Source organism: Dechloromonas sp. ZY10, from assembly GCF_041378895.1.
Lineage (GTDB): Bacteria > Pseudomonadota > Gammaproteobacteria > Burkholderiales > Rhodocyclaceae > Azonexus > Azonexus aquae.
On the sequence record NZ_CP144212.1, the window covers coordinates 784,665 to 842,335 of the forward strand.

Consider the following 57,671-nt stretch of genomic DNA (forward strand, 5'->3'; position numbering starts at 1 on the left):
TTCGGGATTTTCGCCCTCAGCCTTGGGCTTCTTCTTCTTTTTCTTTTCCGGCGGCTCGGGCGGCGGGGCCGGCGGCAGTTGCGGGGCGATGGTCTCGATGCCGTTCTCGCGCATATAGGTATCCATCTCCATCCAGCCGGCGTAGATGTTGGCCTTGGCCAGCCAGCGGTAGATCGAATAGCAATCCTCGATCGCCCGTCCGGAGTGGCGGCAGGCGCTGCCGACCGCCTTGCCTTCGGCTTCCAGGCGCGCCTCCTTCTTGACCGGGTCTTCCAGTCCGAGGCGCTGGTTTACCTGCTCGCAACCGGCCAGGCCGATGGCGGCGGCAACAATGAAAGGAGTGTGCTTGAGCATCTGCGGATTTTCGCACAATTGCCGGGGAAAATGCTTTTTGGGCGGCCTTTTCGCCGCGCTATAATTGCCTTTTTAGGGTATCCGGAGTTGTTGTTCATGTCGTATTCGCCGCGTCCGCTGTTTGCCGCACTGGCCCTTGTCTTTTCCTGCTCCGCATTCGCCGCCAAGGCGCCGGCCCCGGCCAAGGCGGCCAAGCCGGCTCCCGTAGCGCCGGCGGCCGCACTCGAACTGGCGCACAACCTCGGTGAGGTCGGCGAAGCCCGCCTGCAAGCCGTGGTCGAGCGCTTCAACCGCGAACAAGGCGCGGCGCTCAAGCTGGTTCGCCTGGAAAAGGGCGCTTCTCCGGCACTGCTCAACCTGGTCCGCCGCTACGACATCGACGAAGTCCTCAGCCAGCCCAAGCAGTTCCTGCCGCTGCACGCGATGATGAGCAAGGCTGGCGTACCGCTCAAGGACGGTGAGTTGTCGCCCGACCTCAAGGCGGGCGTGGTTGATGGCAAGGGCAAGCTGGTCGCGCTCCCGGTGGCTTATTCGACCCCGGTGCTGTTCTACAACAAGAATGCCTTGCGCAAGGCCGGGCTCGATCCTGAGCGCCCGCCGCAGACCTGGTTCGAGATGCAGGCCATGCTCGACAAGCTGCAGGATAGCGGCTTCCAGTGTCCGTACACCTCCTCCTGGCCGGTCTGGGTGCATATCGACAACGTCAGCGCCGTGTCCGGCGTACCGGCAACCACCGACAAGGGGCAGCTGGTGTTCAACGGCCTGCCGCAGGTCAAGCACATCGCGATGATGGCCACCTGGCAGAAGGCCGGCTACTTCCGCAGTTTTGGCCGACGTGCCGAGGCCAGCGAGCGCTTCCGCGAAGGCGAGTGCGCAATGATCACTACCGACTCGCGCGAACACACCGACTTCCGCGACGCCCGCGGTGTCGAACTGGGCGTTGCTCCCTTGCCGTATCACGATGACGTTTATGGCGGCCGGCGCAATACCTTGGCCGATGGCGCTGCGTTGTGGGTCGGCAGCGGCCGCTCGGCGGCAGATTACAAAATCGCCGCAAAATTTGTCGCATTCCTGCTGGCGCCCGAAATGCAGGTCGAAATGATCCGCCAGTACGGCCAGCTGCCGCTTACTGCGGCCGCCCGTGCGGCTGCCAGCAGCAAAGTCCTGCAGGACGACGGCACGCGCAGCCTCAAGATCGCCTTCGACTCGTTGCAAGGCAGCGGCGCCAAGTCGCCGATGCGGGTTGCCAACATTGATGCCGTGCGTGCCATTGCCAACGAAGAACTCGAAGCCGTCTGGTCTGACCGCAAGCCGGCCAAGGCCGCGCTCGATACGGCGGTGAATCGCGGCAATGCGCTGCTCAGTGCCAAGCCGGCACTCAAAAAAGCGCAACCTTTCTGAGCCCGCTGCCCGCCCTGCCGCCGCTGCCGCGCTGGTTTGCCCATCGCGGCGGTGGCGATCAAGCCCCCGAAAACACCCTTGCCGGCATCCGCCGGGCTGCGGCGCTCGGCCTGCAAGCCGTCGAATTCGACGTGATGCTCAGTGCCGACGGCACGCCGCTGCTGATCCACGACGAAACTCTGGAACGTACGACCAATGGTTGCGGCCAGGTCGCGGCAACGCCCGATTCCGTTCTGTTCAAGCTCGATGCTGGTGGCGAGCCGCCGCCACGCTTCAGCGATGCCGCCCGCCTTTGTCGCCAGCTCGGCCTGCTGGCCAATGTCGAAATCAAGCCCGCCGCCGGTTACGAGGTACTCACCGGCGAAACGGTTGCCGCACTCGCCGCGCAATGCTGGCAAGGCGCGGCCGTGCCGCCGCTGCTCTCGTCGTTCTCTGTTGAGGCCCTGGCCGCAGCCCGTCGGGCCGCACCGCAACTACCCTGCGGCTGGCTGGTCGAAACCCCGCCGCCCGACTGGCCGCAACGCCTGCAACAACTCGGCGCCCGGACCCTGCACTGTGCTGCCGCCGCGACCACCCCGCAACTTCTCGCTCAAGCCCGCGCCCTCGGCGTACCGGTGCTGGTTTACACGGTCAACGACGCAAAACAGGCAAAAAGCCTGCTCGCCACCGGGGTGGCTGCGGTGTTTACGGATCGGTTGGACCTGGCGCGAGTGGCGTTAGGGTAGGGCGCTCTCAATCCTCACCCAAACCCCTCGGAGGGGCCTGCCGTGCCGGTCGAGCCAGGTGTTCGATAGTGGAAAGTGCCGTTAACACTGCCAATCAAGACGCCAGAGAAGACGCCAGAGAAGACGCCAGAGCAAAAACAAACAACTTTTGTAGCCCAGCCGCCGCTCCCCGCTTGGGAGAAGAGCCAGGGGTGAGGGGTGTTTGACGTCGTAAATGTCGGCACATAAGATGCGTCCATGCGTACCATTGCCGATATTGATAGCCCAACGCTTGCCGCAACCAGGCTCTTTGTCTGGAGGTTGGCGGTTGGTTATGACTTGGTCGGGGCTTTTCTTTTTGGTAGTCGCGCTCGCAATGAGCATCGCGCAGATAGCGATGCGGATGTCGCCGTATTGCTGCGGGGGCGGCATGAGCGTTTCGTTTCGACCAAACTCGAAATGGACGATATTGCTTATGACGTGCTGCTCGAAACTGGAATTCGCATTCAGCCGTTACCCATCTGGGAAGACGAGTGGGCGCATCCTGAAAATTATTCAAATCCTCGCTTGCTGCAAAACATCGAGAGAGAAGGAATTCGGCTGTGAATGCCGCCGATCTGATGTCCAAGGCGCGGCGAGCCCTTGAATCGGCGCGCTTTCTCCTTTCTGCGGCAGACCCGGATGGCGCTTGCAACCGGGCCTACTATGCGATGTTCGATGCGGCGCGAGCAGCCTTGCCGGTTTCCGCTGCGGGGGTTCCAGCAGAAGTATCGAAAACGCAAGGCGGGTTGATTACTGCGTTCAGCCTGCATCTGGTCAAGACTGGGCGTTTCCCGGTTGAAATGGGAAGGTCTCTTAATAAAGTTGAGGACTTGCGTTTGATCGCAGATTACAAAGGCGACTCGCTGGAACAAGCCGATGCGGCATGGGCGGTTGGTCAGGCAGTGGTTTTTGTTGAGACCGTGGCCCAGGTATTCGAGGTTTGAGGGGTGCTTTCCTCTCCTCCGGTTTTTGTGCTATACCCTAATCGCCCTTTTTCCGTTGGAGATTCCCGGATGTCTCTGGTTCGTCCCTTGCTCGCCCGTATGACCCGCTGTTTTGCCGCTCTGGCAATGTTCGGGGTGATCACTCATGGCTTCTCTGCGCAGGCCGAAGAGGCTGGCAAGGTAGTGCTGGTGGTGGGCGATGTGCGGATGGCCGGCGAGGCCTTGCGGGTTGGCGACGATGTTCGTGTCGGCGCGCCGCTGGCGACGGGGGGCGATGGTTACCTCTATATCAAGACGGTCGATAACGGCTTCCTGATCCTGCGCCCGAACAGCGCCGCGACAGTGGTGGCGTATCGCGTCGATAGTGCCAAGCCGGCTGAAAGCCGCTTCAAGATTGAACTGCATCAGGGCGTGGTGCGTAATATTTCGGGCGAGGCCGTAAAAAGTGCCAGGCAGAATTTCCGGTTCAATACCCCGGTAGCGGCCATCGGCGTGCGTGGCACGGATTTCACCGCCTATGCCGACGCGCTGGTGACTCGTGTCGCAGTGCTTTCTGGCGGCGTTGTGGTCAGCGGCTTTGGCGATGGCTGCAATCGTGCCGGTAACGGTCCCTGCGAAGGCGCCCAGACGCGCGAACTGTTTGCCGGGCAACCGGGTATGGTCTTGCAGGTCGGCAAGGGGCAGGGCGTGCCGCAATTGATCAAGGGCAACGGCCTTTCGCCCGATGTTTCGACGCCGCCGCGAGCCGACGAGCCGGCAGCGGGCAGCGCAGCCGTGCGCAACGGCGCGGCAACCGCCGATGCCAATCTCGATCCGCTCAAGTCCGACCGCATCGCGCTGGCCGGCGAAGCACCCAAGCCGGCACCGGAAGCGGTGCGTCCGGCCATCGAATGGGGGCGCTGGCAGGCGTTCGCTGATGAAAAGGCCAATGTCGACCTGGTGGGCTTGATGAAGACGCACAACCTCGATGCCTTCAACGCCTATTTCGCGATGCTGCGCCCTAAGGATGCGGTTTGGGAAAACCCGACTTCGGGCAGCGTCGATTTCCGCCTGCAGGCGGCGCAAGCCCTTATTCAGCCGGATGTTGGCGGCGCCTACGCGGCAGCCGTTGAAAACGGTCGTCTGCATGTCAATTTTGCCCAAAGCAGTTTTACCACCGGCTTCGACCTGATTGCCAACGGTCAGCGCATTGCGCGGCAGGCCGAAGGGCGTGTCTTTGCTGACGGTTCGTTCCAGAATGTCAGCCAATTTCTAGGTAACAATAATATGCTCGTCCAGGGGGTCCTTGGGCGTGATACGGCTCTTCGTGCCGGTTATCTTTTCCAGTCGCGCTTGGATGACGGACGGATCGCCTACGGCGCCACCATGTGGGTTAAATAAGCCTTTGCGCCAAATTTTGTTGGCAGAAGCGCGACACGCATTCTGTCGGCAAGATGAAATGTGACGGATGTCACACTGCCTCGGGGGTATCTCTGAGAGTATAGATCCCGCATTAATGCACCCAGGTTTTGCGTGCCCTTTAGTGCGGGGTTGCAAAAAACCTTCACTTTGTGAATATTCATAGGAGCTAATTCAATGGCTTTGACTACTGCCCAAATTCAAAACGCCTACGTTGCGTTCTTCAACCGTCCGGCCGACGTCGCTGGTCTGAACTACTGGAGCACCTACGCTGGTAACTCCGCCGATCTGCTGAATACCTTTGCTCAGTCCGCAGAGTACAAGGCTTTGTACGCCAACATGAACAGCACGCAGATCGTTAACGCTGTTTACCAGAACCTTTTTGGTCGCACTCCGGAAGTCTCCGGTCTGAACTACTGGGTTACCCAGCTGGATAATGGTGCTCTGAAAGTTGGTAACGTTGCTGATGCCATTAATAAGGGTGCTCAGGGTACGGACGCTTCGATTATCTCTAACAAGGTGACTGTGGCTACTGCCTTCACCAATGATATCGCTGCTTCCACCGCCAAGACTGTTGCTTATGCTGGTGTTAATGCTACCGGCTTGCAGGCTGTTAAGGATTGGCTGAGCACTGTTACCAGCGATGCTGCTACCGTGACCACCGCGACGGGCACTGCAATGACGACTGTGCAGGCCACTGTTCAGAACAACGTGGCAGCCAGCGGCTCCAGCTTTACCCTTACCACGGTTGCAGATGTCGTTGCCGGTACTTCCAGTAACGATACGATTCGCGGCACGGTGTCTCTTGATACCGATGGCGCTGCCACCTCTGCTTCTACTTTCAATACTGCTGACCAAATTTCCGCTGGTGGCGGTGCTGATACCTTGGAGCTTGTGGTTGAAGGTAGTGGCACTGGTGCTGCGACGACTAATGCACCTGCTGCGTCTCTTTCTAGCATCGAAACTGTTTCTATTCGCAGCGTGACGGCTGCTAGCGAATTCTTTGCATTTAATGGCGCTAATGCTGGGGCAACCACCTTCGTGGTTGATCGTTCTACCGGTGCCGTTAATCTGAGCAATACGGGTACTGCTGCTCTGACTATCAAGGGCGACGGTGCTACGGCTAATGGCGCAGTAGCAGTTACCTCGGTTGGTTCGTCCTCTGTGACTGCCGCGCTGACTCTGAATCTGCAGGGTGGGACTACCACTGATGGGTCTTTTGCAGTCTCCGATTCTACTAATGCCAATTGGACCGCAGCTACGATCAACTCCACTGGTGCGGCCAATGGCTTTGGTACGATCAACCTGACCTCTGCAAATAAGGTTAAGGATTTGACCATTAATGCAACTAGCGCGGTGGCTACTGGTAATATCTCCGGTTTTGACGCTACTGCTGGTGTGATTAATACCATCACCATTGCTGGTGCCGCTGCTGCTACCACCACCAATACTGGTGTTTCTATCGGTACTCTGGATGATGCGGTTGAAACGGTGAATGCATCTGGTCTGACCGTTGGCGGTTTGACCATGACTCTGTCCAGCTCGGATGGCATGGCCGCACTGAAGGTTACTGGTGGTGCTGGTCAAGATAAAATCACTACTGGTGCAGTTGCTCTTGGCTCTAGTGCCGCTATCGATGCTGCCGGTGGTGCGACCGACCGTCTGATTGTGGCAGCCAGTGCTCACGTTGATGCAACTCTGGGTAAGCTGTACAAAGGCTTTGAACAAGTTGAGCTTTCCAATGGCTCCGCAGCCTCCATTTCCCTGGATGTGTCTCAGCTGAAAGACAACAACAGCATCGATACCGTTCGCTTCAACATCACTTCGGACGGTACCGATGGTGCAGCTGTCTCTAATCTGACTGCTGCTCAAGCTGCTGCCGTTACGGTTGTAGGGTATGCCGCAACTACCGACGGGCAGCTGACTGTCGGGGTTAAGAATGCTACCGATGTCGGTCAGATTGATACTGTTAAGCTGTCTTTCGATGATGGTGCCACTGCCGTTAATACCATTTCGCTGAATAATACCGATGGTGGCTTGGTGCTTTCTGGTGTTGAGAATTTGACGCTGGACGCTTCTGCAGATAAGGCTACGGTTATTCTGGGTACGGATGCGGCTGCGCTGACCTCTGTTACTCTGACCGGTGCCAAGGATATCAACGCTTCCTTTACTGCAGCCTATACGTTTAATGCCAACACCGCGATCAACGGTTCTGATGCCACCGGTGCGCTTACTATCAATACTGCTCTTGCTACCGATTCGACTGCTGCTGTAGCTATTACCGGTGGTGCGAAAGCTGATAGCATTACGTTCTATGCAGGTGCTGCTACCGATGCAAGCGACGCTCCGGCTAGTGTTGTCAATGGTGGGGCTGGTATGGACACGATTTCCATCAATGTCAGCGCAACCGATGTCGCCACCGATCTGACTGCTACCATGGTGTCTTATAAGATTGTCAGCGACGTTGTTTCCACCGCCAATGCTGATCTGATCAAAACTTTTGATTCCAGTGGTACTGATTTGGCTACGGATGGTGTTGGTACTGATTCGACTTGGGCGTACAAGTATACTGGGGCGCTTTCCAATGGTACCGGTACCTCCAGCGACGGTATTGCCTCCGCTGAGATCGTGAGCAATTCGACTGTTGCGGGCGCTCTTGCAGATGGTGGTGCAGGTAATGCCGTAGTGTTCCGTGTGACCGGTAGCTTGGATTCTACTTCTGGGACTGCCTTGGGTAATCTGATTACCACCTTCAATGAAACCAATGCTGCCACCTTTATCAGCAAGCTTGTTGCTACTGGTGGTACCTTGAACGGTGCGATCAGCAACTTGGATAGCGTTCTTGCAGCAGCTGATTCTGCACTCTTCATTGTGGATGACGGCACCAACTCTGCTATCCTGCGTGTCACTAACACTAGCACCGCTACGGCTAATACCTTGACCGCTGATGAAATCACCCTGGTCGGTGTTGTTGCTAATGTGAACGACTTTGGTGGCGCCGGTGCTACCGGTACGCTGACTTGGTAATCGGGGCAGAGGCAGTTATTTCTACCTGATAACAGGTTTGTAGTGATTAAAGCCCCGGTCTATTAGGCCGGGGCTTATTTTTTTGATTGGTTTTTGCTGCAATGAAAAAACGAGGTTTTTCTGCAAAGCGCTATGGCGGGGAAAAAAATCCTAGCCAACCTGTGACTTTGGAGCAGTTGCTTCATAAAGGGCTGGAGGCAATTGAGCGGCAGCGGTGGCAAGAGGCCTCTTCAATTTACAAGTTTTTAGCCTGTGAGCGACCTAATCACCCTGATGTGTTACATGGGCTTGCTCGGATAGCCTGGGGTGAGGGGCGGACTACTGAAGGACTTGCTTTGTTGCGGCGAGCCCTTTACGTCAGTCCGGCATTTTGGCCTTTCTGTGTCCTGCTGGGTGATTGGCACCTAGCGGTCGGAGATGTGGAGGAAGGATATAGCAATTGGCGGAAGGCGCTTATTATTGGTGCTCCACCCCCCTTGGTGGTTGAGCGTCTTGAGTCCTCCTATCCACTTGTTAAACTTGATCAGAAGCTTTTCGCACAGGCTCTTGTTGCCCGTGCTAATGGCTTGGTATGTCTAAAAGAAGGAAGGGATGCTGAGGCTGTTGTTCATTATCTAGCAGCATTTGATTGCCCTGTTTTTGCTGCTACAGCTTTGGAATATAAAGAAGCAGGTACTGCTGCTCTTAATGCTAAATCCTTCGATTTGGCTGAAAAATGGTTGTTTTTGGCTCAAAGAGATCTTCCTGGTGACCCGGATATCGTACTTAATTTGGGAAATGTCGCCCAATTCTATCGGGATCATTTCAAAGCAGAGGCTTATTATCGCCGCGTGCTTGAATTAAAGCCTTCTATGCCTGAGGCGTATAACAATTTAGGGGTTGTTCTTAAGAATACAAGTCGTCTTTTGGAGGGGGAGGAATGTCTCCGCCAGGCTATTAAGTTGAGGGATAGTTATTCTGCTGCATGGAATAATCTTGGATTGGTTCTGCAGTTGCAAAATCGTCTGGAAGAGGCTGAGATTGCTTTGCGGCGTGGGTTGCAGTTGGCGCCAACTGATGTTGATTTGGCAATGAATCTTGGTGCAGTTTTGGGGCAGCAAGGTAGGAGAGCAGAGGCTGAACCTTTCTACCAAAAAGCAGCAGAGCTGGCTCCAGATAATGCGATAGTGTTGTGTAATCTTGGTGTAAACGCTTTTGAAAAAAAAGACTACGTTTTTGCTAAACAGTGTTATGAGAAAGCTATAGCTGCAGATCCGAAATGGATGCCAGCTCGCAATAATTTATCTGCGCTGTATATGGATGTTGGTCGTCATGAGCAGGCGATTGAAATCTGTAAGGAAATTCTGGCGATTGAGCCGGATTATGCTGATGCTTATAATAACATGGGGATTTCTTATCGCCAAATTAACCGGCTAGGTGAGGCAAAGAGTGCTCTTGAGAGGTGTTTGGATATAAAATCCGATCATAAGGAAGCTCTTTCGAATTTAGCTTTTGTAAATCAGGATCTTGGTGATTTCGAAAAGGCTCTGGATCTTTATCGTCGTGCTTTAGAGGTTGATAATAAAAAGAAGACCTCGTGGGATAATTATCTTTTTTGTTCGAATTATCATCCGAGTTTGAGTCAAGATGAGCATTTGGCTATTTATTCGCATTATGATTCGGTGATGGGCTTGGTTGATAAACCAATTAATGCTCTGCCTTGCCCAATAAATGATCGTAAGCTTCGTGTCGGATATGTTTCTGGTGATTTGCGTAAACATCCGCAGCAGCATTTTTTTATGCCGTTCCTTGATCACCATGATCGGAACCGTTTTGAGGTCTGGTGTTATCACAATGGTGTTATTGAAGATGATGTCAGCCGTGAAATGATTGCAAAGTCTGATGGGTGGCGAAGAACTTCCGCTATGAATTCAGAAGAAATGGCTCGCCAGATTGCAGACGATAAAATTGACATCCTTGTTGATCTTGCGGGGCATACAGGGGGTAATCGTACCGATGTGTATCCCTATCGGGCAGCTCCGGTACAGCTTGCAAGTTTGTTGGGGTGGAATTTTGGAGTTGGTTTGTCGTGTATGGATGCATTAATTGGCGATTATTGGACGTTGCCGGAAAGTCTCGAACAATACACCATAGAGCCGTTGCTCCGTCTGCCATGTAACACCTATGTTTGTCGCATGGATCCAAACTTGCCGCGTCTCCATAGTCTGCCAGCTAGACGTCGCGGCTATTTGACTTTTGGGACAACAACACGCTCAGTTCGGCTAAATGACCGTGATCTTGGACTGTGGGCTGAATTGTTAAAGTCGGTTCCGAATAGTCATTTGCAATTTAATAGTCGAAATTTCAAAGACCCTGCCTCCATCAATCGTATGATTGATTTTTTTGGTTTGCGTGGAGTTTCGGCTGATAGGCTGGAGTTCGATTTTACGTCACCAATTTACAAGGCTTTCGAAAGTATTGATATTTATCTCGATACTTTTCCTCATAATAATGGAACAACATTGTTTGAGGCTTTGTGGTACGGGTTGCCTGTTATTACCAAAATGGATAGGCCGCCTTTTGGTTGTATTGGTGCCTCAATATTGCATCATGGGGGTATGCCAGACCTCATTGCTAAAACAGAAGAGGAGTATATTTCTATTGCGCAGCGATTGGCAGGTGACTTGGATGCTCTGGAGCGACGGCGGATTTTTCAACGTGATACCATTGCTTCAACCGCACTGTTTGATGAAGTGACATCTGTGCGTTGGTTTGAACGTGCTTATTTTGCAATGTATCAAAAGAAACTTGAGGGGTTAAAACAATGAAAGTAGTGATTTTGGCTGGAGGTTTGGGTACACGCATCAGTGAAGAAAGTATCACTAAACCTAAGCCGATGGTGGAGATTGGCGGTAAGCCAATCCTCTGGCACATCATGAAGATTTATGCGTCTTGGGGATTTAATGAGTTTGTGATTTGCCTAGGATACAAAGGCTACCTGATCAAGGAGTATTTTTACAATTACTTCCTACACCAGGCTGATGTCACAATCGATTTGAAACAGAATCGTGTCGACTATCGCAATGGTAAAGCCGAGCCTTGGGTAATTCACCTTGTGGATACTGGTGAAAACACCATGACCGGCGGGCGAGTCAAGCGCATTGGTGATTATGTTCGTGATGACGAGTTTTTTTTCCTAACCTATGGTGATGCAGTTACCGACCTGGACATCCCTGCAACGTTAGCACAGCATCGCGAACGCGGAAAGTTGGCAACGTTGACTGCAGTTCGTCCTCCTGCACGCTTTGGGAATCTGGCTCTAGAAGGTCTACAAGTTCAGCGCTTTGTTGAGAAACCGAAAGATGGAGCGGGTTTGATCAACGGTGGATTTTTCGTCTTGTCGCCCAAGGTGCTTGACTATATCGAAACCGATGCAACAGTCTGGGAACAGGAGCCCCTTAATCAGCTTACCGCTGAGGGGCAACTTGAGGCCCACATTCATAATGGTTTCTGGCAACCCATGGATACGATTTACGAAAAAAATCTGCTGGAAAATATGTGGAGCTCCGGCAAGGCTGCGTGGAAACGCTGGGAGTAAGTATGAACAATGAAAAGGCGTGGGAAGAAAAATACCAAGAAGGCTATGGTAACAATTATGTCGAAAGCCATATACTTCGTCTTTATTTTTATCTGCTTCGACGTGAGTTTGGCCTGAAAAGCAGCAAGATGTTTGATTGGGGCATGGGCAATGGCCTGAATGCGGAGTTTCTTGCCCGGCAAGGACTTGAGGTTTCCGGTTGTGATGTCAGTGCCTCTGCCGTCGAACAAGCACGCCTTCGTGTCCCCACTAGGGCAGCACACTTCCAGGCCACAACACTGGGGGATGATTCTTTTGGAATCAATGGGGGGGGTATGACCTTCTGTTGGCCAATGAATCGATTTACTACCTCGACGACACGCAAGTCAATCGGCTGTGCGAGTGCACCAAGGAGGCGCTTACCACCCGAGGTTTGTTCTTGGTCACCTAGATTGTCAAGGAGCACTACTATTTTGACTGGGCTGAACCACAAACCGACGGCTTGTGGCTGGCAAAAATCTAGGGCCGTCAGAATGAGGAGTTCCTGATGAACTTTAAGACGGGCTCTGAGGCAGTGACTCTGTTGAGCCAACATTTCACCCTTGCACGCAAAGGGTATTATGACATGCAGATCAATGAGGGCCGCCGTCTGCACTACTGGTATTTGTTGCAAAGGAAAGAACATGTTTGATATCCCATTCGCCAAGCCTTCGATTACTGATCGCGAAGTCGCGTATGCCACTGATGCAGCCGCCAATGGGTGGGGTAAGAAATGTTACGAGTACATTACGCGCTTTGAGCGGTCGTTTGCGGAATATCTGGGCGCTAAGCATGCCATCGCAACCTCGAGTTGCACAGGGGCCTTGCATATCGCCATGCGTGCTCTTGGAATTGGCGACGGTGATGAAGTCATCCTGCCTGAGATTACCTGGATTGCCTCGGCCGCACCGGTGACTTACGAGAGGGCCAAACCGGTATTTGTGGATATCGATCCGAAAACTTGGTGCATCGACGTTACTAAGGTTGAGGCGGCCATCACCCCCCGGACTAAGGCCATCATTGCCGTTCACCTCTACGGCAACCTGTGTGACATGGCACGCTTGCGAGAAATTGCGAATCGTCATGGGCTCTATCTGATCGAAGATGCTGCCGAGGCATTGGGCTCTCAGTGGCAGAGGCAAAAGGCCGGTAGTGTTGCAGACGTGGGCGTGTTTTCTTTCCATGGGACAAAAACGATCACCACAGGTGAGGGGGGTATGTTGGTCTGTCAGCGGGATGACATCTACGAAAAGGCACTCCTGCAGTCCAATCACGGCCGTAAGCCATCGAAGCACACCATCTTCTGGATGGATGAGGTTGGCGTTAAATACAAAATGTCGAACATCCAGGCCGCTATTGGCCTAGCGCAGATCGAGCGCATTGAAGAGTTAGTGACACGTAAGCGTGAAATATTCGCTTATTACCAATCCGCGTTGGCCGATCTTGACGTTGATTTGAATCCGGAAAATCCGGGCGATGTGAATTCTTACTGGCTGCCCGCTGTCGTCGCGCACGGTGGTCTGAGTGAAGAAAAGCGCGATGCAATGCTGGAAGAGGCTAATGCGCAGGGAATCGGGTTGCGGCCATTCTTTTATTCATTGACACGCTTTCCGATGTTCTCACACCTCAAGGAGTCACCTGTCTCTGCCAAGGTCTGTCGAGCTGGGCTTAACTTACCGAGCTTCCATGATATGACGGAAGATGATTTGAAGGTGGTCGTGGCCGAGGTACGCAAAGGTTTGAGTACATGAATCCAGATTTCTGGCAAGGTAAGCGTGTTTTCCTGACCGGGCACACTGGATTCAAGGGGGGGTGGCTAAGTCTGCTGCTGGAGCGTCTTGGTGCAGTGGTTACTGGATATGCCCTAGCACCTGCGACGCAGCCCTGCTTGTTCGAGCTGGCACATGTAGCGCAGGGTTTAAAGGCCAGCCATCTCGCCGATATCCGCGATACGAAGGCGCTGACTGCTGCAATGCAGCAAGCGGAACCAGAGATCGTCTTTCATTTGGCTGCACAACCGCTTGTACGAGCAAGCTACAGGGACCCGTCGGAGACTTGGTCGACCAATGTCATGGGAACGGTCAATGTGCTGGAAGCGGTGCGCAACTGCCCCGGCGTTCGGGCTGTTCTGGTGGTGACCACCGATAAGTGTTACGAAAATCGTGAATGGGTCTGGGGGTATCGTGAAATCGATGCTCTGGGAGGTTACGATCCTTATTCCGCCTCGAAAGCCAGCGCCGAGCATGTGGTCGCGAGCTATCGCCGTTCTTTCTTGGCTGAAAAAGGTGTGCTCATAGCGACTGCTCGGGCTGGGAATGTGATCGGGGGGGGGGATTGGTCCGAGGACAGACTCATCCCAGATGTGGTGCGTGCCGTGGCAAATAATGAACCTCTGGTCATCCGAAACCCGTTGGCAACTCGCCCTTGGCAGCATGTACTGGAAGCCATCAACGGGTACATGCTGTTGGCTGAGCGTTTGCTGGCAGGGGATGAATCTTTTGCCGAGGCGTTTAACTTTGGGCCGGGAAGCGAAGGCAATCGTACGGTGCAAGAGGTACTGTCCGGGCTAAACAAACACTGGCCTAGGCTAAGTTGGCATCACGATCAGTCTCAGCAGCTTCATGAGGCAGGCTTCCTATTTCTCGATACTAGCCTCGCTCGTTCGCGACTCAAATGGGCTCCATGCTGGGAATTCGATGAGGGAGTTGCACAGACGGCATATTGGTACCATCAAGTGCTAGCGGACCCTTCCTCGGCTCGCGAAATTACATTGCACCAGATTCAAACTTATTTTGGATAGAAAAATGGATAAAAATCATATTCGCCAACAAATTCTTCAATTGGTGGATGCCTATGCGGCGGCAGAACATGCAGAGAAACAAGCTTTCGTTCCTGGAAAAACCATCATTCCTCCCTCTGGGAAAGTGATTGGTGCAGCAGAGATGAGGAATATGGTGGAGGCAAGCCTTGATGGCTGGCTGACCACAGGTCGCTTCAATGACGCTTTCGAGAAGGCACTCGCGCAGTATGTGGGCGTACGCTACGCCATCACGGTGAACTCGGGTTCGTCGGCCAACTTGGCGGCATTTGCAGCTTTGACCTCGCCCCGCCTAGGTGATAGAGCGATTAAGCCGGGTGATGAGGTCATCGGAGTGGCTGCCGGGTTCCCAACAACTATTAATCCGATTTTGCAAATGGGAGCCGTTCCAGTATTTGTGGACATTGATATTCCCACTTACAACGTAAATGTTGAAGCACTGGAAGCGGCGATTGGACCGCGCACTAAGGCAATCATGCTGGCGCACACTCTGGGTAATCCTTATAATCTGGGCGTGATTACTGAGCTGTGCCGCAAACATGGCTTATGGTTGGTTGAGGATTGCTGTGACGCCTTGGGCTCGACCTATAAGGATAAAAAAGTAGGTACATTTGGCGATATCGCCACATTGAGTTTCTATCCCGCTCATCACATCACCATGGGTGAAGGTGGTGCAGTACTGACCAATAACCCGGATCTCAAAATGGCCGCGGAGTCTTTCCGAGATTGGGGTCGAGATTGCTACTGCGCGCCGGGTTGCGATAACACCTGCGGAAAACGTTACGGCTGGCAATTGGGTAATCTGCCCCCGGGTTATGACCATAAATACATTTATAGCCATCTCGGTTACAACCTGAAAATTACTGACATGCAGGCCGCTTGCGGCTTGGCTCAGCTCCAGCGTATCGATGAATTTGTGCTTGCTCGTAGGCGAAATTTCATTTATTTGCGGAGTTGTCTTGAAGGCTGTCAAGATTTTTTGGTGTTGCCTGAAGCGACTGAGGGAAGTGATCCATCCTGGTTTGGTTTTCCTATTACTCTGAACGAGGGATTGGATTTTTCAAGAAATGATTTGCTGCAATATTTGCAGCAAAAAAATATAGGCACGCGACTTCTCTTTGCAGGTAATGCTACTAAGCAGCCTTATATGATTGGTCGGAATTATAATGTGGTCGGTGAACTGACTAATACTGATAGGATAATGATTAATACTTTTTGGTTGGGGGTTTATCCTGGTCTAGGTGAGGCGGAGCTTGGCTTCATGGCGCAGAGTATTAAAAACTATTTGGGCTTGGGGTTCGATTAATGATTTTGGAGCCTCTTGCACTTGAAGGGGCTTATCTAGTTCATGGCTACCGGATGGCTGATGAGCGAGGTTGGTTCTGGAAGAATTATCAAGATACTGCATTTGGTCATCTGGGGCTGGAATTTGAATGTCGTGAAACTTTTTTTTCGATGTCATCCTCCGGTGTGCTTCGCGGTATGCATTTTCAATTGCCTCCTAAGGCGCATAATAAATTAGTGACCTGTTTGTCCGGTGAGGTATTCGATGTGTTGCTCGATATGCGTAAAAATTCGCTTACGTTCGGCAAGGCAATTTCTGTAAAACTAAATAGTGAGGGTGATGTGTCTGTTTTCGTTCCGATAGGATTGGCACACGGTTTTTACGTCATGACTGAACGGGCAATGATGTGTTACCAAACCTCAATACCGTACGATCCAAATAGCGACAGTGGCGTTAACTGGAATTCTATAGCTGTGGACTGGCCTATTACACAACAGCCAGTGTTGTCTGAGCGTGACCAAGGGTTGCCCCCTTGGCGTCCTTGCTATTCTCCGTTTTAATCGAATTGAAAAGCATTGACTGGACTGCCGTCCTCGCCGTTGCACGAGAGCATGCTCGGGCTGGGCTGTTTGGCAAGTGTCGTCGTCTCTGCCGGCAGGTTACTGATCTTTTCCCCTACGATCTGGCAGTCCAGCTTGATGTTGGTATCTTGCTCTCTAGTTATGGCTTCCTTAGTGATGCCCGTGTCTGTTATTCGAAAGCACAAAATATTGCCCCATTAGACTTGCGCAGCAAGGTCAACCTTGCCAATCTTGTTCGCGATGCAGGAGAGAGTGGTGAGGCACGTAGTCTTTATAGCGACCTACTGATCTGTATGTCAGACCATCCTGTAATCCGTCGCAACGTACTCGTCAGTCAGGAATACGATCCGGAGATGTCAAATGCCGAACGACTGTGCCAAGCCAAAGCTTGGGGGGAGTGGGCTAGAGCTCGTGTGGGAGGAGGCCAGGTTCGCCCTAAGATGCTGCCGTTGAAGGAGCGGGCTCTGCGCCTTGGCTACGTCTCCGCTGATCTTTGCCAGCACACCGTCGGCTTGTTTATTAAGGATGTGCTTAAAGCGCACGATCCGGGCCGGGTCGAGGTGTACGCTTATAGCGCTGGGCAGCTGAACGACTGGGTTACCGATCAAATCCGTACAGCCTGTACCCTGCGCGACATTTCCTCACTTGACGATTCCGCACTGGCCACACTGATTCGCACCGATGCCATCGATGTTCTGATCGATCTGTCCGGGCACACTGCCGGTTCCCGCTTAACCGCTTTCGCTTACCGCCCGGCACCGGTCATGGTCTCCTGGCTGGGCTATTTCGCCACCACCGGCCTTGATTGCATCGATGCCGTGATCCTCGATGAATGGCACGCGCCGCCGGGTACCGAGGCACAGTTTGTTGAACCGATCATCCGGCTGCCCGGTGGCCGCTTCTGCTACCAGCCGGTACCGTTCGCGCCGGAAGTGGCGCCGCTGCCGGCGTTACGGCGGGGGGGGGTCACCTTCGGTTGTTTCAACAATACGGCCAAGCTGAACGATGGCGTATTCGATCTGTGGGCCAAGGTCTTGCTCGCGGTGCCGGATTCGCGACTGGTGTTGAAATGGCGCACCTTCAACGACGAAGCGTTGCAGCAAAAAGTGACCCGGGCCTTTGTCGACCGTGGAATTGCCGCCGAGCGGCTGGAACTGCGCGGTCCGAGTTTCCACGCGGAGATGTTGAAAGAGTACGGCGATATCGATATCGCGCTCGACCCCTTCCCCTTCACCGGCGGGCTGACCAGTTGCGAGGCCTTGTGGATGGGCGTGCCGGTGGTGACCTGGCCGCAGTCGCGGGTGGTCAGCCGGCAGACGTTCGCGTTCCTGGCGGCTATCGGTTTGCCGCAATTGGCGGCACAGAGCGCCGACGACTATGTCGCGATTGCCCGTGACCTGGCGGCTGACTTACCTGCCTTGCAGACGCTGCGCGCCGGTCTACGCGCGCGGATGCATGCGTCGCCGTTAATGGACGTGCAGGGTTTCGCGCGCCGCTTTGAAGATGCCCTGATCGGGCTTTACCAGAAAATCGCAGCCGAAGAGGAGAGCAAGGCGATGAATGCAAAAACGGTTTTGCATGTCGGTCCGGGGCATCGGGCCAATGGCGCCCAACTGCCGCAGGCTTTTCGTTCCGCCGATTGGCGGGAAATCCGCCTCGATATCGACCCGGCCAACGAGCCGGATCTGGTCGGCTCCATGCTCGACATGCAGGCGGTCGCTGATGCCAGCGTCGATGCGATTTATTCCGCACATAACATCGAGCATGTCTATGCGCATGAAGTGCCGCAGGTGCTGGCCGAGTTTTTACGGGTATTAAAGCCGGATGGTTTCCTGGTGCTGACTTGTCCCGATTTGCAGTCGGTCTGCGCGTTGGTCGCTGAAGACAAGTTGGGCGATGCCGCTTACCAGTCACCGGCCGGGGGAATCACGCCGCACGACATTCTCTATGGCCATGGCGAGGCATTGGCCCGAGGTCATCATTTCATGGCGCATAAATGCGGCTTCACCTTGAAAACGCTGACCCAGGCGGTGCACGCTGCGGGCTTTGCCGCCAGCGCGGGCAAGCGCCGGTCGCGGGGGCTGGATTTGTGGCTGGTGGCGTGCAAGAGTGCGCAGCCGGAAGAGTCTTTGCGCAAGCTGGCGGCTAACGTGCTGCCAGCGTAGGCAATTTAGCGGCATTTTCACGGTCGACCGTGAAAATTGGCGAAAACGGGGCTGGGGGTCTGGCTTTGGCAGGAGGTGATGCGGAAAGGGGTCATCTGCTGGCTGTCCCATACCCACATCCCCGGCCTCTCTCCCGGGGGAGAGAGGCTAGGTGTTTTTTGCGGTTGGTGTTGCTTTGCTGAGGGGGCGGCTCGCCAGCTTGCCGGGATGGGTAGCCCCTCTCCCTCCGGGAGAGGGGTAAGGGCTAGGCTCGTCCGTAAGCGTCTTCGAAGCGGACGATGTCGTCTTCGCCGAGGTAGTTGCCGGTTTGCACTTCGATCACGATCAGCAGCTCCGTCCCGTGGTTGGCCAGTTGGTGTTTGTGGCCGGCGGGGATGTAGGTCGATTCGTTGGCGCAGACGCGCAGGGTTTGTTCGCCATTGACGATTTCGGCGACGCCGGCGACGACGACCCAGTGTTCGCTGCGGTGCTGGTGCATTTGCAGTGACAGCGATTTGCCCGGCTTGACGACCAGGCGCTTGATCTTGAAGCCGTTGCCTTCTTCCAGCACGGTGAAACTACCCCAGGGGCGGTGGGTGGTCTGGTGGTGGTAGGAGGCCGGGTGATCGATCGATTCCAGGTGGTTGACCACCTGCTTGACGTCCTGGGCGCGGTCGCGGTGGGCGACCAGCAGGGCGTCGGGGGTTTCAACGATGAGCAGGTCCTTGACCCCGACGGCAGCGACCAGCCGGTTGCCGGCGAGGACGAAGGTGTCTTGCACGTCGACCAGGGCGGTTTCGCCGCTGACCCGGTTGCCGTTCTGGTCGGGTTCGATCAGCGTGCTTGCGGCCAGCCAGGAGCCAATGTCGTTCCAGTCGAAAGCGGCCCGGACGACGCCGACCCGGTCGGCTTTTTCCATCAGGGCGTAGTCGATCGAGATATTGGGCAGGGCGCCGAAGCTGGTCTTGTCGAGCACCAGCGGTTCGCTCTGGTGGCTGTCGCGGGTGGCTTCCCAGCAGTCGGCCGCTCCCGTTGCCAATTCGGGGGCGGTGGCTTTGAGGGTGTCGAGGAAATAGCCAACCCGGAAGGCGAACATTCCCGAGTTCCAGAGGAAGTTGCCGGCGGCGAGGAACTCGCGGGCTTTTTCCAGCGAGGGCTTTTCGACAAAGCGGTTGACCCGGAAGGTGCCGGGGCCGGTAGCGGCGCCGGATTCGATATAGCCGTAGCCGGTTTCGGGGTAGCCGGGTTCGATGCCGAAGGTGACCAGCCAGTCCTGCGCGGCGAGGGCAACGGCTTGCTCGACGGCAGTATTGAAGGCGGCCAGCGGTTCGATCAGGTGGTCGGCGGCAAGGACCAGCGCGATGGCGTTGTCGCCGTAGTGTTCGCGCACCCAGTGCATGCCTGCGGCAATTGCCGGCGCGGTGTTGCGGCCTACCGGTTCGAGCAGGAAATGGCCGCGCTCGAAGGCGATCCCGGCATCTTCCATCTCGTCGCGGCAGAGGAAGTAATACTCGCGGTTGGTGATGGTCAGCAAGGCGCTGTCGGGAGCAACGGCTGCTGCCCGGCGGTAGGTATGCGCCAGCAGGGTGTCGCCGTCGGGCAACTCCATGAAAGGTTTCGGGCGGGCGCCACGGGACATCGGCCACAGGCGGGTGCCGGCACCGCCACACAGAACAATGGGGACAACGACAGTTTGGGTCATGAGCGTACCAAGTGCGAAAACAATGTCAGCTGAGTGAAAGTCAGGCTGAGGTGGTTAGCCCGATATTGTCGACAGACGGGCGATCCCTGTCCAGAGAAAAGATGTCCATAAAGGTTTCGGTACCCCGCAAATTGATGGTTCCCACACAGTGGGTGGCAAAGCGGGTGATTTTGGCGTTGGCCACCGGGCCGATCAGCAGCGGGGTCGGGTGTTCGCGGGCAGCTGATTCGAGTCGCGAGGCAAAGTTGATGCAGTCGCCGACGGCGGTGTAGGTGCTGCGAAAACTGGTGCCCAGGTCGCCGACCAGGGCTTGTCCGCTTTCGATGCCGATCCGGACCCGCACCGGGGGCAGTCCGTTCCGTCCGGAGCGGTTGAAGGCATCGACCGCGTCGAGCATGGCCAGCGCGGTGGCGACGGCGACATCGGCCTGGTCGGGACAGTCGAGCGGCGCCCCCCAGAAGGCGACCAGCCCGTCGCCGCTGTATTTGTCGAGTGTCCCGCCGGCAGCCAGGAGCGGCCGGGTGAGGCTTTCGAGGATGCCCTTGGTCAACTCGGCGGCCTGTTCCAGCGATAGTGCCGAAGTCATCCGGGTGTAGCCCTCGATGTCGGCGATCAGCACGGTGACTTCGCGCAGGGTGGGTTGCAGGCTGTATTGCAGGTTGGCGCGCAGAATTTCGTTGAGCACCTGGCTGGAAACGTAGTGTCCGAGGGTGTTGATTGCCTGCTGTATCCTTTTTTGCGCCAGTCGCCATTCGTGCGGAACGCCGAGCAGCAGGAACACCAGCATGCCCCACAGCGGCGCGGTGATCGACCATTCGGCCTGACGCAGTGCGCCGGCCAGAGCCAGTCCGAGCCAGGTCAGCGACAGGGCGAGCAGGCCCAGCGCGCCGCTCCAGGCGCGGAACCGGGCGATGATCAGGGCAGCCAGCAGGGTGCTGGCCAGAATCCACAGAATGCTCCAGGGGCGCCCCGACCAGGGCGGCGCCAGCTGCCCCGTCTCCAGGTCGAGCAAGGCCGAGAGGCTGGCGGCATGAACCATGACGCCGGCGCTGAGGGGGGCGAGCGGGGTGCTCACCCGGTCTCCCAGGCCGAGCGAGGATGAGCCGACCAGAACATGCCGGCCGCGCAGCCAGCCGGCGGGGAGTTCATGTTGCAGAATCCAGTGCGCCGGGATCACCGTGTAGGCGGCGAGTGCCTTGTGGTAGGGAATTCGCCATTCGCGCAGCAGGGCAAGCTCGGGGCTGAGCGGCTGGCCGGCGATGCAGCCGAGGATGGTCGGGGCCAGGTGCAGGTAGTCCCGGCCGGCAAAGCGGCTGCTCAGCGGCAGGCGGCGGAGGACGCCGTCGCTGTCTGGCTGGTAGCCAAGATTGCCGACGCAGCGGGGGCTGCTCAGGCCGCCGTGGAGGCCGATGTAACCTTGCGCCAGGCGGCGGCCTTGCAGGTCGCCATGGGCCGGTGCGCCGCCGTGGAGTTGTCCGAGTGCCAGCGAGGGGAAGCGCGGCGAGTAGTCGAAAATCTGCGCCAGGACCAGTGGACCGTAGGTGGACAGCGCCGCCAGCCGGGTATCGCCGGGGCTGTCGCCGGGTTCCGGCAAGGCAATGTCAAGGGCGACGCTGCGTGCTTCCTGGCTGCCGATCAGGGTGTCGACCAGATCGGCCAGGCGGGTGCGGGGCCAGGGCCAGGGGCCAATGCGACGAATGGTTTCGTCGTCGATGTCGATGACCGCAAGGCGGGTTTCCGGCGTCGGGTCGGCAAAGTGCCTGACTGCGACGTCGCGGATTCCTTCGTCCAGCCGGTTGAGCAATGTCGGCCTTGCGACTTCCAGCAGCAAGGCCAGTCCGGCGGCAACGACGGCGATGGCAATTCGTGCCAGCAGGGTTTTGCGTGCCGCCGTCAGCATCGCATCCCTCCTAGCTGGCGGCTCGCGCCTGCCCGAGCAACTCGCGGTAGAGTCCGGCGTAGGCTTCGCCGACCGCTTCGGGCTGGAACAGCCGCTGCCAGCGGAGGCGCGCCTGCTCGCCCAGTCGGGCGCACAGCGCCGGGTCCTGGTGCAGTTGATTGAGTGCCGCCGCCAGGGCTGCGGGATCTGCCGGGGGGATGACCAGTCCGCTTTCCTGATGCTGGTTGACCCAGGAGGTACCGGTTCCGATTTCACACGAGATCAGCGGTTTGCCGGCTCGGGCGCCCTCCAGCAAGGTCACGCCAAAGGCTTCCGAGCGCAGATGCGAGGGAAAGACCACCCCGCGACAGAGCTCGAACAGCGCCTGCTTGTCGGCGTCGGGCAGGCGGCCGAGGAAGCGGATATTGTCGGCGCCCAGCTGACGGGCGCGGGCTTCGAGTTCGGTGCGGCCGTTACCATCGCCAACGACCACGATCCGGGCCCGGGTGTGGGGCAGGGCCTCGATCAGGAAGTGCAGCCCCTTGTAGTAACGGGGAACCCCGACAAACAGGAAGAAATCGTTGCCCAGTTGTGCCTCCCAGTGTGCTTTCAGGGTCTGGTCGGCCGGCGGGCAGTCGGCCAGGGCCAGCGGGATGCAGCTGGTTTTTTCCCGGTAGCGGGCAAGCACGTCGCTGGTTGCGATGTAAGGCGGCGAGGTGGCGATGATCCGGTCCGCGCTGTTGAGCAGGTAGTTGCGCAGCGGCGCATACAGCGCATTGAGCAAACCCTGGCGGACGATATCGGAATGGTAGGTGACGACCAGCGGCTGGCCCGGACGGCGGATCCACGGCAGCATCATGTCGGCAAACGGCCAGGGGTAATGCACCTGGAGCACGTCGGCACGCCGGGCGGCGGCGCGGCAGCGCCAGATACCGGCCGGCGAGGCAAAGTCGCAGGAGGCGATTTCGAACAGCGAGCGGGCTCGCCCGACTTCGCCTTCTTCGGCATGCAGGGTGGCCGGATTCGGGTTGCGGGCCAGGGTGAATACGCTGCTTTCAATCCCGAGCGGGCGGGTGGCCAGTGCGATCTGGCGGATCGCTTCCTGGACGCCGCCCTGGGTTTCGGGAAAATAGGTGCGGTAGATGTGGAGCACCCGCAGCGGGCGGTTCAGCATGACATGCCCCGGGCGTTCGCGACCTGGCGATAGACGGCAATGGTTTCCCGCGCGCAGCGCTCCCAGCTGAAGCCGGCGGCTTGCGCCAGGCCGCGTTCGCGCCATTGGGCGGCGGCCGGCGCATCGGTCAGCAGCAGTTCAAGGTGCTCGCGAAAGCCGGTGACATCGTGCGGGTCTACCATCAGGCCGCCGTTGCCAACCACTTCGGGCAGCGAGGTCCGGTTCGAGGTGATCACCGGGACGCCGGAAGCCATGGCCTCCAGGGGCGGCAGGCCGAAGCCCTCGTAAATCGACGGGTAGATGAAAGCGGCGGCGCCAGCATAAACCAGAGGAATCAGCGCATCCTGAACATAGCCCAGCAGGCGCAGTTCGCCACGGTCGACCAGCGCTGCGGCTTCTTTTTCCAGCGCTTCGGTGTGCCAGCCGGACATCCCGGCGACCACCAGCGGATAGCGCTTGCGCAAGGCATCAGGAAGTCCGGCATAAGCCCGGAACAGGGTGCCAAGGTTCTTGCGCGGTTCAAGCGTGCCGACGCATAGCAGGTAGCCGCCCGGCGTCAGCGAGAGTGCTTGCAGGGGGGCGGCGAGTTCTGCGGCCGGGCGCGGGTGAAAGCGCCGGTCAGCTGCCAGGTGGGTGACCGTGAGGCGTTCGGGGCTGACCCCGAAGCGCGCACGGATGGCGTTGGCGGTGGCGTGCGAGTCGGCAATGATGTGGTCGACGCGCTCAAGCGCCGGGGGCAATTCGCGGTGGGCGATTTCGACGCGTTCCCGGGGGTGGGTTTCCGGATGGTCGAAGCAGGACAGGTCGTGCACCGTCAACACCGTCGGGCCGTTGTAGGGCAGGGGGTAGAAATTCGGTTCGTGATAGATCGCCCCGCCATCCTTGTTGGCGTGATAGGCGAAGCTCAGGCGTTCGGCAAAACGGCGGATTTCGCGCGGGCGCGGCAACACCTTCTTGAGTACGCCATAGGCCATCTGCATGCCGCGCGCGGTTTGTGCCGAGGGCATTTGCAGGGTGCCGGCTGCAGCGCCATCGACCGGGCTGCGCAAGCCTTTTTCGCAGCGCAGGCCATAGTAGAGGCTGAGGTTGACCTCTTCAAAGGCCGACATTGCGCCAAACAGGTGCCGGATGTACTGACCGATCCCGGTCAGCGGTGCCAGCAATGGCGTTCCATTTACCAATACATTCATTACGCAAAAACCCCTTTGGGCAAGATGGCGCACAGCACGGCCGCAGCAAGGATGCCAATCAGGTTGCAGGCCAGGTCGATCAGGCAGAAACCGCTGCCGTAGCGCCGGTCCCAGAATTCCTTGGCCAGTCCGATCAGGAACACGGCACCAACCGCCCAGAATGCCGGCCACAGGATGTGGGCACAGAGCGTCAGCCAGAAGCTCCAGACGATGTGCAGGCGCTTGTCTGGTTCGGCCAGCCGCTGGCGGATCTGCCGCCAGCAGGCATGCAGCAAGCCGGGTAATTCGGGCAGGCAAGGATCAGGATGCATGTTTCTCCGATTCGAGAATCATTGCCTTGAGTTGTTCGGGCTGGCGCACGATCAGCCGGCGCAGGTCCTTCTCGACCACGCCGCTCTGGATCAGTACCTGCAAGGCGCGGGAGACGGTCTCGCGGCTGGTGTTCACCATGATCGCGATTTCCTGCTGGGTGGGGATGTTTTCGATCACGGCCAGACCGCCGGGCGCGATCTGCACCAGTTGCGCAAGCAATGCGAAAACCCGCTGGTGCGCATTGGGCATGCCAAGAATCGAACGGTGGCTGGAAGCGGCGCGGATTTTCTGCGCCAGTCGTTTCATTACCCGTTCGGCGACCAGCGCATGCGAATAGATCAGGCTGATCGCCTGGGCTGCGGGCAGGAAGGCAACCAGCGAAGCCTCGGTAGCAATCACCGAGGCCGAGCGGGGCAGGCCGTCGATGATCGACAGTTCGCCGAAATAGTCTCCGGGCGAGAGAAAGGACAGCCCGATCTCCCGACCATCCTCGGTCAGGTCGACCACCCGCAGGCGTCCCGCCAGCAGGAATAGCAGGTGATCGCCGCCGCCGCCCTTGTGCAGGACGTAGTCGCCCTTTTCGACCTTACGGAAATGCATCGACATCCCGACCTGCTTGAGTATCGCCGGGTCGAGTCCGGAGAGCAGCGGGATGTTCTGCAGATGGACCGTGACCACCGGCGAATTGCCGCCTTGCGGCGGTGCGTCGCCGGCCGGTAACGGGTCCTGACTGACTGCTGTGGTCATGCCTGGGGGCGTCTCCGTTATTCCTTGGCGACGCGGGCGAGGTCGGCGTCGACCATCATCGTGATCAGGGTTTCGAGGTCGGTCTTCGCCTTCCAGCCAAGCTTGGCTTCGGCCTTGCCGGGGTTGCCGAGGAGGACGTCGACTTCGGCCGGACGGTAGAAGCGCGGATCGATCACGACATGGTCTTCATGGTTGAGACCAACGTGGGCGAAAGCGATGCGGCACATGTCGCGCACCGTCGTGGTGGTGCCGGTGGCGACCACGTAATCGTCCGGCGTGTCTTGTTGCAGCATCAGCCACATCGCTTCGACGTAATCGCCGGCAAAGCCCCAGTCGCGTTTGGCATCGATGTTGCCGAGGCGCAGTTCCTTGGCTTTGCCAAGCTTGATCCGGGCGACCGCGTCGGTCACCTTGCGGGTGACGAACTCGATCCCGCGCAGCGGCGATTCATGGTTGAACAGGATGCCGCTGGAGGCGTGCAGGTTGAAGCTCTCGCGGTAGTTGACCGTCATCCAGTGGGCGTAGAGCTTGGCGGCGCCGTAGGGGCTGCGCGGATAGAAGGGGGTGGTTTCGCTCTGCACCGTTTCCTGGATCAGGCCGAACATCTCGCTGGTCGAGGCCTGGTAGAAGCGGGCTTGCGGATTGACGATGCGCACCGCTTCGAGCATGTGGGTCGCACCCAGGCCGGTGACCTGGCCGGTCAGCGCCGGCTGTTCCCAGGAGGTGCCGACGAAGCTCTGGGCGGCGAGGTTATAGACCTCCACGGCCTGCGATTTTTGCATGGCACGGATGGCCGAGCCCTGGTCGCACAGATCGCCGTCGATCAGTTGCACCTGATCGAGTACGTCGAGGTAGCGCAGGCGCCACAGGGTGTCGGTCGAGCGACGGGCATGCAGACCGAAAACCTGGTAGCCCTTGTCGACCAGCAGGCGGGCAAGGTAGGCGCCGTCCTGGCCGGTAATGCCGGTAATGAGTGCGTTTTTAGAGGCCAATTTGTTTCTCCCAGTAAGCGTAAAGATGATTCAGTGTGTCGTCGAAAGGGATCGCGGGCTGCCAGCCGGTCGCCGTGTGCAGTTTACGCTGGTCGCCGCAAACCCGGGGCTGGTCGGCAGGGCGGAAGCGGGTCGGATCGGTGACGATTTCGGCTTGCGTGCCGGACAGCGCCAGCAGGCGCTCGACGACCGAACGGATGCTGCGTTCGGTGCCCGAACAGACGTTATAGATTTCGCCGTTTTGCCCTTTTTCAAGCAGTAGACCGTAGGCGGCAACAACATCAGCGACATCGGTGAAGTCGCGGCTGACGTCGATATTGCCGGTGACCAGCTGCGGTGGCCGCTGGCCGTGGCGGATCTCGGCGATCTGGCGGGCGAAGTCGGAGATCGCGAAAGCCGGCGACTGGCCGGCGCCGATGTGGTTGAACGGCCGCGCCATGACGATTTCAAAGGGGCCGGTCTGGCTCCATTGGTAGCACAGCGCTTCTGCCGCGACCTTGCTGACGGCGTACGGGTTGCGCGGGCGGGGCGGGCGATTTTCGGACAAGGGCAGGTCGGCGGCTTCGACCAGGCCATAGACGTCGCCAGTGCCGACGAACAGCAGCCGCCCGCCAAAGCCGCTGGCCTGCAGGGCTTCGAGCAGGCGCAGGGTGCCGGTGAAGTTCACGTCGAAGGTCGCCGCCGGGTCGCGGAAAGACTCCGGGACGAAACTCTGCGCGGCCAGGTGGATCACCCGTTCCGGTTGGATCTCCCGCAGGCAGGCGGTCAGGGCGGCGGTGTCACGGATGTCGATGTTGGGGCGATGGGCCGACAGGCCGACGCTGCCAGGCAGCAGGCGCAGGGCGTGCTGGCCGACGAAGCCGGCATCGCCGGTGATCAGGGTGCGGGGCTGGGGATGGTTCACGCCAGGTCCTCCTCGATGATTTCTTTCAGGGCTGCGGTGCTTTGCTGCCAGGTCAGCCAGCGCAGGCCGGCCGACGACGGGGCATCACCGCCGGCGTGGAGTTCGAGCCAGCGGCGCAGCGCGCGGTCGAGATCGGCCGGCCGGTTGCCGGAGAAATAGTAAGCGTGCGTTCCGGCAATTTCGCGGAAGACCGGAATGTCGCGGGCGAGGATCGGCAAGCCGTGCTGGGCGGCTTCGATCAAGGGCAGGCCAAAGCCTTCGGTGAGCGACGCAGCAATCAGGCAATCGGCGCTGGCGTAGATTTCCTCAAGGAATTCGTCGCTGATGCCGGCCAGCCAGAACAGGCGGCGGTTCAGTTCCGGGTGTGTGCGCAAGCGTTCGGCAAAGGCTTCCATCATCCAGCCTTCCTTGCCGACCAATACCAGGCGCGCTTCGCTGCCGTCGCGCCACAGTGCTTCGCAGGCGTCCAGCGTCTGCTCCTGGCCCTTGCGTGGTTCGATCGTGCCGACGCTGAGAAAGACCGGGGCACCGGCCAGCGCGGCCAGGGTCGCGTCGGCGTCATCCGGGCGGCCCCGGGTCGGCAGCGAGTTGTCGATGTCGGCGCCAAGATGGAAGTGGCGGACATCGGGGTGCGGCAGCGGCGCGTTGTTTTCGCCGAGCCAGCGGCGCACGTCGTCGGCAACCGCCGCTGAAATGCAGAGCAGGCCATCGGCCTGGCGGGCCAGCGAGTGCAGCCATTGGGAAAAAGCGTCGCGGATGCCGTCGACCGTGAATTGCGGGTGACGCAGCGGGATGATGTCGTAGACGACGAAGAAAATCCGGGCGCCGGCCAGGCGGAAGTCGCGCAACCAGCGTTCGCCTTCGGGGAACAGGTGGGCGCCGAGATCGAGACCGAGGAAGAGGTCGCCGGCCTGAACCACGATTTCCTGCCCCTCGGGGATGGCCAGCGCCGGCGTGCCGGCCGGTGCGTAACGCTGGGTGTGGCGCCATGGGGCGCCTTTCTCGGCAAAGACCGGGCAAATTTCGTAGCCGGCCGGCGGTGCTGCGAACAACTCGTTGAGCACGCTGCGCACCACGCGCTGGATGCCGGTACGGGCATCGCGGCAGTAAAGTTCGGAAATGTCGACAAACAGCCGGCGTGCTGGCTCGGGCAGGGTGCTGCTGCGGGCCTCGCTGGCTGCATCCAGTTGGCGCTGGCGGCGCAGTCCGTCGAGCATGGCGACGAAACGGCCGGAAATTTTCCGCCAGTCGCGTTCGGCGAGCCAGGTGGCCTGCTGTTCGCGCAGGGCCACGGCCCGGGCCGGGTCGGCTTCAAGCTGGCTGATGGCGCTGACCATGTCGGCCACTGTGTGACCGGGCATGCGGTAGGTGCAATCGGCGACATCGTTGAAGATTTCTAGCGGTGAAACCAGCACCGGCTGCAATGCGGCAAGGCCGATGGTAACGGCACCGCTGGCGCTTTCGCGGGTGTCGCGGTAGGGGAAGGCGATGTAGTCGGCCAGCCCGAGGAGGTCCTGGCATTCGGCAATCGGCCGATAGTCGGAAATCCAGGTGCAGTCAGCTTCAACGCCGAGCTTGCGCGCCTGTTTCTGCCATTCGCGGAGGGTTTCCTCGCTGCGCCGGTCGAGAATCGAATTGAGCCCAAGCAGGTGAACCTTGCGCCCGGTGGCCTTGCTCAAGGGCTTGATCGCGGCGACCAGCGTGTCGCCCCCCTTGTGCGGCAGCGCAAAGCCGAAGGAGCCAATGACCAGGGCATCGTCGGCGATGCCGAGGTCGCTACGCCGTGCCCGGCGTTGTTCGGCCGGCAGCGGCTGGACAACGCCGTGGGCCAGCAGCACCACGTTGTCGCAGAGGCCAAGTGCCAGCAGGTGATTGAGGTCGTCTTCCTTGTGCACCACGATCCGGTTGATCTTGCGCAACGCGGCGAGCGAGCGCGAGGACAGGCGATGATCGGCGAGCAGCGGTTGCGTCGAGTGCAGTTCGAGGACGACGATGCAGCCACGTTCAGCCAGGTCGGCCAGCCGGCAGCAAACTGCCGAGGTGAGCGGGAAGAGGCTGGGCTGGTGCTGGACCAGCAGGGTGTCGGGGAGTTCGTCGCCAATCAGGTCGAGCGAGGAGCATACCGAAGCGCCGTCGCCGAGGCGCCAGGTCGGGGTATACACCTGTTGGCCGGCATCGCTTTCGGTCCGGCTGTCGCAATAGACGCGCAATTGCCAGTCGCCATCGAAGGGGAAGGCGGAAAGCAGGTTGCGGCTGTACTCGGCGATGCCGCAGCGGGTCTGCCATGGGCTGAGTAGCGCCAGCCGGCGGGTGGCGGGCAGCGCCGGGGCGCGGCGCAGCCACTCGCTGGCCTGGCGCACGGCGCTGGCGCATTCCTGCCAGCGATAGGCCGCGCGCACGTCGGCAATGCCCCGCGCCCGGCGGGCGGCGAGTTCGGTCGAGCCGCTTGCCACTTCCTGGTGCAGGCGCTGCATCTGCCGCGCCAGGTCCTTGGGGTTGGCGCTGACCCAGCAGGCGTCGCCGGCGCTGACGTGGCTTTGCGCGCGGGAAAACCGGAAGGGGGTGAGCAGGGCGTTGCTTTGCGTCGCGAAGTCGAGATGCGCCCCGTGGCCGGTCACTATCAGCGGCAGGCCGAGCGCCAGCGCTTCCGCCGCCGGCAGGTTGAAACCTTCACCCCGGGTCGGCAGAACCATTGCCTGGGCGCTGCGGTAGAGCGCGAGCATCCCGGCGGCGTCGAGCGGTGCCTCGTCGATCACCACCCGGGCCGGGTTTTCCTTGTCGCCCGACAGTTCGCGGAGTTGTTCGGCAATCCGGTTGTGCGGGTTGGGGAAGGTCTTGATGTACAACTCGACCGGGTCGTCGCCGGTGAAAGCGTCGAGATAGGCCCGCAGCAGGGTATCCGGACCCTTGCGTTCAAAGACCGAGGAAACGTGCAGGAAGCGGAAGCGTTCACCGGCAGCCGGCTGCAGTTCCCCCTGAGCGGGCACGTTCGGGCCGATCAGGTGGTCGATGCCCAGCGGCACGACGAACACCGGGATGCGGCAGCCGGAGTTGATCAGGGCGCGGCGAACGAAATCGGCGGCGACCAGAACGGCATCGAACTCCTGGTTGAGGCGGGCGATGGTCGTCGCGGGGACGCCGGTTTCTTCCCAGAAGAAGAAAATCAGCCGCTGCGAAGCCGGGGCCGGGTCGTTGATGATCGGGTAGTGATGCACGATCGACACTGCTTCGCGGCTGGCCAACTCGGCAACGCGTTCAACCTGGCGCAACAGGGTCGGCGCCTCTTCCGCCGGCAGGTCGGCCGGCGTGGCATAGGGCTCGCCGTGACAGGGCTGGAAAGCGGTCAGGCCGGGTTGGAGTTGCTCCAGTCCGAGCGCCAGGCCGCGATTGACGATGGCCAGGCTGTAGTGGCCTTCGATATGTCCGGTCAGCCGGATCGGCGGCAGGTTCTCGTTGCCGGCAGACGGTAGCCGGGCGGCCTGCGGCCAGTGCGGTTGCAAGGGCAGGGCGGCGGGGTTGGGGCGTGGCCAGTCGCCGTTACCGGCGTCGCCAAGGAACAAGGGGGGGGCGGCAGCGGTCGGGCCGGCAGTCTGGAGCAAGGGCTGCAGGCGGCCATGGATGCCCAGCGCGCGGGTCAGCAGGCCACCGGCCCGGCGCAGCAGCGGCAGGCGGGCGGCGATGCTGGTCAGTAGCGCGATGCTGGTCTTGCGGAAGTCGTGCTTGAAGGCGTGCGCCCGGGTGACGCCTTCCCGCAAGGGGGCGGTGAGGCGCCAGGAGGTGCTGTTGCGCATCGCGTCGATCTGCTGCTCGGCATCGTACAGGCGCTGGTTGAGCGCCTTCAGGTCTTCCTGCGCGAGTGCCAGCTGGGCGCCCAGGGTACGGCTGGTTTTTCGTTCTTCGAACAGGTCGACCGTGGTAAAGGCGTCGAAGACGTTGGGCGGGGCCGCGAAGTGCGGCGCCAGCTCGTCGGCCCGCTCTTCCGGGATGTAGTAGCGGTTGAGGCCGTCGAAATAGACGTAGCGGTAGCCGGCGGCGAGAATTTGCGGTTCCCAGCTGGCGTCGATCCGGTTCGAGTTGGGAATGGTTGCCTCGACCAGCAGCACCCAGGGACGGAAGCGGCGCAAGTCGATGCCAGCCAGGACCTGAGCCTCGAACCCCTCGACGTCGATTTTCAGGAAATGGATGTCGGCTGGTGCGTGTTCCGCGCAAATGTCGTCCAGCCGGCGTAGCGGCACCACGCTGCGGCTGGTTTGCAGGCCGGCGCCGGCGTGCATTTCGGCGACGGCCGCAGAAGCGGTGGCCAGGCCGCGAACCGGCGTGTCGAACAATTCGATTTCGCCGTTTTCGGCACCGACTGCGACTTGCAGATTGATGTCGCGCGGGCGCTCCTGTTCGAGTTGGCGAGCATGCTTGGCCAGCGGTTCGATGTTGATGCCCGACCAGCCGCGTTCGTAGAAGGCCTTGGTGACGGAATCCTCGCTTGGGTGGTTGGCGCCGACGTCGATGTAAAAGCCGCGTGCGACGTGGCCGAGCGCCCGCCACAACATCACGTCTTCGAAATTCTGCGAGTAGGAGATGAACATCATTGTTTCTCGATCGAAATCACCGGCTCATTCCACAGGCAGCCGGCAAAAGTGCAGCGGTCGACATTGATTACATTGAATACGGCCGCCAGGTCGCGCCATTCGTAATTGCTCGACAAATGGGTGTCGCGGTCGACCAGCGCGGTCTGGATCGAATAGCTGCCGACGCCGAAATTGGCGGGAAAGCGCAGCCGGAAGGTGTAGCGCTCGCCGGCCTGCGGCTGTTCGATGACCTGGCCGGTATGCCAGGTGTTGGTGCCATACAGAACCTGGCCGAGGCGGTCCTTGATGCCGTAACCAAGCACCAGGCTGGCGACCGGTTTGCGGATGGCGACCTCGATGCGCAGTTCGAGCGCTTCGCCAACCCGGACGACTTCCACTTTTTCGCCGTCGGCATTGTACAGGCCGACGCTTTCGACGCCGGCCTCGCCGGTGCCCGAGATGGTCTGGACGCGGCCGTCGGCAGTCTGCTGCTGGCTGACCTGGGCGTTTTCGCTGTCGGCGATCAGTGCATTGTAGTAATCCATGACCGCTTCCGGATCGCCTTCCAGCGCCACGCGGCCGCCGTTGAGCAGGATCGCCCGGTCGCAGATTGACTGGATCGCTGCCTTGTCGTGCGAAACGATCAGCAGCGTTGTGCCTTGCTCGCGGTATTGGCGAATCCGGTCAAAGCTCTTGTGCTGGAAGTAGGCATCGCCGACCGAGAGGGCCTCGTCGACAATCAGGACATCCGGGCGCTTGCAGGTGGCGATGGCGAAGGCCAGGCGCATCGACATGCCGCTGGAGTACACCCGCACCGGCATGTCGAGGTAGTCGCCGATTTCGGCAAAGGCTTCGATCTCCGGCATCAGTGCGCTGATTTCGGCAGCCGTCAGGCCGATCAGCTGGCCGGCCATGTAGGCATTCTGGCGGCCGGTGAAGTCGGGATGGAAGCCCATGCCCAGTTCGAGCAGGGCCGCAACCCGGCCGCTGACGCTGACGCTGCCGGTGGTCGGCTGGGTGGTGCCGGTGATCAGCTTGAGCAGGGTGCTCTTGCCGGCACCGTTGATGCCGATGATGCCGACTGCGTGACCGGGTTCGAGGGCGAAGGAGATGTCCTGCAGCACCCATTTCAGGGTATGGCGCGGACGGGCAAAGGGAATCACCCACTCGGCCAGCCGTTGCCAGCGCGAGGGATATTGCCGGTAGGCCTTGCCCAGGCCGGAAACCTTGATCGTACCCATCACAGTTCATCCACCATGTCGCCGGCGTGCTTTCTGAACAGCAGCACCGCGTAGAGGCAGAGCAGCAGGGCGATGGCGGCGGTCGGGGCAATTCGTTCCCAGTGCGGCCACTGGCCGCTGACCAGAATTCCCTGGTATGCCTCCATCAACGGCAGCAAGGGATTGAGGTGGAGCAGGCTGGCAGTCCATTCGGGGAGGACGCTGACCGGATAGACGATGGGGGTGAACCAGAACCAGAACTGGATCAGCACGCCGAACATCTGCCCGACATCGCGGAAAAAAACGTTGATCACGCCGAAAATTCCGCCCAATCCGGTTGCGAACATCACCTGGATCAGGAGTAGCGGCAGCAGCGCCAGCGCGGACCAGCCGGGGAAGGTGCCGGAGAGCAGCAGGAAGGCGAAAAACAGGCCGAGGATGATGGCGAAATTAACCCCGGCGCTGAGCACGACGATCAGCGGCAGGCAGAGGCGGGGAAAATTAAGTTTCTTGATCAAGTTGGCGTTGTCGACGAAGACCGCAACCATCCGGTGCATGATTTCGGCGAACAGGCCCCAGGTCAGGATGCCGGCGCAGAGATAGATCGAGTAGGCAAAATCGCCTTCCACCCCGGGCAGGCGCGAGCGCATCAGCTGCGAGAAGATCACCGTGTATACGATGATCATTGACAGGGGCTGAATCACCATCCAGGCAAACCCGAACAGCGAATTGCGATATTTGGCCTGGATCTCCCGCTTGACGCTGCTCAGGATAAAGCCACGAAACGCCCAGAGTGCGTTCAGCAAGCCCATGCGCGACTCCGGTGCTGGCTGGTACGGGGGGTGAGAGCGAAAAAGCGGCGGCTTGCCTTCATCTGGCGGGAAAGTTGGAGAAAACCCGCAATTGTAAGCGATATCAAGAGGATCAAGATTCTGTCATTTGTGTTATCAGACGGGAAGTTGTCGTTTAAGTGAAATTTGTTGTGTCTGCCCGTTGATTGTGGTCATGCCGGACTGGCGATGAGCCGCCGGGGGATGAGGCGTACTTTGCCGACGTTCTCGGCGTGCCGTTTCACGCTAAAATCAGTGGTTTCGATATTTCATCGCCCTTGAGGCTGCCCAGCTTATGAAAAGCTCTGAAATCCGCCAGAAATTCCTCGACTTCTTTGCCGCCAAGGGCCACCAGATCGTGGCTTCCTCGTCACTGGTGCCGCACGACGATCCGACGCTGCTGTTTACCAACGCCGGGATGAACCAGTTCAAGGACGTCTTCCTCGGGTTCGACAAGCGTCCCTACACCCGCGCCACTACCTCGCAGAAATGCGTGCGCGCCGGCGGCAAGCACAACGATCTGGAAAACGTCGGTTACACCGCGCGTCACCACACCTTCTTCGAAATGCTGGGCAATTTCAGCTTTGGCGACTATTTCAAGCGCGATGCGATCAAGTACGCCTGGGAACTGCTGACCGAAGTTTACAAGCTGCCCAAGGACCGCCTGATGGTTACGGTCTATGCCGAGGACGATGAGGCTTACGACATCTGGCACAAGGAAGTCGGCGTGCCGGCCGAGAAGATCGTGCGCATCGGCGACAATAAGGGCGCCCGTTACGCTTCCGACAATTTCTGGATGATGGGCGACACCGGCCCTTGCGGTCCGTGCACCGAAATTTTCTACGATCACGGCGACCATATCTGGGGCGGCCCTCCGGGATCGCCGGAAGAAGACGGCGACCGCTTCATCGAAATCTGGAACAACGTCTTCATGCAGTTCAACCGCGACGAGGCCGGGGTGATGCATCCGCTGCCCAAGCCCTCGGTCGATACTGGCATGGGTCTGGAGCGGATTTCCGCCGTGCTGCAGCACGTGCATGCCAACTACGAGATCGATCTCTTCCAGAAGCTGATCGCCGCCGCCGCGCGTGAAACCTCCGACGCCGACATGAACAGCCCGTCGCTGAAAGTGCTGGCCGACCACATCCGCGCCTGTTCCTTCCTGCTTGCCGATGGCGTGATTCCGGGTAACGAAGGCCGTGGCTATGTGCTGCGCCGCATCATCCGCCGCGCCATCCGCCATGGCTACAAGCTCGGCGCCCGCGCCGCCTTCTTCCACAAGATCGTGCCCGATCTGGTCGCCGAGATGGGCGAAGCCTATCCCGAACTGAAGGAAAATCAGGCCAAGATCGTTGCCACGCTGAAGCAGGAAGAAGACCGCTTCTTCGCGACCATCGAGAACGGCATGGAAATCCTCGAAGGCGAACTGGCGGCGATGGCCGCCAAGGGCGCCACCGTCTTCAACGGCGAGACCGCGTTCAAGCTGCACGATACTTACGGCTTCCCGCTCGACCTGACCGCCGACATCTGCCGCGAACGCAGCGTGACCGTTGATGGCGCCGCCTTCGACGCGGCGATGGCCCGCCAGAAGGAACAGGCGCGCGCTGCCGGCAAGTTCAAGATGGCCGCCAACCTCGAATACGCCGGCCAGGAAACCACTTTCCACGGCTACGAGTCGCTCGAAGCCAAGGGCAAGGTGCTGGCTTTGTACAAGGATGGCGCTGCCGTTAGCGAATTGCATGAAGGCGATCTCGGCGTGGTCGTGCTCGATCACACCCCGTTCTACGCCGAATCCGGCGGCCAGTGCGGCGACCGCGGTGAGCTCAAGGGTGGTGGCGGCATCTTCGCCGTCGAAGACACGCTGAAGATTCAGGCTGCCGTCTTCGGTCACCACGGTGTACTCAAGACCGGCAAGCTGGCGGTCGGCCAGGAAGTGGCCGCCCGGGTCGATGCCGTGGCCCGGGCCGCGACTGCCCGCAATCACTCGGTCACCCACCTGATGCACAAGGCCCTGCGCGAAGTGCTCGGCCACCACGTGCAGCAGAAAGGCTCGCAGGTCGATGACGGCAAGACCCGCTTCGACTTCGTCCACACCCAGCCGATGAGCGCCGAGGAAATCCGCGAAGTCGAGGAAATCGTCAATAACGAAATCCTCGCCAATGCCGCTACCGACAGCCGCGTGATGGGCATCGAGGATGCCCAGAAATCCGGCGCGATGATGCTCTTCGGCGAGAAGTATGGCGACGAAGTCCGTGTCGTGGCGATCGGCTCGTCCAAGGAACTTTGCGGTGGGACGCATATCGCCCGTACCGGCGACATCGGTCTGTTCAAGATCGTGTCCGAAGCTGGCGTCGCTGCCGGCGTGCGTCGGGTTGAGGCGATCACCGGGACCAATGCGTTGGCCTATGTGCAGGAACAGCAGACCCGGGTCAATGGGATTTCGGCCCTGCTCAAGACCCACCCCGATGAAATCGCCGAGCGCGTGGTCGGGATTCTCGACAATGTGCGCAACCTGGAAAAGGAACTCGCCCGCCTGAAGTCGAAGCTGGCCGCTTCCCAGGGCGACGACCTGGCCGCTCAGGCGGTGGAGGTGCAAGGAGCCAAGGTGCTGGTGGCAACGCTGGATGGCGCCGACGTGACCGCGCTGCGCGAAACCATGGACAAGCTCAAGGACAAGCTGAAGTCGGCGGCGATCGTGCTGGCCTCGGTCGCCGACGGCAAGGTGACGCTGATCGCCGGGGTGACCGCCGACCTGACCGCTAAGGTCAAGGCCGGCGAACTGGTCAATCTGGTAGCTCAGCAGGTTGGCGGCAAGGGCGGTGGGCGTCCCGACATGGCGCAAGCCGGCGGGACCCAGCCGGAAAACCTGCCGGCGGCGCTGGCGTCGGTGTCGGCCTGGGTGGCTGGCAAGCTGTAAGCGGCTGCAGGTCTCGCCCCGCCGGTCGGCGGGGCCTCAAGGCAAAAGGCTTTTTCACGGTCGACGACCGGAAAAAGCCTTTTTTAATTCAGGGCCGTGCAGCAGCGGCCAAGGGTTCAGGGCTGGCGGGGCAGATATTCCTGCGCGCCCGGTTCGCGGATGCATTCGCCGTCGATGATCTGGCCAGCGGCGGTGGTTTCACCGCTGTGGCCGGGGCCGGCGGTCTGGGCTGCGGCCAGGGCATCTTGCAGCTGGCGGCGCATCTGGCGGGTTTTCCACCAGAACCAGCCGCCGGCGGCGACGGCAAAAAGCAGCACGAAGGGCAGGGCGACGACCGAAACGGTAAGCAGCGCGAGCAGGATGATCAGGCTGAGAAGCGGCGCAATGAGTTTGGTCAGGGCTTGCGGCATGGGAGTCGGAAAGCAAAAGGTGAGGGCCCGATTGTGCCTGAGTCCGGGCCGCTGCGTGTACGTCTGTGGTCAGCAATTGTGACCGTTGGTTTTACAGCCCTTGTTCGCGGATGATGTCACCGGCCCATTGCAGGGCGCTGGTCTGGGCGCGGCTGAGGGTGGCCGGGCAGAGGCCGGGCAGCTTGGACAGCCACTCCGCCTGGACCGGGAAATCCTCGAATTCGCAGCTTTCGGCCAGGCGCAGCAGATTGCCGAGCAGGCCGCTGCCGCCGCACAGCGCATCGCGGACGCTGGCGGTGAGTGGCAGGGGGGCGACAATTTCCTCAATCGGCTGGCCAATCACCGCCGGCATCAGTGACATGATCCCGGTCATGAAGGCATCGTCGCTGAGCCCGTGGCCGCCGCCAGGAATTTCGTTGGCCAGGATTTCCATCAGCCGGCCGCGGGTGGCGGCCAGCAGCAGTAGCGGATTGCCGACGCCGTGGCTGTCACTGGCGGTGAACATCAGCAGTTGCAGCCAGCGCTGCAGCTGGCGTCGGCCGAGAATGGTGATCGCGTGGCGCAGCGAGGTGACGCGGAAGCTGAGTCCGGCACCGACCGAATTGGTCATCTTGAGCAGGTTGACCGTGAGTCCCGGCTCGGGCTTGAGCACAGCTTCAAGATCGCCGTTGTCGGCATCGTTGAGCAGCAGGGTCATCAGTCGCATCAGCGTGACCTGGTTGTGCGACAGCTTCTTGCCGGCAATGATCGTCGGCTTGGCAAAGTAGTAGCCCTGGAACAGGGTGAAGCCGAGTTCGCGGCAGAGCTCCATCTGCTCGCGGGTATCGACCTTTTCGGCGAGCAGGCGCTTGCCGAGTGGCCGCAGGCGGCTGCACAGGTCGCGTAGTTGCGGTTCGGAGAGCGGCGGCAGGTCGACCTTGATCACTTCGATCAGCTGCATCAGTTCGGCCGGGCAGTCGCTATCGACCACGTCGTCGAGCGCCAGCGCAAAGCCGGCGGCATGCAAGGCCTGGCAGCGTTCGATCACCGCCGGGGTGTGCGGCACGGTTTCGAGGATTTCGAGCACCACGTTCTCGTGCGGTAACAGCTCCAGCATGTCGCTGAACAGGAATTTCTCATCAACGTTGATGAAGCCCCGGCAACTGCCCAGCGCGCCGGCGACGCCCAGTTCGGTGAAAGCATTGGCAATGACGGTTGCGGTGGCCATTTCGCCGTCGGCGAAACTCGCAGCATTGCCCTCGCCATTGCGGAACAGCAACTCGTAAGCGACGATTTTCTGGTGTTCATCCAGAATCGGCTGGCGTCCGAGGTAAAGGTTTGCCGCGTTGCTCACGAAATGTTCTCCCAACTAGAAAATGCACGGCTCCGGATGGTTCCGGAGCCGCGAGCGTCTGTCCGTTGCTCAGAAAGGCAGGGTGATCCCGGGCCAGACGGCGGTCAGTGCGGCGCGGAACGCATTCTGGATGCGCGCCAGTGCCTCCGCATTGTCCGCCTCGAACCGCAAGACCACGACCGGCGTGGTGTTCGAGGGGCGGGCCAGGCCAAAACCGTCGGCATATTCTACGCGCAAACCATCAATGGTGATGACTTCGCTGGCCCCGGCAAATTCGGCTTCGGCCTTGAGCTTGTCGATCAGCGCGAAGGGCTCGCCTTCAGCCATCTTGATGTTGATTTCCGGGGTCGACGGCGAATTCGGCAGGCTTTTCAGGACCGGATTGGCATCGGCGGCACGGGCTAGGATTTCGAGCAGGCGGGCGCCGGTGTACAAGCCGTCGTCGAAGCCGTACCAGCGTTCCTTGAAGAAGGTGTGGCCGGACATTTCCCCGGCCAGCGGGGCGCCGGTTTCCTTGAGCTTGGCCTTGACCAGGGCGTGGCCGGTGTTCCACATCAGCGGCTGGCCGCCGTGCTGGCGGATCCAGTCGGCGAGGAGCCGGGTGCATTTGACGTCGTAAATGATTGTGCCGCCGGGGACGCGGGAGAGCACGTCGGCGGCGAACAGCATCAGCTGGCGGTCGGGGTAGATGATTTCGCCATCTTTGGTGACGACGCCGAGGCGGTCGCCGTCGCCGTCGAAGGCGATGCCGATTTCAGCGTCGGTTTCGCGCAGGCAGCGGATCACGTCGGCCAGGTTTTCCGGCTTCGACGGGTCCGGGTGGTGGTTGGGGAAGTTGCCATCGACTTCGCAGTAGAGCGGCACGACCTCGCAGCCCAGGCGAGCGAACAGTTCCGGAGCGACCGCGCCGGCGACGCCGTTGCCGCAGTCCATGACGATCTTCAGCGGCCGGGCGAGCTTGATGTCGCCGACGATCTTGTCGATGTAGGCGGTCTTGACCTCGGCGCTGCGGCGCTGCCCCTGGCCCTGCTTGAGGTCGCCGGCTTCAATCCGCCGCTTGAGTTGCTGGATCGCATCGAGGGCCAGCGTGGTACCGCCGATCACCATCTTCAGGCCGTTGTAGTCGGGCGGATTGTGGCTGCCGGTGACCGAGACACAGGAGTGGCAGCCGAGTTCGTAGGCCGCGAAGTAGGTGAGCGGGGTCGGCACGCAGCCGATGTCGATGGCGTCGATCCCGGCGGCGCAGATGCCGTCCATCAGTGCGCCGGCCAGTTCCGAGCCGGAGAGGCGGCCATCGCGGCCGACGGCAATCGCGCTTTGCCCCTGTTCGGCGGCGAGCGAGCCCAGTGCCTGGCCGATCTGGCGAACCACATCGGCGGTCAGGGATTTATCGACGATGCCGCGAATGTCGTAGGCCTTGAAAATTTCGGCGGGCAGGGAGGATGCAGTCTGGCTCATGAGGGGCTCGTTCTATGACGTTTCGTGAAGAAAGAAGTGTAAGAGTCTTTGCGGCAGCCAGTCCAGGCGACCGGGAAAACTGCCGCCGACGAAACCGACGTGACCGCCGCTGGCCGGTTGTTCGAGGCGGACCAGCGGACTGACCTCGGCGGCGGTGGGCAGCGCGTCGGCTGGCAAAAACGGGTCGTTTTTCGGGTTGACCGTGAGTGTCGGCACAGCGATCTGGCGCAGCCAGGGTTTGGCCGAGCTTTGTTGCCAGTAATCGTCGGCCCCGGAAAATCCGTGTACCGGCCCAGTGACCGCATCGTCGAACTGCCACAGGGTGGTGGCGCGCAGCATCCGCTGGCGGTCGAAGAGATCCGGGAAGTGCTGCAGGCGGCGGGCGGAAGTCTGCTTCAGGGTGTGCAGGAAGTGGCGGGTGTAAATCCGGTTGAAGCCGCAGGCCAGCGCGTGCCCGCAGGCGGCGAGGTCGAGCGGTGGGCAGAAGGCGACTACCCCGGTGACTCGTGCCGGGGCAGCGGGACCTTGCTCGCCAGCCCATTTGAGCAGGGCGTTGCCACCGAGCGAGACGCCGGCGGCGTGTACTGGACGATTAGCGTTCAAGGTTTGCAGGCGGCGCAGGATCCAGTCGATTTCAGCCGAGTCGCCCGAGTGGTAGGCGCGCGGGCGCTGGTTGAGTTCGCCCGAGCAGCCACGAAAATGCGGCAGAGCCAGGCGCCAGCCTTGTTGCCGGCAGGCGCGGGCGGTGGCGATGGCGTAATGGCTGCGCGAACTGCCTTCCAGTCCGTGAAACAGCACCAGCAGCGGTGCGTCGCGCGGGCCGTCGAGCCAGTCTACATCGATGAAGTCGCCATCCGGGGTCGGCCAGCGTTCGCGCCGCAAGGGCAGTGGGCGCGGTTTGATCAGCAGCGGCCACAGTGTCTGGCTGTGGCCGTCCGGCAGCCAGCGCGGCGCCCGGTAGGCAGGGAACGATAACGCGGGTTTCAATGCAGGGTGTGTGGCCGGGCCTCGGCCATCGCCTGATGCGCGTCGTCGGCGGCCGAGGCGTGGCGGCAGATCAGGTGCCAGCCGTCGGCGCTACGGGCGAAGACATGGGTGACATAGAGCGGGCCGTGCGGGGTCGGGTCGTCGCCGACATAAAGACGTTCGGTCAGGTGATGGATGGCGAGGACGCCGCTTTGCCAGCGGTTGTGCGCTTCCCGCTCGATGCGAATCCGGGCGCTGGCGAAAATTGCCCGCCAACTGTCGCCGATCGCCGGGTTGCCTTCGATGCGCACGCCGGTCGGATGAACGCAGACGGTTTCGTCGTCGTTCGACCAGCAGAGCAGCAGCCGGTCGGCATCGCTGTCGGCAATCGCTTCGTAGAAGGCTTGCTCGGCCTCGTCGGGGGTGGCGTAGTGCAGGCGGGTCACGGTGCGCTACTCTGCAGGCGGTTGCGGCAGGCGGCATGGACCTGTTCCGGCGTCAGCTGGCGCAGGCAGTCGAGATGGCCCTGCGGGCATTCGCGCTTGAAGCAGGGGCTGCAATCGAGATGCAGGCTGAGAACCTCCGCGCGCGGGGTCAACGGCGGCGTGAAGCCTGGCGACGAAGAGCCGTAGAGCGCGACCAGCGGCCGGTTCAGCGCGGCGGCAACGTGCATCAGGCCGGAGTCGTTGCAGACCACCAGCTCGGCCAGCGCCAGCAGGTCGATCGCCTGGGCCAGCGTGGTGGCGCCGCACAGGTTGCGACAGAGGCCGGGGGCCAGGTGCTCGATTTGATCGGCAATGCTGTGGTCTTTGGGGGAGCCGAACAGCCAGATGGCGAAGCCGTCGGCCGCCAGGCGGCGGGCCAGTTCGGCAAAGTGCTCGGCCGGCCAGCGCTTGGCCGGGCCGTACTCGGCGCCGGGGCAAAAGGCGGCGATCCGCTGCGGGCGCTCGATGCCCAGTTGCTGCAGGGTATTTTGCTGTTCAACCACGGTCGACCGTAGTTGCGGGGCGGAAACCGGGCGCGGCAGCGCGGCGCCCGGCGCCTCGGCGAGTTGCGCGAAGCGTTCGACCATCAGCGGCAAGGCCTGCTTGTCGAGGTGGTGACGGCGGTTGAGCAGACCGTAGCGGGCTTCGCCGGTGAAGCCGACGCGCAACGGGATGCCGGCAAAGGCCGGGATCAGTGCCGATTTGAGGGAGTTGGGCAGGACATAGGCGGCGTCATAGCCGCCTGCGGCCAGCCGGCGCCCGAGTTGCCAGCGCTCGGCAAGGCGGAGCGCGCCGTGGCCGAAAGGGTTGTCGATGACGTTGGCGATGTCGCCCATGCGCTGCAGCACCGGGGCGACCCACTGGGGCGCCAGGGCGTCCAGGGTCAGGCCGGGGTGCAGGGCGTGCAGCCGCGCAAACAGCGGCTGCGCCATGATCGTGTCGCCAATCCAGGAGGGGGCGACGATGAGGGCTTTCATCGGGAATGCGGATTCAGGAGCAAGGATTCAGAATCGAGGGGGGCGTCCGCGCGATCCTGCGCGCTTGATCCTTGATCCTGCAATCAATGCCCGCCCTTCGGCTTTTCGCCGGTAAACACGTACTTGGTGCCGCAGTACGGACAGACGGTCTCGCCGGTGTGCAGCACGTCGAGGAAGACGCGCGGGTGCTGGCACCAGAGCGGGTCGTTCGGGCGCGGGCAGTGTAGCGGCAGGTCGTGGGCAGTGACTTCGACAGTGCGTTGCTCGGACATGGTTAGCTCCCTGATTCTGGTGATTAGACGTAGGCCAGCCAGCTGTCGTGCTCGGCCGAGCGGCCGTAGACGACGTCGAAGTACTTGGCCTGGATCTGGGCGGTGACCGGACCGCGACGGCCGATGCCGATCTGGCGGCCGTCGAGTTCGCGGATCGGGGTGACTTCGGCGGCGGTGCCGGTGAAGAAGGCTTCGTCGGCGGCGTACACTTCGTCACGGGTGATGCGCTTTTCCAGCACCTGCAGGCCGAGTTCGTCGGCCAGTTGTAGCACGGTGGCGCGGGTGATGCCTTCCAGGCAGGAGGTGAGGTCCGGGGTATACAGCTTGTTTTTCTTGACGATGAACAGGTTCTCGCCAGCGCCTTCGGCGACGTAGCCTTCCGGGTCGAGCAGCATGGCTTCGTCGTAGCCGTCGTTGGTTGCCTCGTTGTTGGCCAGGATCGAGTTGATGTAGTGGCCGCAAGCCTTGGCGCGCACCATCGAGATATTGACGTGGTGACGGGTGAAGCTGGAGGTCTTGACGCGGATGCCGCGCTCCATGCCTTCCTCGCCGAGGTAGGCACCCCACGGCCAGGCGGCGATGGCGATGTGCACTTTCGCGCCCTTCGGCGAGACGCCGAGCTTCTCCGAGCCGTAGAAAGCGATCGGGCGGATATAGCCGGATTCGAGCTTGTTGGCGCGGATCACTTCCTTGTGCGCCTCGTTGATCGTTTCCTTGTCGAACGGCATCTGCATCTGGAAGATGTGGGCCGAGTTGAACAGGCGGTCGGTGTGGTCTTCCAGGCGGAAAATCGCCGTGCCACGCTCGGTTTTGTAGGCGCGCAGGCCCTCGAAAACGCCCATGCCGTAGTGCAGGGAGTGGGTGAGGACATGGGTGGTGGCTTCGCGCCAGGGCACGAGTTTGCCATCCTGCCAAATGAATCCGTCGCGATCCGACATGGACATGGTCGATTCTCCGAAAAGCTCACATGAAAGGGCGGCATTTTAGCTGATTTTCCCGCCGTTTTTTAGCCGCGTCCGCCGGTAAAATAGCGTCTTTGCTTTACGGAATGCCCCGATGATCTGGAAACCCAATGTGACCGTTGCCGCCGTCGTCGAACGGGATGGCAAATTCCTGCTGGTCGAAGAGGAGACCGATGCCGGTTTGGCCTTCAATCAGCCGGCCGGCCACCTGGAAGAAGGTGAGAACCTGATCGACGCGGTGGTTCGCGAGGCGCTTGAAGAAACCGCATGGCACTTCCGGCCGACCCACCTGGTCGGCATCTACAACTGGAAACACCCGGCCAAGGATGTGACTTACCTGCGCTTCGCCTTCGGCGGCGAACTGCTGCAGCATGAGCCGCAGCGGCAACTCGACGCCGGGATCGTGGCTGCTCGTTGGCTGACGCTGGATGAGGTGAGGGCGACGCAGGCTCGGCATCGCAGCCCGCTGATCCTGCGTTGCATTGAGGATGCGCTGGCCGGGCGTCGCTACCCACTCGATCTGTTGGTGCATTACGGCTGATGCGCAGGTGGCCGCTGCTCCTGCTGCTGGCCTTGTCGGCCGGGGTCTCGGCCGAGGAATGGGTGCCGGTGTGCCATGGTTACGGCTGCGTGGCGCAGGATGAGGTGGTGTTTTCGTCGTTGCGGTTGCGGCTGCTCGCCGGGCGCCTGGCGCAGGCGCGGGATGCGGCTGGCGAGCGGGAAATATTAGCCGCAGTGGTGGGGGACCTGTATCGCTGGGCCGGTGAACAGTCCGAGATTCGCAACGACCGTGGCGGCAATTTTGCCGATGGCAGTATGCCCGGGCGGATGGATTGCCTGGATCACTCGACGACGACCACGCGCTTCCTGCAGTTGCTGATGCGGCGCGGAGCCTTGCGTTACCACCGGGTGCTGCCTCCGGTCAGCCGGGCCTGGCTGGGCCTGGTGGAAAATCATTGGGCTGCGCAGATCGAAGTGCTGGCGGCGGTGGGCGGCGAGGAGCGCTATGTGGTCGATAGCTGGTTTGTGGATAATGGAGAGCCGGCGGTGATTTTGCCGCTGGAGGAATGGAAGAAAGGGGCTGGTCCCGATGTCTGAAGCGGACAACAAAATGGGTAAAAAAGGAACGGTGGTGGTGGGCTTGTCGGGCGGCGTCGATTCGTCGGTCGCGGCCTTGCTGTTGAAGCGCCAGGGCTGGAACGTCGTCGGCCTGTTCATGAAGAACTGGGAGGACGACGATACCGAGGAGTATTGCTCGTCGCGCCAGGATCTGATCGACGTGATGAGCGTTGCCGACCGGATCGGGATCGACGTCGAGGTGGTCAATTTTGCTGCCGAGTATCGCGAGCGGGTGTTCGCCGAATTCCTGCGCGAATACCAGGCCGGGCGGACGCCGAATCCGGACATCCTGTGCAATTCGGAGATCAAGTTCAAGGCCTTCCTCGATCATGCGCTGAAGATGGGGGCCGACAAGATCGCCACCGGCCATTACGCCGGCGTGCGCGAGTTTAACGGTGAGTTCCAGTTGCTCAAGGCCGAGGACGGGACCAAGGACCAGAGCTACTTCCTCTATCGCCTTAACCAGGCTCAACTGGCGAAAACGCTGTTTCCGCTGGCCGATCTCTACAAACGCGAGGTGCGCAAGATCGCCGAAGCCGAGGGCTTGCACGTTGCCGCCAAGAAGGATTCGACCGGCATCTGCTTCATCGGCGAGCGGCCGTTCAAGGATTTTCTCGCCCGCTATCTGCCGCCGAAAAAAGGCGAAATCCGCCGCCTTGACGACGGCAAGCCGATGGGCGAGCACGACGGTCTGATGTATCACACCATTGGTCAGCGCAAGGGTTTGCATATCGGCGGAGTCAAGGAGAAGGGGCGCCCCGGTGGCGGCGATCACGATGCCTGGTTCGTGGCTGGCAAGGACATGGAAAAAAATGTCCTTTACGTGGTTCAGGGGCACGATCATCCGGCGCTGCAGCGCTCGGCCCTGGTTGCCGAGCAATTGAGCTGGGTGGCCGGGTGCGATCCGCATCCCCACTGGGTGTACACCGCCAAACCGCGTTACCGGACTGCCGATCAGCCGTGCGAAATCGAGCGGATCGGCGGTGGCGAGTGTGAGATTCACTTTGCCGAGCCGCAATGGGCGCTGACTCCGGGGCAGTCGGTGGTGGTTTACGAAAGCCGGGTCTGTCTTGGCGGCGGCGTGATCCGTTAAGCCCGGCGGCTGCCGGCGGTACAAAAAAGCACCAGATTCACGGTCGACCGTGAATCTGGTGCTTTTTTACTGGCTTAAATCCGGAAGCGTCCGACGTTGGCGTGCAGGCGGCCGGCCAGTTCCTGCAACTTGTCGGCGGCCGATGCCGTATTCTGCGCCTCGGTACTGTTTTGCTCGACCTTGCCGGCAATCTGCTCGACGCCGTTGGCTACGGTGTGACTGGCGGTGCTCTGTTCGCGGATTGCATCGTTGATCCCGGCAACTGCCCGGCTGACTGTCTCGGCGCCGGCGTGCATGGCCTGAATCGACTCGGTGGCGGTGGCCGCCAGTTCGACTCCCTGGCCGACCTCGGCCACGCCCTGATTCATTTTGCTGACGGCGGCACGGGTGCCGCTCTGGATGGCGCCGATCAGTTCGGTGATTTCATGGGTGGAATGCGCGGTACGCTCCGCCAGCTTGCGCACTTCGTCAGCGACGACCGCAAAACCGCGCCCTTGCTCGCCGGCGCGAGCTGCTTCGATGGCTGCGTTGAGGGCGAGCAGGTTGGTCTGGTCGGCAATTTCGCGGATAGTCCCGGCAATGCTTGAAATCGACTCCGAATGGGTTCCCAGGGTTTCGACCGTGGTGGCGGTTTCACGCACGGTGTCAGCGATTCTGGCCATCGCGGCTACCGCGTTGTCGATGATGCCGGTGCTTTCCCTGGCCTTGGCCACCGAATCGTGGGCAATCTGTTCGGCTTGCCCGGCATTGTCGGCAATCAACATGATGCTGGTACTCATTTGCTCGACCGATGCCGCCATGCTGGTGATCGCATCGCTTTGTTCGTGCGAACTGCTGGCGACATCGCCGGCCGAGGTCTTGAGTTGTTCGGTGTTGGCGGCGACCTGGTCGGCAGCCTCGCGGATTTGTTGCAGCAGCCGCCGCAGTTCTTCCTGCATCGCGGCAAAGGCCCGCAGCAGGCGGCCGATTTCGTCGTTGCTGCGGCTGTCGATACGGTTGGTGAAGTCGCCGGCGGCGATGCCGTTGGCGATGCGGACGACCGCATCGAGTGGCTGTGCAATCCAGCGCCTTACCGTCCACCACAGGGTGCCGACGATGAGCAGGATGAGCAGCCCGGTGCTGCCGAGCAACAGATACATTGCCTCCTTGCTCTCGGCGTTGAATTCTTCAAGATAACTGCCTGAGGCGATGATCCAGTTCCACTCCGGGTAGTGGTTGAAAATCACGATTTTTTCGCGAGCCTGGGCTTCGTCGGGGTTTTGCCACCAGTAATGGATGATTCCGTCCTTTCTGGCCAGCATTTCCTTGACGAATTCCTCGCCGCGTGCCCCTTTCATGTCGAGCAGCGATTTGCCCTCGATTTTCGGGTGCATGGTCAGCAGCCCCTTGTCCTTGCCGGCATCGAAGGCATAAGGGTAGCCGGTGGCGCCAACCTTTACCGAGAGGACTTTCTTGCGCAGTTCGGCCAGCCCCGCCGAAAAATCGATGCCGGTGAAAAAGGCGCCAATGACCTCGCCCTGGCCGTCCTTGATCGGCTGGTAATGCGTCATCACGTCGCGGCCGAGCATGCGCGCCTTGCCGGTATAGGTTTCGCCCTTGAGCAGGCGGGCCACCGCCGGGTGTTCGCGGCCCAGCGGGATGCCCGAGGCGCGCTGCCCCTTGTCGTCCTTGATCGAGGTTGCGGTCCGTTCAAAATCTTCGCCGCGCCGGGTCAGGACAGTTGCATAGGCACCGGTGAGCTGGGTGAAACGGTCGGGGATCGCGGTCTGCTCGAAGCCGATCAACTGCTGGCCGTGGAGCAACTGGCCGCTGTCGTTACGGCTGAAGGCTTCCGGGTAGTGGCTGGCGAAAACCCGGTTGAGACGGCTGATTTCTCCCTTGAGCGCCTGGTTGTAGGCGTCAATCATGTCGACGATTTGCTGATTCGCCGTCTGCAACGCGGTATTGGCGCGGGCTTCCAGTTTTGTGCTGAGGTAATGTGAGAGACCGGCAGCCGCGCTGCCAAGCAGCAGGGCGATGCCGGTGGCCATGACCAGGATGAGCCTGGTCGCGACCGATGTCGGACGATCGGACATGTTTCTCCTCCGGGATTTATGAATGGTTAATTGATTTTATTGAATGTAAATCCGCGAATTGTGCCCAGCGTCCTGGTTTTGCGTTTTGATCTAACGCAAATGAGTATGACAAAGACGGTTTGCGCGGATAAGCCAAGAGGCGCCGTAGCGCCTCTTGAAAGTGGTCCGCCCAGGGGGGGGGGCTGCGTCAGTCGTGCGGCAGGGTTTCGGCGAATGACGGGCGCTGCTGCAGTTTGCCGGCCAGGCGCTCGAGGTTGGGGTAGAGGGTCGGCCAGTCGATTGCGGGGAAGCGGAAGGCCAGATAGCCAAGTGCCGTGCCGGCCGCGATGTCGGCCATCGAAATATGGTTGCCCATGCAGTAGGCCTTGTCGCCGAGATGCTCGCTCATGAAGGCCAGGCTGCGGTCGATTTTGTCCTGCTGGCGCTGGATCCAGTCGCCGCTTTGCTGGTGGGCCGGGCGCTTGCGTTCGACCACGATGCTGGCGGCAGCTTCGCAGATACCGTCGGCCAAGGCTTCCCAGCGCTTGACCTCGGTCCGTTCACGGTTGGGGGCGGGAAACAGCTTGTTGTTGGGCGAAAGGTTGTCGATGTATTCGACGATTACCCGGGAGTCGAACAGCGGCGTGCCGTCGTCCAGCAACAGCACCGGAATTTTGCCCAGCGGGTTGCTGTCGGGTACTTTGCTTTCGGCCAGCCACGGCGAATCGATTTCGAACTCGACGTCGATCTTTTTTTCGGCCAGGACAATGCGGACCTTGCGGACAAAAGGACTGGTGTGGGAGCCGATCAGCTTCATCGCATGCTCGTGGATTGAAGAATGGCGATTATAGCGTATAGCGCACGGGATCAAGCGGCAGGTAAAATTGAGGTCTTGTTGAAAAGGACGTTCCCATGACCTGCAATCCCCTGACCGCACTTTCCCCGCTCGATGGCCGCTATGCCGGCAAAGTCGACGCGTTGCGCGAACATTTTTCCGAATTCGGCCTGATCCGTGCCCGCCTCAAGGTCGAGATCGAATGGCTGAAGGCACTCGCTGCCGAGCCGCATTTCACCGAAATTCCGGCTTTTTCGCCGTCGACCGTGGCAGAACTGGATGCGCTGGTCAAAGGCTTTGGCCCGGAGCAGGCGGCCGAGGTGAAGGCCATCGAGGCCACTACCAACCACGACGTCAAGGCCCTTGAATACTGGATCAAGGACAAGACCAAGGCCAACGCCGAAGTGACCAAGGTCAGCGAGTTCATCCACTTTGCGTGTACTTCCGAAGACATCAACAACCTGTCGCATGGCCTGATGTGCAAGGATGCCCGCGAGCAGGGCATGCTCCCGACGCTGGACAAGGTCATCGCCAAACTGGTCGAGCTGGCCCACGCCCACGCCGACGTGCCGATGATGAGCCGCACGCACGGCCAGCCGGCCACGCCGTCTACCATGGGCAAGGAGTTCGCCAACGTGGCCTACCGCCTGCAGCGCGCCCGTGCCCGCATCGCCGGCGTTGAGCTGCTCGGCAAGATCAACGGCGCGGTCGGTAACTACAACGCCCACCTGTCGGCCTATCCGGGGTACGACTGGGAAGGCTTCGCCAAGCGCTTCGTCGAATCGCTCGGCCTGACCTTCAACCCCTACACCATCCAGATCGAGCCGCACGACGCGCTGGCCGAACTGTTCGACGCCTTCGCCCGCGCCAACAGCATCCTGATCGACCTCGATCGCGATGTCTGGGGCTATATCTCGCTCGGTTTCTTCAAGCAGAAGGTCAAGGCCGGTGAAGTCGGCTCGTCCACGATGCCGCACAAGGTCAACCCGATTGACTTCGAAAACTCCGAAGGCAACCTCGGTCTGGCCAACGCCGTCTTGAAGCACCTCGCCGAGAAGCTGCCGATTTCCCGCTGGCAGCGCGACCTGACCGACTCCACCGTGCTCCGCAACATGGGCGTCGGCCTGGGCTACACCCTGCTCGGTTACGACTCGCTGCTCAAGGGCCTGGGCAAGCTGGAAATCAATGCCGACCTGATGCAGGCCGACCTCGACGCCAATTGGGAACTGCTGGCCGAGCCGATCCAGACCGTGATGCGCCGCTACGGCATCGCCAATCCGTACGAGAAGCTCAAGGAGCTGACCCGTGGTACCCGCGTTTCCCGCGAGGGCATGCAGGCTTTCGTGCAGACGCTGGACATCCCGGCCGAGGCCAAGGAAGCCCTGCTCAAGCTGACGCCGTGGGATTACACCGGCAAGGCCGCCGAGCTGGCCAAGCGGATCTGATCCGGAGCGTTCGCCATGCAATGTACTCAATGCGGACGGGAAGTGCCTGAAGACGCGATCTACTGCCCGCATTGCACTGGCGAGCGCAAGGTCAGCGACCGCCAGGTCATCAATGGCGGGCTCAAGGGGGGGGCGTTGGGACTGGCCGTCGGCTTGGCGCTGGTGACCGTGATGCTCGGTTTCTACGAGCTCGAGCGCGGAATCAAGGCGATTGCGCTGACGGTACCGATCGGCACCTTCACCACCGGCCTGATCATCGGCCTGGTCCGTGCCAAACGCGACTGGAAGTAAACGGCATGTTGCCGGTGGCCGATTGTCGGCTGCCGGTAAATGACGGCCCCCTTGCGCAGATTTCCAAGTCCTCTCGACAGCGCCTGCTAACAACTCTAAGCACTAACTGCTAACTACCAAAAATGTCTTTTGCTGAAAACCTGAAAAAACTCCCTGGCATTTCGCACCTTGCCGCACTGAACCTGCTCGATGCCGATGGCAATGTCGCTGCGACGATCGAGAACAAGCCCGGTAGCCAGGGTTCGCTGGCGGTGTACAACCACTTGGCCCAGACTTATGGCTCGATCAACGCCGAGGCCGCGAAGAAAGGCCTGGAGATTTTTGCCGAGCATACCGAGGATGAACGGGCCAATCCCGGGAAACACCCGAATATCGCCCGCTTGCTGCAGATCGAGGCCGGCGCCCCGACCCTGCGGGTCAAGCACGTATTCGCTGTCTGAGGCGTTTTAGCCGGTGCCGCTGGCCGGTGTTTCATCCTGCGCCAGCGCTTCGAGCAGTTGTCGCAACTGCTCGTGAATGGCCAGGAAATGCGTGACCAAGGCCGGATCAAACTGGCTGCCCGCTCCCTGGCTGACGATGCGCAATGCTTCTGCGGGAGGGAAGGCTGGCTTGTAGGGGCGGCTGGAGGTCAGCGCATCGTAGACGTCGATGATCGCGGTGATCCGGCCGGCAACCGGAATCTCCTCACCCCGCAAGCCTTGCGGGTAACCCTGCCCATCCCAGCGTTCATGATGGGTGAGGGCAATTGAGCGAGCCATCTGGGTCACGTCGGCCGGATGGTTGCCAATGATTTCGACACCATACCGGCAGTGGGTCTTGATTTCCTCGAATTCCTCCGGCGTCAGGCGTGCCGGCTTGTGCAAGATCCGGTCGGCAACGCCAATTTTGCCAATGTCGTGCATCATCGAGGCATAGCGGATCAGTTCGATTTCATGCGCGGAGAGGCCGGCCGCCTCGGCCAGCAGGCGACAGCCGATGGATACCCGCAAAATATGCGAACCGGTATCGCTGTCGCGAAATTCGCCGGCACGAGCCAGACAGCGCACCAGTTCGAACTGGGTTTCGGCAAGTTGCGCAGTTCGCTCGCGGACCATCGCGTCAAGCCGTTCGGCCTCGCTGGCCCGGTCTTGATAAAGAAAGCGGGCTTCCAGTGCATTGTGGATGCGGCACAGCAATTCCTCGCTGTCGAAGGGCTTGGTGATGTAGTCACGGGCGCCTTGGGCGAGTGCGGCCAGGCGGGTTTCCCGCTCGGTTTGCGCGGTCAGCACGATGACCTGTAGTCCGTGCAGACGAATTTCATCCTGCAGCAAGGCGAGCACGGAGAGGCCATCCAAAACCGGCATGCGCATGTCGAGCAGCAGCAGGTCGACTGCTTCAGCATCGAGCACTTCCAGCAGCCGGGTAGGGTCGGTCAGGCCGGTCAGATGGCGGTAGCCGGCTTCGCCGAGGAAAACCTCCAGCAGGCGCACATTGCCCGGCTGGTCATCAAGCGCCACGATGCGGGCGCGATGGAAACGCTCAGGGTCGAGCCGGCAGGTGGGTTCAGCTGGCATGGGCAAGCTCCCGCAGGGTACGCGCCAGCAGGCGCGGGTTCAAGGGCAGGGGGTGGTGCAGGTCGGCAGCATCCGGTGCAGTGTCGGCGGCGCTCAGGGCAATCAGCGGCGGTCGCCCTGCTGCCTTGTCGCGCACGCCTTGCAGGCTGGCTAAAGCCGGGGGCGCGGCGATGATCGCCAGGCAGGCTTGATGGCTGGCGGCCTGTAATGCCGGTGCGGCTTCGGCAAAGGCGAGCAGGCGGGTTTGGCCTAGCGTGCGGCAGATCAGTTCCAGCAATTGCAGATGGTGGTCGTCGACGCCGACGCTGATCAGGGCCTGGCCCGGTTCCCCGGCCGGCAGCGCGGCTGTTTCGCTGCTGGCGCGCGGCCCGCTGGTCGGCACGGTGGTCCGGCAGGCCGCAGGCAGCCGCAGCCAGAAGCAGGTACCTTGCCCGGGCTGGCTGTCGAAACCGATTTCGCCGCCCATCAATTCCACCAGGCGACGGGTGATGGCCAGGCCAATCCCGGTGCCTTCGATTTCTTCGCGGCCAAGCCGTTCAAACGGCTGAAAAACCCGTTCGGCTTGGGTGTGGGAGATGCCCTGGCCGGTATCGTGCACTTCCAGGCGGAGCCAGTCGCCATCGCTGCTGGCTTCGACCCGCACTTCGCCAGCCGGGCGGTTGTACTTGATTGCATTGGAGAGCAGGTTGAGCAGCACCTGCTTGAGCCGCTTGCGATCGGCCAGAACCGTGGCGTCGGAGGGCAGTTCCTGCCGCAAAGTGATGTCGCGGTTGGCCGCCAGCGGCGAAATCAGGCTCAGGCACTCGCGGCAGAGGTCGCCAAGGTTGACCTCTTGATGGTCGATGCTGAGTTTGCCGGCTTCGATGGCCGACAGATCGAGAACTTCGTTGATCAAAGAGAGCAGGTGGCGGCCCCCCTGCAGAATATGGCCGACGTATTCCTGCTGGTCTGGCTTGAGGCTGCTGCCGCCGCCGAGTTCGAGCACCTGTGCAAAGCCGAGAATCGCATTCAGCGGCGTACGCAACTCATGGCTCATGCGCGACAGGAATTCGGACTTTGCCCGGCTGCCCCGGTCGGCAGCAATCAGCGCGTGCTTGAGATGGGTGACGTCGGACCAGATCACCACCGTGCCGCCTTCGCGGGTGCGGCGCTCGGTAGCGCGCAGCCAGCGGCCATCGGCACAGGCGATTTCAATCGAGCCATTGGCTGTACGGTGGGCGGCCAGGCGCTCCTCCAGCCAGGCGTCCAGGTCGGCTGGCAGTTGGGCGTACAGCCCCAGGCGTGCGGCGGTGCTAATGAACTCGGCAAAACTCAGGCCGAGCGGCCCGCTGTCGCCGGGGAGGGGGAAAAATTCGGTAAATCGCAGGTTGTACAGACTGAGCCGATCATCAGCGTCGAACAGGGCAAAGGCATCGTCCATGGCCTCGACGGCGTCTACCAGGCGCTGGCGGATGCGCTGTACGCGTTCCTCTGCGGCGAGGCGGGCGCTGATGTCGCGGAAGGAAATCACCGCACCCTGACCGTCCGGGCGCGGGACGACCGAGTACTCGACGGCAAAACTGCTGCGTTCGCCGGGACGGTGCCGGATGAATACGCTGCTTTCGATTTTTTGTCGGCTGCCTTGCGCCAGTGCGGTGCAGATCGGGCAATGGTCACGTTGTTCGATGATCGACGGGTGGTGGTCGAGTCCGGCCAGTTCGCGGGCCTGGATGCCGAGCATTTGTGCCGCCGCCGGATTGATGAAGCGAATCCGCCCGTGGCGGTCGACGCCGAACAGCCCTTCGTCGGTGGTGTCGAGGATCAGGCGGTTTTCAGCCATGGTCTGGCGTAAGGCGGTTTCCGATGAGGCAAGGTCGGCCAGGGTGCGCCGGACCTGGATGATCAGCGGGCGCAGTACGCCGAGTGCCGAGTAAGCAAGCAACGCGAGCGCGGCGATCAGCACCAGCCATTGTTGCTGGCGTAGCGCATCGCTCTTGTTCTCGCTGAGCCGCTGGTAGCTGCCGACCAGCTGGTCAACCGCAGTCAGGACTGGGCCCCGGCTGAGTTCGACCAGCTGGCTCAGCGCTTTTTCCTGCCCGGTCATGTCTTGCGGCTGGCGACTGAGCTCCTGACTCAACTCGATGAACCGGCGAATCTGCGCATGGGCGCCGTCGCCTGCTTGCAGGTCTGCCTGCAGGGCTTGCGGCAGGGGGCGGATGCGCCGGTCGGGCGTGCCTTCAAGCAGTGTCTGGTGAATTTCCGCCATCTCCTGGGCGGCCCGGGCCAGTGCCTCTGCATCGTCGCGGTCCGGCCGCCGTTGCAATTGGCTGGCGAGCAGGCCAATGTGCTGCGACAGCATCCGCCGTCGTCCGGCCAGATTGATTTCTGCGGCGCTGGCACGTTCATCCGCAGTCTGACTGGCCAGCAGGTAGTAGGCGCAGCCGGCAAGCAGGGCGAGCAGTGTGAAAATCAGGGTCGAGCGCCGCCCGAGGCTGTCGACGATCGACAGGCCGCGTCCGGGTGGGGCTTCGTGGTTACGCATGGAGGGCAGGGCAGCAGAAAACGGGAACGGCGGATTGTCGTTAAAGGCGCTGCCAAGCGCATTCACATTTGTCAAAAAAATGGTTTTGCCCATTTTTCGCTGCGGGCGTTGCGAATTCTTCAGCGAACCGTTCAAAATGCTTCACTTATTCCCGCGTCCTGCGCTGGTTCGCTTGGGTATAATCAAAATCTTATAATCGTTGCGGCAAGTCCGCCCTGCCTACCACGGAGAAAATAGATGAAATCCAAACTGCTGCTGTCTTTGCTTGCCGTCGCTATCGCCGGTTCTGCTGTTGCCCAGGTCAAGGTCGAGGATGCCATCAAGTGGCGTCAGTCCGGTTATGCGGTGATGGCCTGGAACATGGGCAAACTCAAGGGCATGCTGGTCGATAACCCGGGCTCCTTCAACAAGGATCAGGCGGTGGCCGCAGCCAATACGATTGCCGCGCTGGCTAATTCCGGCATGGGGGCACTCTATGTGCCGGGTAGCGACAAGGGCAAGGGCTGGGTTGAGACCCGGGTCAAGCCGGAACTGTTCACCGATGGCGAAGGCGTCAAGAAGGTTGCCATGGCTTTCAACAAGGAAGCCAACGAACTGGCCAAGGTCGCCGCTGCCGGCGACGCCGCCGCGATCAAGGCGCAGTTTGGCAAGGTCGGCGAGACCTGCAAGGGCTGTCACGACAAATTCCGCAAGGATGAAAAGTAATCCATGCAACAGGCACTGGCGACAGTGTCGTGCATACTCTGACAGGCGCCTGCGGGCGCCTGTTTTGCTGGCAGCCGTTGGCTTGCCAGGGGGTAATGATGAAGGGTGGATATGAAGCAACAAGGAATTCGTGTCTGGGATCTGCCGACGCGTGTGTTTCACTGGGTCTTGGTCGTGACCGTACTGGTGGCGGTGATTAGTGGTCAGGTCGGTGGCAACTGGATCGACTGGCACGCGCGTTGTGGCCTGCTGGCGGCAGGACTGGTGGCGTTTCGCCTGGTTTGGGGCGTGGTCGGTTCAAGCTATGCCCGCTTTGCCCAGTTTTTTCCCACTCCGGCACGGGTGCGGGCGTATCTGGCCGGACACTGGCAGGGCGCAGGGCATAATCCGCTCGGGGCCTGCTCGGTTTTGGCCTTGCTGGGCCTGTTGACCGTGCAAATCGTCAGTGGCCTCTTTGCCAATGACGATATTGCCTTCACCGGCCCGCTCTATGAACTGGTCGGCAAGGAGTTGAGCAATCGCCTGACGGGCATGCATCACCTGTTTGCCGATTTGCTGCTGATTCTGGTTGCGCTGCATATCGCCGCGATCCTGTTCTATACGCATGTGAAAAAGCAGGACCTGGTCAAGCCGATGCTGACCGGACGCAAGCAGGGCGGGGGCGGCGAACCGGCCCGTGGTGGTGGTTGGGGGGCTTTCCTGTTTGCTTTGTTGCTGGCACTGGCGGTCGTGTATGGCGCCAGCGGTGCCTGGCTTCCCGCCCCACCAGCGGTGCCACCCGCAGCAAGCACCCCGGCCTGGTAAGCCAGTCTTGCTGCTCGTGATGCCGGCTCGGGCTGGCGTCGCAGAGGTAAAAAAAGCCACCGGTAATTTCCGGTGGCTTTTTTGTCGCTTGGGCGGGCCGTCGGTCACGGCCCCGAGGGCTGTCAGACGCAGGCGCCGTCGTCGGTCATGCCTTCGATGGCCTTCTTCTGCTTGGCGATGAACTGTTCGCGCGAAACACCCAGCCACATTACCAGGGGGCTGGCGACCAGTACCGAGGAGTAGATCCCGAAGCAGATGCCGATGGTCAGCGCCAACGAGAAGTAGTAGAGCGTCTCGCCGCCGAAGACCAGCATCGACAGGACCATCAGCTGGGTACAGCCGTGGGTGATGATGGTCCGCGAAATGGTGCTGGTGATCGCGTGGTCGAGGACTTGCGGCGTGGAGAGGCCGCGCACGTTCTTGAAGGTCTCGCGGACGCGGTCGAAGACCACCACCGATTCGTTGACCGAGTAGCCGAGGACGGCCAGTACCGCAGCCAGCACCGACAGCGAGAATTCCCACTGGAAGGCGGCGAAGAAGCCGAGGATGATGATTACGTCGTGCAGGTTGGCGATGATCGCCGACACCGAAAAGCGCCATTCGAAGCGGAAGGCGAGGTAGATGACGATCCCCACGATCACCACCAGCAGCGCCATCGCGCCGTTCTCGGCGAGTTCTTTGCCGACCTGCGGGCCGACGAACTCGACCCGCTGCTTGCTGCCGCCGGGGGCTTCGGCGGCCAGCGCGGCCATCACCTGGTCGCCGATCAGGTCGGCCTTTTGTTCGGCTTTCAGCGGCAGGCGGATCATCACGTCCTGCGATGAGCCGAAATTCTGCACCGCATAGTCACTGAAGCCGGCCTTGCCCAGGGCGCCGCGGATCTTTTCCAGGTCGGCGGCCTGCTCGTAGCGGACTTCGATCAGCGTGCCGCCGGTGAATTCGACCGACAGGTGCAGACCCTTGGTCAGCAGGAAGAAGACCGCGAGCAGGAAGGTGATCAGCGAGATGAGGTTGAACTTCAGCGCATGGCGCATGAAGGGGATGTCGTTCTTGATCCGGAAAAATTCCATGATGCTTTTTCCTTATTTTTCGGCGTTGACCGTGGCAGAGGTGCCCGGCTTCCAGATTTGCCCGATGGCGACCGTGGCCAGCTTCTTCTGGCGGCCGTAGATCAGGTTGACCAGCGCGCGCGAGACGACGATGGACGAGAAGATCGAGGTCAGGATGCCGAGACAATGCACCACGGCAAAGCCGCGCACCGGGCCGGAACCGAACAGCAGCAGCGCCAGGCCGGCGATCAGGGTGGTGATGTTGGAGTCGAGAATGGTCCCGAAAGCCCGCTCGTAACCTTCCGCGATGGCCGCCTGCGGCGGCATGCCGACGCGGAGTTCCTCGCGGATCCGTTCATTGATCAGCACGTTGGCGTCGATCGCCATGCCCAGCGTCAGCGCAATGGCCGCGATGCCGGGCAGGGTCAGCGTGGCCTGCAGCAGCGACAGCAGGGCGACCAGAAAGAGCAGGTTGGCGGCCAGCGCCAGGCCCGAGATCAGGCCGAACATGCGGTAATAGACGATCATGAACAGCGCAATCGCGGCAAAACCCCACAGCGTCGAGTTGAAGCCTTTCTTGATGTTCTCGGCGCCGAGCGACGGGCCGATGGTGC

General features: G+C 60.7%; 49 protein-coding genes (2 of these 49 cut by a window edge). 23 read left to right on the forward strand and 26 right to left on the reverse strand.

What is annotated here, in order from left to right; all coding sequences use genetic code 11:
• Positions 1–354 carry the 5' portion of a hypothetical protein gene (locus VX159_RS03600; RefSeq protein WP_371324624.1) on the reverse strand. It extends 108 nt beyond the left edge of the window, so the window shows 354 of its 462 coding nt (coding positions 1–354); the start codon lies at positions 352–354; the stop codon falls past the left edge of the window.
• Positions 355–450: 96 nt separating this feature from the next.
• On the opposite strand from VX159_RS03600, the gene VX159_RS03605 reads away from it, so the two are divergent.
• From VX159_RS03605 to VX159_RS03670, 14 genes are all read left to right on the forward strand, one after another.
• Positions 451–1,755, forward strand: coding sequence for an extracellular solute-binding protein (locus VX159_RS03605; RefSeq protein WP_371324625.1), 1,305 nt, complete (start codon positions 451–453; stop codon positions 1,753–1,755).
• Between the two features lie 23 nt (positions 1,756–1,778).
• On the forward strand, positions 1,779–2,480 hold the full coding sequence (gene ugpQ / locus VX159_RS03610) for a glycerophosphodiester phosphodiesterase (protein WP_371325488.1): 702 nt from the start codon (positions 1,779–1,781) through the stop codon (positions 2,478–2,480).
• A 237-nt stretch (positions 2,481–2,717) separates the two neighbouring features.
• Positions 2,718–3,065: a nucleotidyltransferase domain-containing protein gene (locus VX159_RS03615; protein ID WP_371324626.1), complete on the forward strand. Its 348-nt coding sequence runs from the start codon at positions 2,718–2,720 to the stop codon at positions 3,063–3,065.
• Positions 3,062–3,445, forward strand: coding sequence for a HEPN domain-containing protein (locus tag VX159_RS03620; protein WP_371324627.1), 384 nt, complete (start codon positions 3,062–3,064; stop codon positions 3,443–3,445). Before VX159_RS03615 ends, VX159_RS03620 begins: the two co-directional genes overlap by 4 nt.
• 69 nt (positions 3,446–3,514) lie before the next feature.
• Complete coding sequence (locus VX159_RS03625; RefSeq protein ID WP_371324628.1) at positions 3,515–4,825, forward strand: FecR domain-containing protein; 1,311 nt, start codon at positions 3,515–3,517, stop codon at positions 4,823–4,825.
• 195 nt (positions 4,826–5,020) lie between these two features.
• On the forward strand, positions 5,021–7,870 hold the full coding sequence (locus VX159_RS03630) for a DUF4214 domain-containing protein (protein WP_371324629.1): 2,850 nt from the start codon (positions 5,021–5,023) through the stop codon (positions 7,868–7,870).
• Between the two features lie 101 nt (positions 7,871–7,971).
• Complete coding sequence (locus VX159_RS03635; protein WP_371324630.1) at positions 7,972–10,677, forward strand: tetratricopeptide repeat protein; 2,706 nt, start codon at positions 7,972–7,974, stop codon at positions 10,675–10,677.
• Complete coding sequence (gene rfbF / locus VX159_RS03640; RefSeq protein ID WP_371324631.1) at positions 10,674–11,447, forward strand: glucose-1-phosphate cytidylyltransferase; 774 nt, start codon at positions 10,674–10,676, stop codon at positions 11,445–11,447. Before VX159_RS03635 ends, rfbF begins: the two co-directional genes overlap by 4 nt.
• Positions 11,448–11,449: 2 nt before the next feature.
• Positions 11,450–11,974: a class I SAM-dependent methyltransferase gene (locus VX159_RS03645; RefSeq protein ID WP_371324632.1), complete on the forward strand. Its 525-nt coding sequence runs from the start codon at positions 11,450–11,452 to the stop codon at positions 11,972–11,974.
• Between the two features lie 135 nt (positions 11,975–12,109).
• On the forward strand, positions 12,110–13,216 hold the full coding sequence (locus VX159_RS03650) for a DegT/DnrJ/EryC1/StrS family aminotransferase (protein ID WP_371324633.1): 1,107 nt from the start codon (positions 12,110–12,112) through the stop codon (positions 13,214–13,216).
• Positions 13,213–14,265, forward strand: coding sequence for a CDP-glucose 4,6-dehydratase (gene rfbG / locus VX159_RS03655; RefSeq protein ID WP_371324634.1), 1,053 nt, complete (start codon positions 13,213–13,215; stop codon positions 14,263–14,265). The genes VX159_RS03650 and rfbG overlap by 4 nt, the downstream gene beginning before the upstream one ends.
• A gap of 4 nt (positions 14,266–14,269) precedes the next feature.
• Positions 14,270–15,589 (forward strand): lipopolysaccharide biosynthesis protein RfbH, encoded by a 1,320-nt coding sequence (gene rfbH / locus VX159_RS03660; protein ID WP_371324635.1) that lies wholly within the window; start codon positions 14,270–14,272, stop codon positions 15,587–15,589.
• A complete protein-coding gene (gene rfbC, locus VX159_RS03665) occupies positions 15,589–16,128 on the forward strand; it encodes a dTDP-4-dehydrorhamnose 3,5-epimerase (RefSeq protein ID WP_371324636.1) in 540 nt (179 codons plus the stop codon). The genes rfbH and rfbC overlap by 1 nt, the downstream gene beginning before the upstream one ends.
• Positions 16,101–18,314: a methyltransferase domain-containing protein gene (locus tag VX159_RS03670; protein ID WP_371324637.1), complete on the forward strand. Its 2,214-nt coding sequence runs from the start codon at positions 16,101–16,103 to the stop codon at positions 18,312–18,314. The genes rfbC and VX159_RS03670 overlap by 28 nt, the downstream gene beginning before the upstream one ends.
• A 244-nt stretch (positions 18,315–18,558) precedes the next feature.
• Here VX159_RS03670 and VX159_RS03675 read toward each other — a convergent pair whose 3' ends face one another.
• From VX159_RS03675 to VX159_RS03725, 11 genes are read right to left on the reverse strand one after another with little or no spacing between them, the layout of a single operon-like run.
• Entirely contained in the window at positions 18,559–19,995 is a 1,437-nt protein-coding gene (locus VX159_RS03675) for a mannose-1-phosphate guanylyltransferase/mannose-6-phosphate isomerase (RefSeq protein ID WP_371324638.1), read from the reverse strand.
• A gap of 40 nt (positions 19,996–20,035) precedes the next feature.
• The gene (locus tag VX159_RS03680; protein ID WP_371324639.1) at positions 20,036–21,895 is read right to left on the reverse strand and encodes a CHASE2 domain-containing protein; all 1,860 of its coding nucleotides are present in this window, start codon (positions 21,893–21,895) and stop codon (positions 20,036–20,038) included.
• Positions 21,896–21,905: 10 nt separating this feature from the next.
• Positions 21,906–23,048, reverse strand: a complete 1,143-nt coding sequence (locus tag VX159_RS03685) for a glycosyltransferase (RefSeq protein WP_371324640.1) — start codon at positions 23,046–23,048, stop codon at positions 21,906–21,908.
• On the reverse strand, positions 23,042–24,238 hold the full coding sequence (locus VX159_RS03690) for a glycosyltransferase family 4 protein (protein WP_371324641.1): 1,197 nt from the start codon (positions 24,236–24,238) through the stop codon (positions 23,042–23,044). The genes VX159_RS03685 and VX159_RS03690 overlap by 7 nt, the downstream gene beginning before the upstream one ends.
• The gene (locus VX159_RS03695) at positions 24,238–24,549 is read right to left on the reverse strand and encodes a hypothetical protein (RefSeq protein ID WP_371324642.1); all 312 of its coding nucleotides are present in this window, start codon (positions 24,547–24,549) and stop codon (positions 24,238–24,240) included. Before VX159_RS03695 ends, VX159_RS03690 begins: the two co-directional genes overlap by 1 nt.
• Complete coding sequence (locus VX159_RS03700) at positions 24,539–25,297, reverse strand: Crp/Fnr family transcriptional regulator (RefSeq protein ID WP_371324643.1); 759 nt, start codon at positions 25,295–25,297, stop codon at positions 24,539–24,541. The genes VX159_RS03695 and VX159_RS03700 overlap by 11 nt, the downstream gene beginning before the upstream one ends.
• Before the next feature lie 17 nt (positions 25,298–25,314).
• Entirely contained in the window at positions 25,315–26,289 is a 975-nt protein-coding gene (gmd, locus tag VX159_RS03705; RefSeq protein WP_371324644.1) for a GDP-mannose 4,6-dehydratase, read from the reverse strand.
• Entirely contained in the window at positions 26,279–27,193 is a 915-nt protein-coding gene (locus VX159_RS03710) for a GDP-mannose 4,6-dehydratase (protein ID WP_371324645.1), read from the reverse strand. The genes gmd and VX159_RS03710 overlap by 11 nt, the downstream gene beginning before the upstream one ends.
• Positions 27,190–31,779: an FkbM family methyltransferase gene (locus tag VX159_RS03715; RefSeq protein WP_371324646.1), complete on the reverse strand. Its 4,590-nt coding sequence runs from the start codon at positions 31,777–31,779 to the stop codon at positions 27,190–27,192. Before VX159_RS03715 ends, VX159_RS03710 begins: the two co-directional genes overlap by 4 nt.
• On the reverse strand, positions 31,776–32,999 hold the full coding sequence (locus VX159_RS03720) for an ABC transporter ATP-binding protein (protein WP_371324647.1): 1,224 nt from the start codon (positions 32,997–32,999) through the stop codon (positions 31,776–31,778). Before VX159_RS03720 ends, VX159_RS03715 begins: the two co-directional genes overlap by 4 nt.
• Positions 32,999–33,790 (reverse strand): ABC transporter permease, encoded by a 792-nt coding sequence (locus VX159_RS03725; protein ID WP_371324648.1) that lies wholly within the window; start codon positions 33,788–33,790, stop codon positions 32,999–33,001. The genes VX159_RS03720 and VX159_RS03725 overlap by 1 nt, the downstream gene beginning before the upstream one ends.
• 313 nt (positions 33,791–34,103) lie before the next feature.
• On the opposite strand from VX159_RS03725, the gene alaS reads away from it, so the two are divergent.
• Positions 34,104–36,725 carry an alanine--tRNA ligase gene (alaS, locus tag VX159_RS03730; RefSeq protein WP_371324649.1) on the forward strand — a complete coding sequence of 874 codons (2,622 nt, stop codon included), beginning with the start codon at positions 34,104–34,106 and terminating at the stop codon, positions 36,723–36,725.
• Positions 36,726–36,841: 116 nt separating this feature from the next.
• Here the strand turns inward: alaS and VX159_RS03735 are convergent, their stop codons facing one another.
• From VX159_RS03735 to VX159_RS03770, 8 genes are all read right to left on the reverse strand, one after another.
• Positions 36,842–37,135, reverse strand: coding sequence for a hypothetical protein (locus VX159_RS03735; RefSeq protein WP_371324650.1), 294 nt, complete (start codon positions 37,133–37,135; stop codon positions 36,842–36,844).
• A 91-nt stretch (positions 37,136–37,226) separates the two neighbouring features.
• Positions 37,227–38,468: an EAL and HDOD domain-containing protein gene (locus VX159_RS03740; RefSeq protein ID WP_371324651.1), complete on the reverse strand. Its 1,242-nt coding sequence runs from the start codon at positions 38,466–38,468 to the stop codon at positions 37,227–37,229.
• A gap of 69 nt (positions 38,469–38,537) precedes the next feature.
• Positions 38,538–39,926 (reverse strand): phosphomannomutase/phosphoglucomutase, encoded by a 1,389-nt coding sequence (locus VX159_RS03745; RefSeq protein WP_371324652.1) that lies wholly within the window; start codon positions 39,924–39,926, stop codon positions 38,538–38,540.
• A 12-nt stretch (positions 39,927–39,938) separates the two neighbouring features.
• Positions 39,939–40,913 carry a YheT family hydrolase gene (locus VX159_RS03750; RefSeq protein ID WP_371324653.1) on the reverse strand — a complete coding sequence of 325 codons (975 nt, stop codon included), beginning with the start codon at positions 40,911–40,913 and terminating at the stop codon, positions 39,939–39,941.
• A complete protein-coding gene (locus tag VX159_RS03755) occupies positions 40,910–41,338 on the reverse strand; it encodes a nuclear transport factor 2 family protein (RefSeq protein WP_371324654.1) in 429 nt (142 codons plus the stop codon). The genes VX159_RS03750 and VX159_RS03755 overlap by 4 nt, the downstream gene beginning before the upstream one ends.
• Positions 41,335–42,354: a lipopolysaccharide heptosyltransferase II gene (waaF, locus tag VX159_RS03760; protein WP_371324655.1), complete on the reverse strand. Its 1,020-nt coding sequence runs from the start codon at positions 42,352–42,354 to the stop codon at positions 41,335–41,337. The genes VX159_RS03755 and waaF overlap by 4 nt, the downstream gene beginning before the upstream one ends.
• Before the next feature lie 83 nt (positions 42,355–42,437).
• The gene (locus tag VX159_RS03765; protein ID WP_371324656.1) at positions 42,438–42,626 is read right to left on the reverse strand and encodes a zinc-finger domain-containing protein; all 189 of its coding nucleotides are present in this window, start codon (positions 42,624–42,626) and stop codon (positions 42,438–42,440) included.
• Positions 42,627–42,649: 23 nt separating this feature from the next.
• The gene (locus tag VX159_RS03770) at positions 42,650–43,570 is read right to left on the reverse strand and encodes a branched-chain amino acid transaminase (protein ID WP_371324657.1); all 921 of its coding nucleotides are present in this window, start codon (positions 43,568–43,570) and stop codon (positions 42,650–42,652) included.
• A 112-nt stretch (positions 43,571–43,682) separates the two neighbouring features.
• On the opposite strand from VX159_RS03770, the gene VX159_RS03775 reads away from it, so the two are divergent.
• From VX159_RS03775 to mnmA, 3 genes are read left to right on the forward strand one after another with little or no spacing between them, the layout of a single operon-like run.
• A complete protein-coding gene (locus VX159_RS03775; RefSeq protein WP_371324658.1) occupies positions 43,683–44,129 on the forward strand; it encodes an NUDIX hydrolase in 447 nt (148 codons plus the stop codon).
• Complete coding sequence (locus VX159_RS03780; RefSeq protein WP_371324659.1) at positions 44,129–44,686, forward strand: hypothetical protein; 558 nt, start codon at positions 44,129–44,131, stop codon at positions 44,684–44,686. Before VX159_RS03775 ends, VX159_RS03780 begins: the two co-directional genes overlap by 1 nt.
• A gap of 13 nt (positions 44,687–44,699) precedes the next feature.
• On the forward strand, positions 44,700–45,800 hold the full coding sequence (mnmA, locus tag VX159_RS03785; protein WP_371324660.1) for a tRNA 2-thiouridine(34) synthase MnmA: 1,101 nt from the start codon (positions 44,700–44,702) through the stop codon (positions 45,798–45,800).
• A gap of 74 nt (positions 45,801–45,874) precedes the next feature.
• Here the strand turns inward: mnmA and VX159_RS03790 are convergent, their stop codons facing one another.
• Complete coding sequence (locus tag VX159_RS03790; protein ID WP_371324661.1) at positions 45,875–47,875, reverse strand: methyl-accepting chemotaxis protein; 2,001 nt, start codon at positions 47,873–47,875, stop codon at positions 45,875–45,877.
• Between the two features lie 187 nt (positions 47,876–48,062).
• Entirely contained in the window at positions 48,063–48,671 is a 609-nt protein-coding gene (locus VX159_RS03795) for a glutathione S-transferase (protein ID WP_371324662.1), read from the reverse strand.
• 95 nt (positions 48,672–48,766) lie between these two features.
• Here VX159_RS03795 and purB point away from each other — a divergent pair, with 95 nt between their 5' ends.
• The 3 genes from purB to VX159_RS03810 all read left to right on the forward strand — a co-directional run bounded on the left by purB (position 48,767) and on the right by VX159_RS03810 (position 50,865).
• On the forward strand, positions 48,767–50,134 hold the full coding sequence (gene purB / locus VX159_RS03800) for an adenylosuccinate lyase (protein WP_371324663.1): 1,368 nt from the start codon (positions 48,767–48,769) through the stop codon (positions 50,132–50,134).
• A gap of 15 nt (positions 50,135–50,149) precedes the next feature.
• The gene (locus tag VX159_RS03805; protein ID WP_371324664.1) at positions 50,150–50,425 is read left to right on the forward strand and encodes a hypothetical protein; all 276 of its coding nucleotides are present in this window, start codon (positions 50,150–50,152) and stop codon (positions 50,423–50,425) included.
• A 122-nt stretch (positions 50,426–50,547) separates the two neighbouring features.
• Positions 50,548–50,865: a DUF2322 family protein gene (locus tag VX159_RS03810; protein WP_371324665.1), complete on the forward strand. Its 318-nt coding sequence runs from the start codon at positions 50,548–50,550 to the stop codon at positions 50,863–50,865.
• A 6-nt stretch (positions 50,866–50,871) separates the two neighbouring features.
• Here VX159_RS03810 and VX159_RS03815 read toward each other — a convergent pair whose 3' ends face one another.
• Together VX159_RS03815 and VX159_RS03820 are read right to left on the reverse strand one after the other, a co-directional pair.
• A complete protein-coding gene (locus VX159_RS03815) occupies positions 50,872–51,978 on the reverse strand; it encodes an HD domain-containing phosphohydrolase (RefSeq protein WP_371324666.1) in 1,107 nt (368 codons plus the stop codon).
• Complete coding sequence (locus VX159_RS03820) at positions 51,968–54,499, reverse strand: ATP-binding protein (protein WP_371324667.1); 2,532 nt, start codon at positions 54,497–54,499, stop codon at positions 51,968–51,970. The genes VX159_RS03815 and VX159_RS03820 overlap by 11 nt, the downstream gene beginning before the upstream one ends.
• A 237-nt stretch (positions 54,500–54,736) precedes the next feature.
• Here VX159_RS03820 and VX159_RS03825 point away from each other — a divergent pair, with 237 nt between their 5' ends.
• Both VX159_RS03825 and VX159_RS03830 read left to right on the forward strand, forming a co-directional pair.
• Complete coding sequence (locus VX159_RS03825) at positions 54,737–55,204, forward strand: cytochrome c (RefSeq protein WP_371324668.1); 468 nt, start codon at positions 54,737–54,739, stop codon at positions 55,202–55,204.
• Between the two features lie 111 nt (positions 55,205–55,315).
• Positions 55,316–56,008: a cytochrome b/b6 domain-containing protein gene (locus VX159_RS03830; protein ID WP_371324669.1), complete on the forward strand. Its 693-nt coding sequence runs from the start codon at positions 55,316–55,318 to the stop codon at positions 56,006–56,008.
• Between the two features lie 122 nt (positions 56,009–56,130).
• Here VX159_RS03830 and secF read toward each other — a convergent pair whose 3' ends face one another.
• Entirely contained in the window at positions 56,131–57,078 is a 948-nt protein-coding gene (secF, locus tag VX159_RS03835) for a protein translocase subunit SecF (protein ID WP_371324670.1), read from the reverse strand.
• Positions 57,079–57,090: 12 nt separating this feature from the next.
• On the reverse strand, positions 57,091–57,671 hold the final stretch of the coding sequence (gene secD, locus VX159_RS03840) for a protein translocase subunit SecD (RefSeq protein WP_371324671.1). It continues 1,300 nt past the right edge of the window; the window shows 581 of its 1,881 coding nt (coding positions 1,301–1,881); its start codon lies beyond the right edge, outside the window; the stop codon is at positions 57,091–57,093.

Coding starts and splice junctions, on each gene's coding strand:
- VX159_RS03715 (WP_371324646.1), bottom strand. CDS start 31,779: ATGATGTTCATCTCCTACTCGCAGAATTTCGAAGACGTGATGTTGTGG.
- mnmA (WP_371324660.1), top strand. CDS start 44,700: ATGGGTAAAAAAGGAACGGTGGTGGTGGGCTTGTCGGGCGGCGTCGAT.
- VX159_RS03725 (WP_371324648.1), bottom strand. CDS start 33,790: ATGGGCTTGCTGAACGCACTCTGGGCGTTTCGTGGCTTTATCCTGAGC.
- VX159_RS03775 (WP_371324658.1), top strand. CDS start 43,683: ATGATCTGGAAACCCAATGTGACCGTTGCCGCCGTCGTCGAACGGGAT.
- VX159_RS03735 (WP_371324650.1), bottom strand. CDS start 37,135: ATGCCGCAAGCCCTGACCAAACTCATTGCGCCGCTTCTCAGCCTGATC.
- VX159_RS03625 (WP_371324628.1), top strand. CDS start 3,515: ATGTCTCTGGTTCGTCCCTTGCTCGCCCGTATGACCCGCTGTTTTGCC.
- rfbF (WP_371324631.1), top strand. CDS start 10,674: ATGAAAGTAGTGATTTTGGCTGGAGGTTTGGGTACACGCATCAGTGAA.
- VX159_RS03700 (WP_371324643.1), bottom strand. CDS start 25,297: ATGACCACAGCAGTCAGTCAGGACCCGTTACCGGCCGGCGACGCACCG.
- VX159_RS03675 (WP_371324638.1), bottom strand. CDS start 19,995: ATGACCCAAACTGTCGTTGTCCCCATTGTTCTGTGTGGCGGTGCCGGC.
- VX159_RS03790 (WP_371324661.1), bottom strand. CDS start 47,875: ATGTCCGATCGTCCGACATCGGTCGCGACCAGGCTCATCCTGGTCATG.
- VX159_RS03720 (WP_371324647.1), bottom strand. CDS start 32,999: ATGGGTACGATCAAGGTTTCCGGCCTGGGCAAGGCCTACCGGCAATAT.
- VX159_RS03830 (WP_371324669.1), top strand. CDS start 55,316: ATGAAGCAACAAGGAATTCGTGTCTGGGATCTGCCGACGCGTGTGTTT.
- VX159_RS03650 (WP_371324633.1), top strand. CDS start 12,110: ATGTTTGATATCCCATTCGCCAAGCCTTCGATTACTGATCGCGAAGTC.
- VX159_RS03825 (WP_371324668.1), top strand. CDS start 54,737: ATGAAATCCAAACTGCTGCTGTCTTTGCTTGCCGTCGCTATCGCCGGT.
- VX159_RS03820 (WP_371324667.1), bottom strand. CDS start 54,499: ATGCGTAACCACGAAGCCCCACCCGGACGCGGCCTGTCGATCGTCGAC.
- VX159_RS03680 (WP_371324639.1), bottom strand. CDS start 21,895: ATGCTGACGGCGGCACGCAAAACCCTGCTGGCACGAATTGCCATCGCC.
- VX159_RS03685 (WP_371324640.1), bottom strand. CDS start 23,048: ATGCTGAACCGCCCGCTGCGGGTGCTCCACATCTACCGCACCTATTTT.
- VX159_RS03615 (WP_371324626.1), top strand. CDS start 2,718: ATGCGTACCATTGCCGATATTGATAGCCCAACGCTTGCCGCAACCAGG.
- VX159_RS03630 (WP_371324629.1), top strand. CDS start 5,021: ATGGCTTTGACTACTGCCCAAATTCAAAACGCCTACGTTGCGTTCTTC.
- VX159_RS03795 (WP_371324662.1), bottom strand. CDS start 48,671: ATGAAGCTGATCGGCTCCCACACCAGTCCTTTTGTCCGCAAGGTCCGC.
- waaF (WP_371324655.1), bottom strand. CDS start 42,354: ATGAAAGCCCTCATCGTCGCCCCCTCCTGGATTGGCGACACGATCATG.
- alaS (WP_371324649.1), top strand. CDS start 34,104: ATGAAAAGCTCTGAAATCCGCCAGAAATTCCTCGACTTCTTTGCCGCC.
- VX159_RS03780 (WP_371324659.1), top strand. CDS start 44,129: ATGCGCAGGTGGCCGCTGCTCCTGCTGCTGGCCTTGTCGGCCGGGGTC.
- secF (WP_371324670.1), bottom strand. CDS start 57,078: ATGGAATTTTTCCGGATCAAGAACGACATCCCCTTCATGCGCCATGCG.
- VX159_RS03745 (WP_371324652.1), bottom strand. CDS start 39,926: ATGAGCCAGACTGCATCCTCCCTGCCCGCCGAAATTTTCAAGGCCTAC.
- purB (WP_371324663.1), top strand. CDS start 48,767: ATGACCTGCAATCCCCTGACCGCACTTTCCCCGCTCGATGGCCGCTAT.
- rfbG (WP_371324634.1), top strand. CDS start 13,213: ATGAATCCAGATTTCTGGCAAGGTAAGCGTGTTTTCCTGACCGGGCAC.
- VX159_RS03815 (WP_371324666.1), bottom strand. CDS start 51,978: ATGCCAGCTGAACCCACCTGCCGGCTCGACCCTGAGCGTTTCCATCGC.
- rfbH (WP_371324635.1), top strand. CDS start 14,270: ATGGATAAAAATCATATTCGCCAACAAATTCTTCAATTGGTGGATGCC.
- VX159_RS03695 (WP_371324642.1), bottom strand. CDS start 24,549: ATGCATCCTGATCCTTGCCTGCCCGAATTACCCGGCTTGCTGCATGCC.
- VX159_RS03770 (WP_371324657.1), bottom strand. CDS start 43,570: ATGTCCATGTCGGATCGCGACGGATTCATTTGGCAGGATGGCAAACTC.
- VX159_RS03805 (WP_371324664.1), top strand. CDS start 50,150: ATGCAATGTACTCAATGCGGACGGGAAGTGCCTGAAGACGCGATCTAC.
- VX159_RS03645 (WP_371324632.1), top strand. CDS start 11,450: ATGAACAATGAAAAGGCGTGGGAAGAAAAATACCAAGAAGGCTATGGT.
- VX159_RS03765 (WP_371324656.1), bottom strand. CDS start 42,626: ATGTCCGAGCAACGCACTGTCGAAGTCACTGCCCACGACCTGCCGCTA.
- VX159_RS03810 (WP_371324665.1), top strand. CDS start 50,548: ATGTCTTTTGCTGAAAACCTGAAAAAACTCCCTGGCATTTCGCACCTT.
- VX159_RS03690 (WP_371324641.1), bottom strand. CDS start 24,238: ATGAATGTATTGGTAAATGGAACGCCATTGCTGGCACCGCTGACCGGG.
- VX159_RS03605 (WP_371324625.1), top strand. CDS start 451: ATGTCGTATTCGCCGCGTCCGCTGTTTGCCGCACTGGCCCTTGTCTTT.
- rfbC (WP_371324636.1), top strand. CDS start 15,589: ATGATTTTGGAGCCTCTTGCACTTGAAGGGGCTTATCTAGTTCATGGC.
- VX159_RS03635 (WP_371324630.1), top strand. CDS start 7,972: ATGAAAAAACGAGGTTTTTCTGCAAAGCGCTATGGCGGGGAAAAAAAT.